We start from the raw sequence: 57,671 nt of genomic DNA, 5'->3' as shown, positions 1-57,671 counted from the left end.
TCAGTGATTGCTTGAATTGAGCTGAGTTCGTTTTCTGGGAAGTGACTTACGCGATTAGCAGTTGAAAAGGCAAGCGTGATTTCGCCGCTGCCATTACCGGTAAATGAACCGCTGCGGGTAATACCAACGCTTGAGCGGCGTGCAATTCGTTTTAGTTGTCGTGAATTGAAGGGAATATCGGTAGCGATAATCGTGATAATACTACCTTTTTCCTTGTCCTTCTTCATTTGGGCAATTTTCTTACCAATATGTTCACCATAAATGTTCAAGTCTTCGCCAAAGCCAAAGTTGGACATAACTAATGCACCCATCGTGAAAGTTTTGCCGTCGATTTCAATTTGTCTTGAAGCCGATCCAATACCACCTTTTAAGTCGTAGCAGCACATACCGGTTCCGCTGCCGACAGGACCTTCTTCAAATGTAGTGGCGGCTGCTGTAAAGGCAGCGTTAACGTCATCTTCAGTGACGCCAAGATCACGAATATGGTTGATGGTACTGTCATTACATTCCATAATAATTGGGTTAACACTACCAGTAGTTGTACCAATTTCAGGATTTTCCTTTAGCATGCGTTTGACTAAGGCAGTGTAGGCAGTACCGACACTTAAGGTATTAGTTAAAACCAGTGGCGTTTCAATAGTACCAAGTTCTTCAACTTGCACTAAGCCTGTACTTTTACCAAAACCGTTAATTACTTGGACAGCCGCTGGCATTTTCTCTCTAAAAATATTATCTTGGCAAGGCTTGATAATCGTTACACCAGTATTTAATCTATCGTTAATTAAAGTTTTATGGCCCACGGTAATTCCAGCTACGTCTGTGATTAAATTCTTCGGTCCTCTTTGAGCATCACTCAATGCATTTAAAAGTGGTTTATTAAGTCCCATTATTGTTACCTCTTTCGTTTAAAAATTAATTACATTATTCGATTTCAATCGCCCATTTTCTAACAGCATAAGCTTGCATAAAAACAGCTTTGTTTAGCCAGTAGTGGCCGTCGATAGGATCAGAAACATGAAACAAGTCTTCGCTAAAACCATCAAGTAGAACGGCATGATTATTCTTGTAAGTTTTACCCCAAGGATAGTTATCTGGATCGGGTGGCGTAAAGTTAGTAGTGACATAAGTTAAGACGGGATTGCCCCGCTTCAAAGCCGCAATAAGTTCAATGGTATCGGCACCATTGAGATCGCGTAAAGCTGTATAATTTCTGCCCCATGCTAACAACGCCGGTGGAAAAATCGCTTCAAAACGTCCCTTGACATTCTCATAAGGTGAGCCACCAAAGCCATGATAAGGATTATAATCTGCTGCAAGGGGCATAGTGTTAATGAATTCTTGATAGTCACAATTTACTAAATGGTGGTGATAATGTAATCCCATTAACAAACTGGCAGCTTCGCAGCCGTTCTGTACCTGCCAAAACATTTGGTTAATATTTTCTGTTGTAAGCTGATAAGGATGCTGCAGAGGCAGATGCTCAGGCAAGGAATGCAAAAGGCAATCAGTAGATGGAATGAATAAGTTAGCAGCAACTTGTAAGTATTCATTACCAAATACGTCTTCCATAATAGCTTTAACTGGTAAACGGCGTCTAGCTTCAATTAATTGTGGCTTTTGTCCATAAGAGTTAACGGCAATTGTTCCTTGTGGGTTGACAATAATCGTTTCTTTTTGCTTTAAATCATGCTTTTGCGTAATAAGCGGTTGCCCATCAAGCCACAAATCAGATTTTTTTAACCAGTTGCCTGTTATAGTTCGCAGCCAAGTATGATGAAAAATATCTTCTCCTTGACCGACAATTTGGCAGGCATGTTCTAGTGGTAATTTATACAAAAATTGGTGTTTAGTAGAATAACTTCCAGTACCATGATGTTTCTTAACTTTGCCCCATTTAATTGGGGTATTGAGCTGTAAATTACTGAAGTAATGCAGTTTAACAAAATAAGCAGCAGAAAAAGCTAATAAGCCTTGAGCAGTAACGAAATATAGTTGCTTTTGCTTGTCTTGGGCTAAGGCACTAGTTGTTAAATGCTGTCCTAAGTCGCAAGTACCAATAACTTGTCTTTGGTCATTAATTAAACCCCCAGAATGACTACTAACAATGATTGGTTGCGCCTCATTAAAATGGTAAATAGTTTTCATGCAAGACCCCCCTTCAAAGCGATAATTTAATCATAGCATATTATGTGCTGCAAAATCAGTCTAAATTAAAATAATATTAAAGATTGTTGTTGACAAAGCAGACTTTTTGCTTTAATCTTTTTTTAAGTTAAAGAAACTAATCAATAGAGGTCGCAATAATTACCAACTTTACCTGAGTATACAAACGCGAAGAGGGTAAATATAAGAATTGTTGCCGAGATAAAGAAGTGATTTGTGGCAGCTTTTTTATTGGGGTGCAGGACAATATTCTGTAAACTGTCCTAGTTTTTTTAGGTAGATTAAATTGCAGCCTTGTTGTTAAGTTTTTACAACAAGGCTGTTTTAATACAGCTTAATTTTTATTTGTATGAGGTGATTATTTTGAAGGAAAAGCAAAAAGAAAATGCACCACAGCTAAGGCAATCAATTGGTGTCTTTGGTGGGAGCAATATTTTAATCGGGATCATGATTGGTTCTGGGATTTTTTATATTGGATCGTATGTTTTACAAAGATCCCATATGTCGATGGGGTATGCCTTGTTGGCTTGGCTTGTTGGTGGTCTGGTTACCTTGATGGGTAGTCTTTGTTTTGCTGAACTTGGTGCAATGAATCCAGAAACTGGTGGGATTTATGTGTATCTATCTGATGCATATTCACCAGTAATTGGTTACATGTTTACGTTTCAAAGTATGGTTATTGGTGGTCCCGGGTCAATTGCAGCGATTGCGATTGCTCTGCCTATGGCATTAACAACTTTTTTCCATTTTAGTAATTTGACAGTTAAGATAATTGCTATTTTGTTAATTGTGATTTTTACAATTATTAATTACTTTGGGGTTAATGTTGGTGAATGGGTTCAAAATTTCTTTACGGTTTTGAAAATTTTGCCACTAGTTTTAATTATTGGCTTGGGCGTTTTCTTCGGTCACTACACACCTAATTTATCATTATCGTTTCCTGCTGGCCAAGGTAATATTATTGATATTATTCAAATGGTAGCATTTGCTGTTATTGCTTCTTTGTGGGCTTTTGAAGGCTGGACTAACCTAAATACAGTTGCTGGTGAAATGAAAGAACCACAAAAGAATTTACCGAAGGCTTTAATTCTATCTGTTGGTTTCACAACAGTTGTTTATGTCCTATTTAACTTTGCAATCTACCGCTCGCTTCCAGCTAAAGCAATTGCTAAATCAATTAAAGCAGGCCAACTTTACTTAGGAACAAATGTTGCTCAAAGCTTTATGGGTTATGCTGGGACAATTTTAGTTGCAGCGACCATGGTTTTAGCAATGATTAGTTCGTTGAACGGAATGATTTTGGCTTTTTCACGTTACTATTATGCTGTTTCTAAAGATGGCTTATTATGGAAGACTTTTGAACATATTCATCCTAAATATCGGACACCTGATCATGGCTTAATTATGCAGATGATTATTTCAATTGCTTTAGTTTTGACTCGGGACTTAAATGAATTAACTTCCTTAGTTGTCTTCAGTGGCGCAATTTTTAATTTACTGTCAATTTTAGCAGTTCCAGTTTTACGTCACCGTAAGCCAGAAGCTGCTAGACCTTACAAAGTTTGGGCTTATCCGTGGACAGTAATTATTGCAGTTATTGCCTTCTTAATTATCTTAATTAATAACTTCTTTGATGATCCAGTAACTTCATTATTAGGTTTGCTTATTCCGGCAATTTCTGTTGGTGTTTACTATTACTTTAGACATAAGTATCCAGTTAATGAATTGAATTAGGAGGCAAGTAATGACTAAAGAAAAAATTATTGCTGCTGCTAAGGCAATTAAGCCAGACCCAGCATTTTTGAATATTCAAACAGTCGATCCGTCAATTATCGTGGATTTGAAATATGCCACTATGGATAATTTTACTAGTCATGTAATTTATGATTTTAAGACAGCGATTGCTCGTGCCGGTACTGCTAGGAAATTAGGTATTGCGGCAAAATTACTTAAAAAGAAAGGTTATCGCATTAAGGTATGGGATGCCTTTCGACCAAGTACAGCCCAAATTAAAATGTATCAGGTCTATCCACATGATGAATGGGTTGCCGCTCCTAATCCTAACTATAGTCATGAAAAAGGGGTAACTTTTGATCTGACAATTACAGATATGGCTGGTAATGAGATTGAAATGCAAAGTGGTTTTGATGATTTTACTGGCAAAGCTTTACGTTCATATCCGCGAACACAAAAGCAAGAAGCAAATTATCAAATATTAAATAGTGCAATGGAACAAGCTGGCTTTCATGGTTATGAAAGTGAGTGGTGGGATTATCAAGATGACGATTCCGATTTATATCAACCTGCACAAGCTGATCCTAATGATTATTAAATATATATAATTAGTAATTTTGCTAAAATTAACATAATATAAGTTACCTGTGTATATTAAAAGCAATGCTGATAAAAAATATGCAAATAACTATTGAAATCGCTTTAATACTGATTTATAATTTTAAGAGTAAATAAGCGTGTTACTGATTCGATCAGGCATTAACCTATAAATAAACAATAACTCATAATTTGCTATTGGTTATTTGTAGGTTTTTTTGTTAAAAAGAGGTTAGCAAAGTGAAATTTGTCAAGAATTTTAATAACAATGCTGCTTTAGTGTCTGATGAATCTGGTGTTGACTGGGTTGTAATCGGTAATGGGATCGGCTTTGGTAAAAAAGCTGAAGATGAGATTGATGAGAGCAAGATTAGTCGCAGGTTTGTTGCGGTTGAGAAGAATATTGAGTTGGCCAATAGTATCGGTGATATTGATACGCGTACATTAGCACTGACAACTGATGTCATTCAACTTGCTTCGCAAAAACTGCAAACTAAGTTTTCTGATTATCAATATTTTGCGTTAGCTGATCATATTGATTTTGTGCTTAAAAGAGCTGATGAGGGTATTGATTTGGGTCAGGAAACGGTTCGTTGGGAAATTCATAAGCTATTTCCAAAAGAATATAATGCAGCTCTTGCGGCAATTAAGTTGATTGAAAAAAAGACGAACTTGACTTTGCCTAAGAGTGAAGCCGTGTATCTCACTTATCACTTTATTAATGCTGGTTCTAGTCAGACTAAGCTGCAGGATACGATTAAGATTACTAAGTTGATTCATGGTGTGATTGCGATTATTGAATATCAATATGGGATGAAACTAGACACAGAGTCATTTAATTTTAACCGGTTTATGACGCATTTGCGTGCATTTATGGTACGACATATTTGCGGCTTAAGTGATGAAGATAGCGGTAGTGAGCTTGATCAGTCTTTACTTGAATTGATGAAGGCAAAGTACAAGAAAGCTTACGAAACGGTTTTAAAAATCGGCACTTATTTACATGAACAAGCTGGCTGGGATTTACAGCCTGATGATCAGGTTTATTTGACACTACATGTTTGGCGGGTAACGCACAGACAAAGTGGTTCAAGAGCCGATAATTAGGATAAGTTTTAACTGGCAATGATTATTGTTTAACAGGTGTGTTACTGATTCGATCAGGCATTAACCCGAGAACATAAGAAACTTCTTCTACTACATTGGTAGGATAGTTTTTTAGGTTCACGGGTTTTTATTTTGTTAATTTTTAGGAGGAAGAAATGGCTTACGAGGATTTAAGTCAAAAGATTATCGCCAATGTTGGTGGTAAAGATAACGTAGCCAGTGTTGTTCACTGTACAACACGGTTACGCTTTAAGTTGAAGGATGAAAAAAAGGCCAACGATGCTGCAATGAAATCAACTGATGGGGTTATTTCATTGGTTAAATCTGGTGGTCAGTATCAAGTAGTTATCGGTAATAACGTCGCCGATGTTTATGATACTTTAATTAAAGTTGGTGGCTTTTCCGATGGTGGCGAAGTTGATGATGATTATGTTGATACCAGTAATATGAGTTTAGCTGATCGTTTTATTGATTTGATTTCTGGTATCTTCAACCCAATCTTAGGGCCAATGTGTGCGGCCGGAATGATTAAAGGTTTCAATGCAATGTTCGTTGCGTTGGGCTGGGAAGCACAAACTTCAGGTACTTATACAGTGTTGAATGCTATTGGCGACAGTTTATTCTACTTCTTGCCAGTAATCTTAGGTATTTCTGCTGCTAAGAAATTTAAGCTTGATGGTTACCTTGGTGCAACAATTGGTGCTGCACTTTGTTACCCAACAATTGTTGCGATGAATAGTAGTAAGACAACTCTGTTTACTTTATTCAAAGGAACAATTTTCCAAGCACCAATCCACATGACTTTCCTTGGAATTCCAGTAATTTCAATGAATTATACTTCATCGGTTATTCCAATTATTTTGGCTATTTGGTTTGCTTCTAAAGTACATAAATTAGCACGGAAGATTATTCCTGACGTTGTTAAGACATTCTTGGTACCGTTTATGGTGCTGCTGATTACTATTCCAGTAACCTTTATCGTAATTGGACCAATTGCTACTTGGCTTGGTAATGCAATCGCTGCTGGTGTTAGTGCCGTTTACAACTTCAGCCCAATCTTAGCTGGTATCCTGATGGGTGCATTCTGGCAAGTATTTGTTATTTTTGGTGTCCACTGGGGCTTTGTTGCCGTTATGATGACCAACATTGCAGCTATGGGTTATGACCCAATTTTAGGTTTGTCACTTGCTGCATCATTTGCTCAAACCGGTGTTGTAGCTGCTATTATTTTCCAAACTAAGGACGAAAAGACTCGTAGTATAGCTATTCCAGCTGTTGTTTCAGGAATCTTTGGTGTTACTGAACCTGCTATTTATGGTGTTACCCTGCCACGCAAGCGACCATTTATTTTGAGTTGTATTGCTTCAGCTATTGGTGGTGGCCTGATTGGTATGTTTGGTACTAAAGTTTACATCATGGCCGGAATGGGAATCTTCTCAATTCCAGATGCAATCAGTAAAAACGGTATCGACATGCGCGTTTATGGCTTAATTATCGCTATGGCAGTTGCTACTGTTTTAGGTTTTGTCTTCCAAATGTTATTCGGCAAAAAGAGTGTTGATGCTCCACTTGATGGTGAAGCTGAAGCTGCTCCAGCCGTTGCAGCTGCTGAAAATAATGCTAATGCAGAAGTAAAAGAAATTAACAATAGTGAAGCTACATGTGATGCTCCTAAGGCAACTGTTACTCCAGAAGAAGTAGTTGCTCCGTTAAGCGGTACAGTTGTTGCTTTAAGTGACGTTAAGGATCAAGTCTTTTCAAGTGGTGCGATGGGTCAAGGTGCTGCAATTGAACCAAGTGAAGGTAAGGTTTATGCACCAGTTGCTGGGACAGTTGCCATGGTCTTTCCTACTGGACACGCTATCGGGCTTAAGTCTGATAAGGGTGCCGAAGTAATGATTCATATTGGTATGGATACAGTTGAACTTGATGGCAAGGGCTTTAAGACATTGGTTAAAAAAGATCAGGCAGTTAAGGCTGGTGATCCATTAATTGAATTTGATATGGATGCAATTAAAAAAGCTGGTTATATTTTAACTACTCCCGTGATTGTAACCAACACAAAGGACTATAATGAGGTTAAAGTTGTTGCAGATGGTCAAGTTAAGGCCACTGATGCATTTTTAGACTTAAAGTAGTAAAGAGAGGTTAGATAAAATGGAAACAAATAATTTTCCTAAAGACTTTCTATGGGGTGGTGCCACTGCTGCCAACCAATTAGAAGGTGCCTATCAAGAAGGTGGCAAAGGCTTGTCATTGCCTGATGTTTTGCCTGGTGGTAAGGAACGGATGACAGTTGTTAATGCTCCTGATTTTGATTTTACGATTGATCCTAAGCGTTTTTATCCTAATCATATTGGAAATGACCACTACCATCATTTTAAAGAAGATATTGCTTTGTTTGCGGAAATGGGCTTCAAGTGTTACCGTTTTTCAATTGCTTGGTCAAGAATTTTTCCTAATGGTGATGAAACTGAACCTAATGAAGAAGGTTTGAAGTTTTACGATGCCCTAATCGATGAATGCTTGAAATACAAGATTGAGCCAGTAATTACTATTTCACACTATGAATTACCATTGAATTTGGTTAAGAAGTATGGTGGCTGGAAGAATAAGCAATTAATCGACTTTTATGAGCGATTTGCTCGGACAGTGTTAACTCGTTACCATGACAAAGTTAAATATTGGATGACCTTCAACGAAATCAACAGTGCTGCGCACTTCCCAGTAATGAGTCAAGGGTTAGTTGCTTCTAACGGGGCTAACGATAAGAAGAATATCTATCAAGCTTGGCATAATCAATTTGTTGGTAGTAGTAAAGCTGTTAAAATTGGTCATGAATTAGATCCTGATTTAAAGATTGGTTGCATGATTTTATATGCTACTACTTACAGTTATGACTGTGATCCTAAGAACCAGTTAGCTGCATTGCAAGATAATCAAGCTAATAATTTCTTCTGTGCAGATGTTCAAGTACGGGGACACTACCCAGCTTATACTAAGAGCTTACTTGCTCGGAATGGTGTTAAGTTGAGCGATCTTGACTATACTCAAGAGGAATTAGATCTATTAGCTAAGAATCCTGTTGATTATATTGGCTTTAGTTACTATATGTCATCAGTTGTTGATGTGACTCATGAAAAGCACGAAACAGTTAATGGTAACTTGATGGGTGGCGTGAAAAACCCATTCTTGAAGAGTAGTGACTGGGGCTGGCAGATTGACCCAACTGGTCTGCGAATTGCATTAAACCAATTATCTGACCGGTATCAAAAGCCAGTTTTCATCGTTGAAAATGGTCTAGGTGCAATTGATCAGCCAGATGATAATCATTATGTTGCCGATGATTACAGAATTAATTATTTACGTGAACATATTAAAGCAATTGCTGGTGCAATTGATGATGGTGTTGATGTGATGGGTTATACTCCGTGGGGTTGTATTGACTTAGTCAGTGCTTCAACTGGTGAAATGTCTAAACGTTACGGCTTTATCTATGTTGATGAAAATGATCGCTGTGAAGGCAGTTTCAAACGCTATAAGAAGAAGTCATTTGACTGGTACAAGCAAGTTATTGCTACTAATGGTCAAGATTTAGGTTAAAAGGTAGGTAAGAACAATGAAAAAATGGATGAAAGCAGTTGTTTCAACTATTAGTGTTTTGGCATTATTTTTGGGTACTGCTAAAACCGCTGCTGCCAAAAAAGTGAGAACCAATAAACCGGTTGTTATTTATTTAACACGACATGGTGAAACTACGGCTAATGTAATGCATTTAGCTCAAGGATGGAGTGATTTTACTCTAACTGACAATGGTGTTAAAGGTGCACAGTACTTAGGTATGGGCCTTAAAGGCACTAAGTTTCAAGCAGCATATTCTGGTGATTTAACTCGTCAGGAAAAAACGGCTCAAGGTGCTTTAAAGTATTCAGGTAACAAAAAGGTGAAATTACAAATCGATCCGCGCTTACGTGAATGCAATTATGGTAGTTATGAAGGTCGTCCTGACATGGCTAAAAATGTTCCAGAAATTGCAGCATATTACGGTTATGATAACGTTACTGATTTTCAAACTAAGACTGGTAAATTATTCCAGAATAAGATGCAGGACGGATACTATGCTTTAGATCAAGCTAACAAGTTAAACACTACATTGCCTGAACAGTATCGTGCAGAAAAATCAACGGTTGTTCAACAACGGATGACAGCTGCCTTAACAGCAATTGCTAAAAAGCAACAGAAGAAGGGCGGCAATGTCCTTGTGGTGAGTTCAGGAATGGCAATTAACATGTTTTTGTCAACACAAGACTATCCACAATATCAAGGTACAGGCTTAGCTAATGATGCAGTTACTAAGTTGACTTATCAGAATGGTAAGTTCAAGTTATCTGGTCCAATTGGTGACCTAAAGTACTTTGATGCTGGTAAAAAATTAGCAGATAAATAAATCAATTTGATAAACCCTTTCAAAAAATAAAATAGCCTAACCGTAATTACATTTGCGGTTAGGCTGTTTTATTTTATTTTGCTTTTTTTAAACTGAAAAAGATAATTAAAATAAAATTGATTAATAATGTCAAGCCAGTTGTCCAAAAAACAGTGGCATAATTGAAAACACCTGAAATAATTGAACCCATCATTGAGCCGAAGACGGAACCAACAGCCTGGAATGATTGGTTATAACTAAAGATGCGGCCAAAACTTTCTGCTGGTGTGTTCAGCGTGAGCACAGTTTGAGCTGCTGGTAGCATTGCAGCACTGGCAATCCCTAGTAAAAACCGTAAACCTGCAAGAACCCATGGCGAATTAGTAAGAGCCATAGGTGCAAAGAGAATGGCGCCGACGATTAACCCAGCGCGTAAGATTTTTAGTGGTCCAATTTCGTCCATTTTATGGCCGATTTTTGAAGCAGCTAGTAGTGTCCCAAGACCTGGAGTTGCTGCCACAACCCCGGCTACAAAGGCGATATTCTTACTATTGGGCATCATCGACTTAACGTATAAAGATACGATAGGGTCAATTGACATATTAGCGGCTTGAACCAGCAGAGTTGTCACAAACATAACGATAATTAATTTTACGTTTGGTAAGCTGTGCATGATTTCGCCCATAGGTTTCATTTCTTCACGTGAAATTGGCGTAAATTCTTCGTGAACTAGGAAAGTAGAGCCAATAAAGACCAGTAACATTAAGAAACCAGTGATAAAGAAGGGAATTCGATACCCCCAAACGCTACCGAGCCAATTACCAAAGAAACTGGATAAAACGCCCCCGAGTAGTGGGCCGACTAAGTTACCGGCAGTTCCGGCAGTCATCATTTGACTCATTACCCAACCACTGCGTTGGTGTGGCGTCTCACCAGCAATTAATGCCGTGGCATTATTGATGTATCCGGAAAATGCACCTTGAATAAACCGCATGACAATAATGTAAATAGCATTGGGTGCAAACCCAGTAGCAGTAATGGTCAAAGCCATCACGCCAGAAGCACGCATACACATTAGTTTGCGTCCCTTACGGTCAGCGAGGTTACCCCAATAAGGCGAAACGATTGCTTGTGCAATGAAGGTCATAGCAAAGGCTAGTCCGGAATATAGGTTGATTTGCAACTTACTGTAGTGACCGAGGTCCGCGATAAATAAAGAAATAAAGGGCATTGTCATTGAATAACCCATACCTGTAATAAAGCAGCCAAGCCAGAGGGTATAAAACGATTTATGCCACCCAGCTGGTAACTTGTAAGATTTTGTCAAAATGATCCATCCTTCTATATTAATTAAAAAATATTAATCCTTTTTATTTTAGCACATAAAAATTGCTAAAAATTTGCTAAAAACAAGAAATTCGGCTATTAAACATGGTAGGATAGTGTTTCTGAAAGGAAGATTGCATTATGGGGAAAGATCCACGCATAACAAGGCGTGAATATCGCAAGCGGTATGTCGAAAGTGAAACAGATAGAAAAAAAGTCGTCCATCAAAGTATCGAAACCAAGCATTATTCACTGCGCGTACCGACACGTACGAATTACCGTCATTTAAAGTTGAACTTTTGGGAAATTTTCTCTGATCGTCCATATATTGCTGTTGCAATTATTGTCTTGGCGATTTTCTTCATTATGGCAAAATTGTGGTGGCTGCTAGTTTTACTAATGGTGCTAGTCGTAATTGGGATTTATCTTATTGGCCGCAGTCATCACCCTGACCGTGTTTTAAGTCTGGAATTTAAATTAAAGGCGTCGCGTAAACTGAGTATGTTAAGAGCAGTGCAGTTTGGTGGTGCAATTATTATCTTCTTGGCGACATATATGAAAAAAGTGGTCATGGTTGACTTTTCATCTGCTGGATCAACTGACGGTTTTCAAATTGTGCAGGGATTATTATCTGATCGCGGCGGCGTATATGGGCAACAAGGTTCATACTTTTTGAATTTGCTTAATACACTAACTGGTGGACAGCTATGGGGAACATATCGTTACGCAACCAATAGCGCGCAAATGATGAACAGCAATGCAGGTCGCTGGATTGTAATTTGGGTGTTGTTATTAATGATTGCACCGGCATTTTGCGTGTTGGCGCAGTTCTTTAGAGAGCCATATTCGCGGAATACAATGTTAATTGCATCGGGCATAACTACGATTAGCTTTATCTTAACGCCGACTTTGATGCGTAAGTGGATTGTGGCGTATGCAATGGAAAATCAGATGTCCCAGGCACAGGCTCAAGCGGCAGTAAGTGTCGGACCAATGGCCTATGTGGCAATGGGTTGTGCCTTGATGGTATTAATAATTTCAGTTTACCGTGTGATTAAAAAAGATCAATTTGAAACTAATTCTAAAAGGTAATGTTGAACAGGTAAATGATGAACCGCTGGGCGTTGTTGCGGTAGTTTATTTGACAAGTGATGTCCAATTGGCTAAAAAGAAATTTACCGAACTAAACGAAAATAAAACGGTTGATGAATTTTATATGATTTATAGTTGTCCACAAGATACGTATTTGCCAACTTTAAGCCATTATCCTTCGCTTGAAATTTCTAGAACAGATTTAGGTATGTAAAAAGACGAGAATTTAAATTCTCGTCTTTTTTGTTTAAGCATAATTACTTATTTTTCTTGTGTCGCGTAATCGGCAATGTCCAATACATGGGGAATATCCTTGAATTTATAATTACCTTGATCAACGGTTTCCATAACGGTCAATGTATGTTTGGTACTATCATATATTACATTGTCTTCTTGATATTTGCCTTCAAAAGCACGTGATGCCAACATTATAATACTGTAAGCTTCACTATTAGTCAATTTGTTGATGTTTTTAACGACGACTTTTTTACCATTTAATGCTTGTTCAGCATTTTTTAATTGTAATGTAGCCAGCTTAACATCACTTAGAGTAGCATCATTTGCAGCAATAATATCCTTAGCATTAGCTAAAGCAGCATCATAATTGCCACGCAAGTCGCCATTAGATAAGCGATAACTGTCTGATTTTTGTGTAGTGGCACTTTTACTAATTAGGTCTTGTAAAGCCTGCTTATCACTAGTAGTAGCAGTTACTTTATCTTTTTCAGCATCTTGGGCACTATTTAGTGGTGATAAGTATTGACCTCTAGCATAAACAGCATCACTAGCCTTGAGATAGCCATTAACTACATGTTTTTTAATTGGCTGAGTGTCCTTAGTTGGTGTGGCGTTATTTGTTAGAGTAATATTTTGGTTATTTAACCGGTAAAAGAGTTCAGCCTTTTGATCGCTGGGTACCCAAAGATAAACTAACTCATTAACTGTGGCTGTTGGTAGGCTATTAATTGAGTCAATATATTGTCCGGGGAACATGTCGGTCCCTTTAGCTGTATAAATTTGGGCATTAGTTGTGTAACCAACAGTTGTTGATGATAAGTCTTCATATGCCATCGTTTCTAATTTTGTAGTAGCACCACTAACGTTGCCTTTGCCATCGATGTATTCATCCTTACCAGCTAAACGATAGTAGTAATCAGGATCTTCATTTGTTACGTAAAGTGCATGATCAACTTTGACTTTTTGCCCCTTTTTAATGGTCAAATTGGTGTCGTTAAATGCATTTGCATCATCACTATTTGAATAATTAAGTGGTCCACGGTAAACTTTTAGATCATGATTAGCTGTAACAGTAATAGTCTTATCAGTGTATAGTTGGGAACCATTGATATATTTAACGTTAGCTGCTTTAATGAATTTACCATGACCTAATGCATAATAATCTTTTCCTTTAATTGGTTGGTAAGGTAGCCAGAAACGCTGGACACCATAAGCTTTATTAGTTTGCGGAACTTTATCATATTTAGCACAATAATAGTCTTTTAATTCCGAAATTGGCTCAATTTTATCAGCATATTTAATAAAAGTACCAGAGTTGAGAACTTGTGGTGTCTTTTTACCATTTCGATTATAAACGCGGGCATTACTACCTAAAACTAGTTTTCCTTGTTGAATATTTTTACCATCAATTGTATTAACATCAGCAAGTTTTACATAGCCGTTATGTCCTAAATTTAGGTAACGTTCACCGTTAATAGTACGGTAACCAAGATATTTAAAGGATGGTTCATCATTTAAGATTAGCAAATCATCATAGTCAACTTGAACTGGTAATTTAGGATTAGATTTACTGGTGTAAAGATGGCCGGATGGATCATAGACATGAACGGTATTATCTTTTTCAATGGTAAAAGTCCCTTTTTGTGTTTTAGCTGCAGCAACCTGTGGCTGGGTGGCTGTTACTAGTGCTACTGGAGCAATCATTGTTGCTGCAGCAAGAATAGAAATTATTTTATTACGTTTTTTCATTATCTTTACCTCAAAAACAAAAACGATATACTATTATTTTAAACCGTGTTTGTATGCTAGGTTAGGTAAATTTAAATTATTATAAAATTTTAATTATTATGCTGTGTCTTCATTGCGTAAACGGCAACAATGAAGACAATCACACTAACAACAATTAAGCCAGTTAATGCGACATTAATGTTAAGAGCACTTGCAATACTGGTAAAAATCGTGGTCATTAATGGTCCAGCAACTTGTAAAATCGTATTTAGTGCCCCAATTGATGAGGACAAAATCGTGCGGTCAACTGCTGATACGAGCCATTGTGACATTTTTTGACTAGCAATACTAGCAAAGAAACCAAGTAGAGCAAGAAAAAATGAAGTGGTAATAATATTGTAGTAAATAAATTTTTGGAGCAGCTTAATCAAGAAACTGCCAGTATGAAGATGAAGTAGACTTTTTGATTACAAGTGCCCAGCAGGTTACAAGTTATACCAGCAAATATCTTTTTTTACTTAAAGTCGGCTTTAAACCCGACAAATTGGTGCCCCTGATAGGTTTGCTTAGCTAATTTGCCCGTGATTTTCCGCTTGTTTAAGACAAATGTAATCGACTTACCAGCAAAAAGATGCTTGAGTTCGCGTTCATTAAAGGTATGTTTGCCCCAAGTCTGATTAATTACGATTTCTTTGCCTTGCCAAGTTCCCGTAACTTTGGGCTTAGGCGTAAATGCAGTCTTCTTAGTTGCTTGCAGTTTAACTAGTTTTGAGTTTTTACTTAAATTGGCCGCATTTTTTTGTTCAATTGCCAGGTCATGTTTAACAATTTGATTAATTAAAAAGGGCACGTTCCGATAGTCAAACTTTCCTTGTTTAACCAATTTCATCGTGTCTTGCAGTTGTTCGGTAACTTTGGGTGAGGCAATGTAGGTCTGGTCACATAAGATTGATTGGATTAAACCAGGAAAGGTCAGTGAATATTTTTCCTTGGTGTTTTTGATTAGGGCGCTTTTGCCAGTGGAGATATTGGCTAACGTCTGCTCTTGAGTTGCTCCCGTTCCGATTTTATCTTTTTTGAGAAAGTCAATAATATAACGATGAGTTGGGGCCTTGGGTTTGGGATTATGCCCCTGGTAAATAAATGGTGTTGCATTAACATCAAAAGGCTGTCTTTGGTTTGGATGCTCATCTTTTAAGTCAGTTTCATCAAAAATAAGTTTGTAATTTAATTCTAGTGGTAGATTAATTGTACAAGTAAAAGTTGGATAATCAGCTAGATGTGCTTTTTCTTGTTCATAAAGATAGTCTTCAGCTAATATTGCTAGGTAACTTTTAGCTGCAGCAAGGTAAATAGCACGGCCGCATTTACCAAATTTTTGCTCAATTTCGGCTAAATTTTGAGGTACATTAAGACCGGGTCGGTTAGCCCCATGAGTGGCATTTTTGACAAGAAATTTTTTTCTAATATTGCGATGCGACAATAACTTAGTATCAACATGAACGACATGAGCAATCTGATCAACTACTGGCAATAATTGGTTAAATTGTTCTTGCGTAATCTTAGTATCTTCCGTTCTTGGATAAGATAAAATATTCGCTTCGTACATCTTTTGGTAAGTTGTAAGAACTTGGCTTGATGAGAAGCCTTTTTTGCCAACTAAAATCGCTAGGTGACTGAGATCAAGTAGGTCTGGTGGTTGTTGGTACTTGTGGCATTTACTATCAACAATGATTGCAGAGTGGTGATACTTTTTTTGTTCTTGTTTAGCTGCAGCTTCTGTCTTGAATTTTACTTTAGTAGGCTGAATGAAAATATTTTTATTTGCATCCTGAAAGCGCACCTCATAATATGATTTTTTAACGTAATTATGGCGGGCTTCTTCTTGTTGATAAACTTGATTAATAATTGTTGACTTTAAGCGTCCTAACCGCAATGATTTTGGTTGAAAGCCGGATTGTCGGGCAATAATTAAGGCAATACGTGAAAGTTGCATTGAGGCAAAGTCAAAACGTTCGCGACCAGTTGCTTCTAGAAATTCGCCTTGCTCGTATTGATTAGTGACATTGATCTTGTCACGCAAGGCTTTTTGGATATTTGCCGGAGTTTCATCAGCAAAGCGCATGCGGTAAACGGTTTTCTGCCACTTGATAGCGTTGATAATTTCCCAACCGAGCAGGTCACCTTCACCTGAAGGATCATCATCAGTGGCAATGACAATGGCATCACAAGAACTAGCAGCTTGTTTAATCCGAGTTAGGGTCTGCTGCATCCCGGGAATGACTTCTTTAGCCCAAGAAAAATCTAGTAAATTCCACGGATAATTACTTAGGTCATGCCAATCACTGTATTTGGCAACTTTGTCAGGATCAACCATTTGATGTGGTGCTTTAAATTGCAAAAGGTGGCCGTGAGCGTGGACGATGTGGTAATAGTCATCGTTAAAAATTCCGCTAGTGCCACCTAGAGCTTTAGCAAAATTTTGAGCAGCACTAGCTTTTTCGGTTAGGAGCAGCAATTTCAACTTAATTAATTCTTCTTTCTAAAAAATAGGCAAACTTTTGTTCGACTTAAGTAGTATAGCTTTTTAGGAAAGAAAGGTAAATTAATTTAGTTATTGTACAATAATTTTTTATAGTTAATGCTAAAGAGCCTCGATTATTAAAAACGTCATGATAATAGGTCTTGAGCCCATTGAAACAATTAAAAATACTGACTATTTTAGTCAGTATTTTTTTAATATTGCAGTATTGATCATTGTCTTACTAAATAGCAATGAAAAATATTTCTCTAAGTGAAACACTTATTTCAAGTCATGAAACGCTTATTCACTTTGCTAGAAAGCGGATACAAAATATAAAAATGATGATATAAATATAAACGTAAGCTAGCTTAGAAAAATTAACTGCTCAAATTGAGTACTGAATTATTAAGGAGAAAAAATATGTCTGAAGATCACAAACGATATTCTGTTGTAATTGCTGGTGGTGGTAGTACTTTTACCCCGGGGTTTGTTTTGAGTTTGATTGCTAACCAAGATCGGTTCCCAATTAGAAAGTTAAAGTTTTACGATAATGATGCAGAACGGCAGAAGAAAATCGGTGATGCTTGTGCCATTATCATGAAGGAACGTGCTCCAGAAATCGAATTTTCATATACAACTGATCCAGAAGAAGCTTTTACAGATGTTGACTTTGTAATGGGATCAATTCGGGTTGGTAAGTATCATATGCGTGATTTTGATGAAAAAATCCCATTAAGATATGGTGTTAACGGTCAAGAGACAACTGGACCCGGAGGAATGGCTTATGGTATGCGTTCGATTCCGGCAATTATTGAAATTATTGATTATATGGAAAAGTATTCACCAAATGCATGGATGATTAATTATTCCAATACCATTGCAATTGTTGCAGAAGCTTGCCGGAGATTTAGACCTAATTCTAAGGTAATTAACATTTGTGATATGCCAATTGAAATTATGACTAGAATGGCACATATTTGTGGCTTAAATGACTACCATGATCTCGATGTTAATTATTACGGCCTTAATCACTTTGGCTGGTGGAAAGAAATTCGTGATAAAAACACTGGTAAAGACTTGATGCCGCAGCTTAAAGAACATGCTGCCAAGGAAGGTTACTGGATTGGTGGTGAATTTGATAAGTACTTGGAAAAGAGCTGGGCTGAAACTTTCAAGAAAGCTAAGGATTGCTATGCATTAGACCCAGAAACTTTACCAAATACTTATATGCAATACTATTACTTCCCACAATATGAAGTTGCTAATGCCGATCCTAAGCATACTAGAACTGATGAAATTCGTGAATATCGGCAAAAAATTGTTTTTGACGAATGTGCAAGAATTGTTAAAGCAGGAACTGCTAAAGGAAACATCTGGGAAGCAAACGCAGAACACTCAAATTATATTGTTGATATTTGCCACGCGATTGCCTTTAATACTCATGAAAAATTCTTTGCTAACACTACTAACAATGGTGCTATTTCTAATATGGATCCAGATTCAATTGTTGAAGTCCCATGTTTGTTCGGTGCTGATGGTATTCAACCAATGGCAACCGGTGAAGCTGGTAGATTCCAACGTGGCTTAATGATGGAACAGCAAACTTGTGAAAAATTAGTTGTTGATGCTTATGAACAACATTCATATACGAAGATGTTGCAGGCCTTCACACTTAATAAGACAGTTCCTGATGCCTCAGTTGCTAAGAAGATTCTTGATGATATGATTCCTGTAAATAAGCCGTACTGGCCAGAGCTGAAATAATTGTTAGGGGATGATTGCTTATGATGCAGAAGTTTCAAAAGTTTGGTGCAGCGATGTTTGTGCCAGTGCTTTTATTCTCTTTTGCCGGAATAGTTGTTGCGATAGGTAGCTTATTTACTAATCAAGCAGTTTTTGGTTCTTTAGCAAGTCCGGGTACTACTTGGAATTCTATTTGGGACACAATTACTGCTGGTGGTTGGACGGTCTTCAAGCAAGAAGCATTATTATTCGTTGTTGGTTTACCAATTGGACTGGCTAACAAGTCTAAAGGTAGAGCGGCAATGGAAGCTTTAATTACTTATATGACTTACAACTATTTTATTGGCACTATTTTGACACACTGGGGTGCAAACTTTGGTATTCCTAATTTTGCTAATATTCAAATAATTGATAATTCAACTAACCACGGATTGACTGAAATAGCCGGAATTAAAACACTGGATACTAGTATGATTGGTGCCTTAATTGTTGCTGGAATTGTAATCTGGCTTCATAACCGGTACTTTGATAAGAAATTGCCAGAATGGTTAGGAACTTTTCAGGGTTCAACCTATGTTTATATCCTTGGCTTTTTTGCCATGATACCGTTAGCATTCTTAACTTGCTGGGGCTGGCCTAAGGTTCAGTTAGGTATTAGTGGAATGCAAAAATTCATTCTTAATAGTGGCGTAATTGGCGTGTGGATTTATAATTTCTTGAATCGGGTTTTGATTCCGACCGGATTACACCATCTAGTTTATATTCCGTTCCAATATGGACCTGCGGTAGTAGCTGGGGGGCTTCAACCATTCTGGTTAAAGCACTTAACGCAATTTGCCTTAAGCACTCATCCGTTAAAACAATTAGCGCCGCAGATGGGCTTCCAGCTATGGGGAAATGAGAAGATTTTTCTTGCTCCGATTATTTGTTTAGCATTTTATGCAACGGCAAAGAAGAGTAAGAAAAAGCAAACTTCAGCTTTGCTGATTCCAGCTGCTTTGACGTCATTCTTTGCTGGTATTACTGAACCGATTGACTTTACTTACTTATTTGCAGCTCCAGTTCTCTGGATTGTTTACTCTGTTCTTGCAGCAACAATGAACACAGTAATGTTCAGTTTAGGTGTTGTAGGTAACTTTACGCTTGGCGGTATTGATATGGCTGCTGAAAATTGGATTCCGTTATGGGCCAATCATTGGCAGACATATCTAGTACAGTTTGCAGTCGGAATTGTGTTTGCTATTATCACTTTCTTTGTCTTTAAATTTATGATTGAAAAATTTAATTACGCAACTCCTGGTCGTGAAGAAGACGATGAAGAAGTTCATTTATTAAATAAGAAAGAATATGAAGCTAAAAAAGCTGATCAAGATCAAGCAGCAAGTACTGACTCTGCTGAAACTGATCCATATATTGTTAGAGCAACGGCTTTTCTTGATTTACTTGGCGGTAGTTCAAATATTAAAGAATTAAGTTCTTGTGCGACACGGTTGCGAGTTTCTGTTAAGGATCCTGATAAGTTAGGCTCGGATGCTCAATTTAAGGCTTCTAAGGCAATTAATGTAGTTCATCATGGAAAAGCCATTCAGGTTATTGTTGGACTAGATGTTGCTCAAGTTCTTGAAGCAATGCAGGAATTAAGAAAAAACGATATTAGTCAGGATTAATTTTAAACTTTATATTTTGAATAAAGCGCTTTTATAAATTGAAATAAAGTTATAATAAATAGGTAACTATTTTTATGGAGCGTAATATTTATTAATGTCAAAGCTAAAATCTCTAATTTATCAAAAAAGTAGCAAATTGAATGATTCTGAAATAAGGATCATTCAATTTGTTCTAAGCAATGCAAAGTTGTGTAAAAATTTAAGTCTATCTGAATTATCTAGTAAATTATATGTTTCTAAATCTGCAATTTTTCGGTTGTGTAAGCATTTGGGATTAAGTGGTTATAGTGAGTTGAAGTTTTACTTAAATGAAGTTTCTTTAGAAAATGATCAGAATAAGAATTATGTCAAGTTTAGGAATAATTTCGGTCCTGATTTAGCTAAAGAAACAGAGAATTTGCGTAAATATTTTAAATCACTTGACTTAGACAAATTCTATACTGAGTTAAGTAATGCTGATAATATTTATATTTATTCAACAGGCTGGATTCAGCAAATTCTATCGAACTATCTTTCTCATGAATTATTACTTTTTGGCGTTTCGTCAATTGTATTACCATCTGCTTTGAGTGAATTAAAGATGGTAGGTAAGATTGCCAAAAAAGGTGACCTACTGTTTATCATTTCTTATACTGGCGATAATCGAGAAATTAATGATGAATTAAGCAAGTTTGAGTTGGTTAATAATAAATTTCGGTATGTATCCTTTACTGATTTGAAACAAAACAAGTTAGCCTCACTGTCAGACTATAACTTTTATTATCCAACGGTTAAGTTCACCAATAATGATAATGGGGTGTCTTTTATCTTGGCTTATTCGTTAGTAGATTTGTTAATTAATAAGTTTGGTATTTGGCGAGATAAGCAAAACGGGAAGAATAATGAGTAAATTAAACAATTTTGTTATTAAATTTTTAGATAAGGCACACCTAAATACTAAAAAGATTTTGCTTACATATTTATATGCATTATTGCTGATACCATTATTTTTTAGTTTCTTCATGATTTTAGAAGCAGCAATTACTAAAAATAGTATTGTTCTAATCATGGCAAAATCACCACTAGTTGCGGTGGATGTGATAATTGCGCTGACTGATTTTATTTTAGGTTATTATTTGTGGTTAAAAAAGAATGAAATCTTGCGTAATTATGTTAATTATCGCTTTTTTATGACTTGTCAGGCCTTAGGTCAGCTGCTAGTTGGTAATCTTTTTTGCGCGGTTTTAGCATTATTGGGTTTAATTAGTTTACAGTTAGCTGGTAAAGATCGGCCCCAAAAGGGTGCGTGGCCAATTATAGTTGTTTCAGTTATCTTTATGTTGATATTTAGTGCATGTTTAGCAATGATTATTCTATTAAAGGTGAAGAATAGTGGGTATTGAAAATGTTTAAATTATTTAAAAAGCAGGGTTTTTCGGTTAGTGCGGTAGTTGATGGCCAACTAATTCCGATTACGGCTGTTAAAGATGATGTTTTTTCTGAAAAAATGTTAGGTGATGGTTATGCAATTAAGCCAAAGAATGGGAAAATTTGTGCTCCAGTTGCTGGAACAATTACGACGGTTTTTCCAACTAAGCATGCAATTGGAATTACAACAAAGGATAATCTGGAAATTTTGCTTCATTTGGGATTAGATACAGTTAATTTAAAAGGGAAACCATTTAAGGTAATGGTCAAAGAAGGTGATGTCGTTAAGCAAGGTGATCAACTTGCTGAGATGGATCTGGAAATGATTACAGCAGCTGGTTATGACAATACAATAATTGTCGTTTATACTAATATGGATTTGATTAAATCTGTTTCTGAAGTTGCTCCAGGTAATGTAACCCATGGTAAAGAAGTCCAAACAATCAAGTTGAATGGTTGATTCTCTTTAATAAAGATTTTAATACAAAAAAGGCGATCCGCTTGCGATCGTCTTTTTTTATATTTATTTCTTTGCTCTGAAGAAAATTACTTCACGGGCTGCAGTGATTGGGCCTGAAGATTGGTAAATTGTCAGGCGAATTGCTTTTGCACGGACATCACGTAAGCCGACTACCTTATTTTTACTGTCAGCTTTCCAATTAAGATGATTGGCGTAAGTCGTGTAGTTAATGCCATCAAGCGAAACACTAATTGTAATATCAACAGGGTCGCCTTGATGATCAATGTTACGCGGAACAAAAGCCATCCGGCTTAATTTCTCAACTTGCTTAAAGCTAAAGATTAATTCCAATGGCTTGTCTGGCGTGATAGGTGTGTCTGTTTGCCATTCACTAGCGAGTTTTAAATCTGTTAAATAAGTTAAGGGATGCTGGGGACTGCTTGAATAATTGCTGGTAACTTGAATGTCATTAATAGCATAATCAATTGCTGCGTGCTTAGTAATAACTCCGAATAAGTCAGACCATTCAGAAACCTTATTGCCTGCGGCGTAACGCATTCGGATAATATAGCGGGTATTAGGAGCTAATTCATGGAAGGTAAAGCAATTGCCGCTAATACCTTCATAGAGAATACCGTTAATTTCAACTTGAATATTACCTTTTTTGGGCCAAGCAAGTGCAAAAGAATGGGCTGAAATTTGATTTGGATCAACTGCTGGCAATTTTGGTGATGGCAAAAGGCCGTCAGTAATCGCATGTACTAAAACATTTTCACCATATGTGTAGTTGTGAATGATGACTTCGATTTTGCTATTGGTAATGTCGCGACTAGCAAGCTTGATTTGTAAAGCTATTTGGTCAGGATCATGATAATAGTTAAATTCAGGGACAGCTGTGTAGCTAGTATTAAAGAAGATCCCTTCACGAGCGTGATCAAAAGCATCGATTGTACCATATTCTTGCATAGAAATTACTTGGTCGTTGATTTTAACTGTTATTTGGTCAGGATAAGTATCACAAAGAATCGCTAATTTTGTTGGTTGTTCAACTTCTAAATCAGCATAGTTGCCTTTAACGGGAGCAAGCGTAATGGTTAATTTGTCAGCACTTTTAATACAATTAATCTGACTTTCGCAATGATGGTGGTTAAAGTCAGTCAAATCGTCATCATCATAAATTATATTGCTACTCTGACCTTGTGGAAACAAGACATAATCCCGTTTCCCTAAATCAAAACTACTGCCGCCGCGAACGAATACGGGTAGGTGCCAGGTAGGGTAAGAAAGGTTGTTGTAAACGCGGCCACCGGCATATTTTTTTCCAGTAAATAAATCAATCCACATTGTGCGGCTGTCAGGCAAGTAGAGGTTATCTTTGCGGGCATTGCCGTTTTCATCTTCGCGTCCATTAGTAATTGGTGCAATCAACAGATTATCACCAAGCATAAATTCATTGCCAAATTGTTCGGTATAATTAGTACGCTCATCAGGAAAGGCGATAAATAGGGGCTGTACAATTGGCACACCAGACTGTGCTTGATAATTTAGGGTATACAGGTAATTCTGAAATTGTGCGCGTAAGATTGTATATGCACGGCTGATTTCTGTAATCTTTTTGTTATAAGCAAACGGTGTTTTGCTGTATTCACCTTGATCATCAAAGCTGAATAAAAGTGGCGTGAAACTTTTCCATTCAAAATCGCGAACACTAATTTGGGCGTTGCCACCACCTTGAGTGCCGTCAACTGCAGCACCGACAAGCGGTTGCCCAGATAAGTTAGAACCGATGAAGCCAGCAACTTGGGTGGCAATATTTTCCCAATTACCGCCAATATCGCCAAATGTTAGAGCAGCATTTTTTTGCATACCGGCATAACCGTTAGTTTGTAAGATTAGCGGTCGTTTACGCTGTAAACTAGTGCTAAGTTGCTCTTCATCTGCAGACAGTGCAGAATTATCAGTTAAGGTAAAAGCAGTTTGTGTAGGGAGGTTAAAGTTTGAGTTGCCTGATTGATGCCAGAATCCGGGATAAACATCTTGACTTAAGGCATAGTCATTAAAGCAGGCAAGAGCCTTATTGTCATTAGCTTTAATTCGATAGTTCGGGACAAACCAACTAAGCGAAAAGTGTAGTGCTTTGTAACGATCAATCATTGCACGTGCCGAAAAGAGATAGTCTTCTTCACCATTAAGTGATGACTTCCCCGAAGCATTAGCAGCATCTGTTGTGCGCACATAATAGCTATTACCAATTTTACTGGCATTACGTACTTTAGCCTCACTAGGCTGCCATAAGGTTGAACAAAAGTTACCAATGTGACCTAACCCTAGAGTATATTTAGGTAACATCATTGGTTTACCTGTCAGAGTATAGTACTTGGCTAGGATAGCTTGAGGCGTATTACCAAGCAGATAAAAACTATCAAAAACTTTTGTTTGGTGTGCAATAATAGTTGTGGCGGGGTCACAACTGCCAAAATCATAATTGCCGACAGTATTGGTATTGCGTAATTCGCCATAACCAGCATTTGACCAGAAAAACGGCACTTGAGTAATAACGCCATCTTTACCCGTAATATGGTCGTACTTAATAGTAAGTTTTCGCCCTTTATGGCTAAAGTGACCGTTTTGTAAGCCGCCGCCAAAGTAAAATTCGTTTTTACCTTGTTTTAAGAATTCTCGTGTAAAATTGTCACCTAATTCAAGTGGCTTAACTTGTGTCATTCGGGTGTGATGCAGAGTTTCGTCAAAAATGCTCATGGTAGCAGGTTTTTGCCCAAAAATTATTTGATAATTGCCTGCCTGAATAATTAATGAATCACTTGTAGCCCGTACTTGTGAATGTTCAAAAGCTGTGCTATGGACATTAAGTTGAAGTGATAATGGCGAGTGATCAGTGAAATTTTGCTCGGGATCAAGGACGAAGCGAAAAATACCGTCAGCCAAAATATAGAACCGAGCAACTTCGCCAGTTGCATAGTGCAGTTCATAATAATTTTTACAGCGGTTGGCGCCGGTTAATGACCCTAATTGATGGTTGTTTATTTGCGTATCTTGTGTCATAATTCTTGCTTCCTAATTTATTTTCCTACTACATATTATAACTAAAAAATGAAAATTTTCTGTAGTATTTGTGATTAAACTGGTTAAGACCAATTTATTGGGTTAAAATGAAATTATTAACAATAGAGTAAGCCTTTATAAAGAGAGGGGAAATTATGACTTATTATATTCATGCAGATAAATTCTTCCTTGAAAATACAACAGAGGATGGCGGTTATCTTGAGGTTCAGGATAATGGTAAATTTGGCTTTTATTATTCAGAAAAAGAAAAGCCAACTGGAAAAATCATTGATTATCCTGGTAAGTGGATTGCACCGGGACTAGTTGATACGCACGTTCATGGTTCGTTAAATGAAGACGTGATGAAGAGTGATTGGAAGGGAATTAACCATCTATCCGAAGGCTTTTTACAATCAGGCGTGACGAGCTGGTTGCCAACCACTTATACGGCCGGTGCTGATACATTAACTAGAATTTGTAAGATGTTTGGTAAGCATAAGGGTGAAGAAACAGGTGCCAAAATTCAAGGGTTACACTTTGAAGGCCCATATTTTACAGCTGAACATGCTGGTGCTGAAAATCCCAAATATTTGTTGGATCCTGATTTGCAACAATTTAATGCATGGCGGGCTGAATCTAAGAATTTGCTTAATAAAATTTCACTGGCACCAGAACGTAAAGGAAGCCGTGAATTTATTCGGCAAGTTGTTCAAGAAGGTGTTGTTGTTTCATTAGGACATTCAAGTGCTGATTTTAGCCAAGCAGCTGCTGGAATCGAAGCAGGTGCGACGATGTTTACCCATACTTTTAACGGGATGCCAGACCCTTCGCACCACGCACCAACAATTTCGAATGCAGCTATGGCTCTGCACAATGTAACTGATGAGTTGATCTGTGATGGTCACCACGTTAAAAAAGAAATGGTTCGGGCATTAATTCAATTAAAGGGGCCAGGACATATTGCACTGATTACTGACTGTATGGAAGCTGGAATGATGCCTGATGGTGACTACATGTTGGGTGAATTACCGGTTTACGTTAAAGAAGGAATGGCTCGTTTAAAAACCAATCATAACTTAGCTGGTAGTATTTTGCAGCTTAAGACAGCAGTTAAGAATTTGGTCGACTGGAATATTGCAACGCCGCAGGAAGCAATTATGATGGCGTCTTATGTGCCGGCTAAAAGTGCAAAAATCCTAGCTAACTGTGGCTCAATTGCACCAGATAAGGCTGCTGATTTTATAGTTCTTAACCCAGATATGACTTTGAGTGAAACCTATTTAAATGGTGTATCACGTTATCAAGCTTAATTAATCCTCGGTAACTAGGGACCTTGCTACTTAAATGTTTTAAAGCAAGATACCAACTTATTTGGATCAGATTATTAATATTAAATAAAAAAGGTTCTCTTGCGAGAACCTTTTTTATTGCTAATTGTTAATAAACAGCACCATTATAGAAGTTAAATTGTGGCTTATTAAAATCAAAATCTTTTAATTCACTAATCTTAATCGCACTATCGCAAACGCCCCAACTCATTAAGTTAATGGCTTTGCCATAGTCCTCATCGGGAATAACTAACAGAATATATTTACCCTGACTTAAAGCGTAACCGAGTTCCATTCCTAAGCCAACGTCTTCTTCTTCGGGTAGGTAAACACCAATCATGATGTCACTGGACTTGATGCCGATTAAATCACCATGGTAGGTAGCAGTTGCCCATTCACGATCATGTAAATATTCAGGGTGTTCTTCAACATTAATTCCTTTATATTGGTGGTCTAATGGAATGTAACTATTTTCTAGGTCAATGGTTGGATTTGCAGTCAAAGCTTTCATAGCAGCTTGATAAGCATTGTTTTGCTTTTCGTTAAACCAGCCGGCACCAAAGTAAACGGTTTTTGTCTTTGTCATAAACGGTCTCCTTAACTAATTATTTTAGGTAAATATTACGCAACTTACTGATTTCGGAATCAGTTAATTTCATAATATCACGTAAATAGTTGTTAACGCTACCGTAATTTTTGTTAATTGTTTCTAAAACGTGTTCAATGTATTCAACATGAACTGTTTGGAAGTCCTTTAAGACGTTGACAGTTGCATCATCAGCCCCTTCGGCCTTGGCCTTAATTAAGAAACCTTTAACAAAATCAGCAGTTGCAACATTAGTTAAAAGGTAGTCTTGCTTAATTGTTTCAAGTGGCACACCTAAAGCTGTCAAGATTAATAAGGCACCGACTCCAGTTCTGTCCTTACCAGCAGTACAATGGAAAATTAAACTCTGACCATCTTGATCATTAGCTAGCAAAAGATCGAAAAAGTGCTGGTAAGCTTTTTGAGCTGGCTTACTTGTAATCATGTCGTCATAGGCAATCAACATATGCTCAAAACCGGCATTTTTGTTTTTAGGTCCTTCTGCGATAATCTGTTCAATACTTTTAGAAGAATTGGTTAAGTCCTCACTGAAAACAGGGTCAAAATCATATTTTGCACCTGCAGGAATATGATCAGGTTGGTGTTCAGCTTCTTCTTTACTCCGAAAGTCTACAATGTATTTAACACCATAGTCTTGTAAGAATTTAAGGTCTGCGTCATCTAAAGTACCCAAGTTAGCAGTCCGTAGTAATTTGTGCATCTTAACGGTCTTACCGTCGCTGGTCTTATAACCACCTAATTCCCGAAAGTTACGGCCGCTGTTAATTCCGATTAATTGATTAATTAATTTTTCCGTCATAATTGCTTATCTTCCACCTTTATCGTTGACATCTAGTATCTATTTTAGCAATAAACTAATGGATAAACAATTATAAAAAAAGTAACTGCTACCAAAATTATGTTAAAATAAAAGGTAATCAAGCAGTATATTTCTAGAGGGTGAGAACATGAGTACGAGTAAAGACAACATTTTAGTTCCAGTTGATGGTTCCGAGTCAGCTGAGAGATCTTTTGATAAAGCAGTCAAAATTGCAATGACGGAAAATGCTCATATTGATATTTTGAACGTGATTGATACTAGACAATTCCTAGGGGAAATGCAGGATACCTTGATTTCAGGTGATACGATTTATCAAATGACGCAAGATACAAGTAAGTATATGAAAGACTTGAAACAATGGGCACACGATAACTTTGACTTTGATGATATTGATTATCACATTCGTTATGGTAGTCCTAAGGCTGTAATTTCCTATGACTTTATCAAAGATCACCATAATAATTTAATTATTATGGGTGCAACTGGGTTAAATGCTGTAGAAAGAATGTTAATGGGATCAGTTACTGAGTATGTTGATCAACATGCATTGGCTGATGTTTTAATTGTTAGAACTGATGTTGACAATAATCCAATTCGGCAGAAATAAAATTAAAGCTTAACTAATTATTGGTTAAGCTTTTATTTTTGTGATAATTTTGATATTATTACCGTGAATTAGTTCTGAAGTGGAAGAAGGGAATACATGATGCAGACCAATTTGAAAAAAATGCGAATTGATTATTGGACTGTTCAAGGGTTGTTTCTTTTTGATAAGAGCTTTATTCATTTAAATAGTATTTTAGTTACTGACTTAACGTAAGTCATATTTATGATTTGCGTTAAGTCTTTTTTGTTTACGGTATTTAGGAGATAATCATGAAAAAAATCCAAAAAATATTACTTGGTGCAGTAACTATCTTAGGTGCAGTTGCATTGACAGCATGTTCTAATCAAAAAACAGCTAAAAATAATTCCACTACGCCTAAGTCACTTAACGTCCAATTTGTTCCTAGCGATGCGTCCGGCCGCTTAGATGGTGGTGGTAAACCATTAGAGAAGATGCTTTCAAAGCGGTTAGGAATTCCGGTGCATGTTACTACTTCAACTGATAATAATGCCGAGATTGAAGCAATGAAGTCGAAGAAAATAGATGTTGGTTTCTTAGCTGCTGATGCCTACGTTCAGGCGCATAAGCAACATGCTGCTGATGTTTTATTGCAATCAGAACGTTACGGTATTAAGCAACCCGGTGGTACTTGGACTAAAAAGCTAGTTCATACTCTGCGTGCTGAAATTGTTGTTAAGAAAAACTCCAAGATTAAGAGTTGGAAGGATTTAAAAGGTAAATCAATTTCCATTCAAAGTCCGACGTCAACTACGGGCTATATTTTCCCCGTTGCTGAACTTAAGGAAAAAGGCTTAGATGTTACTAGAAAATGTAAGTTAGTAACAGTTAATGGTCATGATACGGCAGTTTTAAACGTGCTGAGCGGTGACACTGATGCCGCATTTGTCTTTGAAGATGCGCGTAACAAAGTTTTGCATGATGAGCCAAATATTAAGCAAAAGGTTGTGCCAATTTACTTTACAACGCCGATTCCTAATGACACAATTTCGGTTTCACCAAGTATGCCAAAGGCTTTTCGCAAGAAGTTAGCTAATGCCTTCATTGATATTAGTAAGACCAAGGATGGGCAAAAGCTGATTCAAAAGATGTATGATCAATACGGTTATCGTAAAGCTACAGACAGTGACTACAATATCGTTCGTAAATACGAAAAAATTGCGCAATCGTTGAAAAAATAATTTTTTTGCAAAATTGTAACTAAAAAGATAACGGTAATTGTATCTTTATATAGTAAATGATATAAAGTTAGCGATTTTTAATTGTGTTTTCATAAAATCATTAGTAAGATTTCCTTGTCGTAGCGGCTTTTTCTATGCTATGCTTCTTATATAACGAATATTAATGTATTAGCGGGAAGGTCGAGGGCAGTGAATAGAAGAATCATTCTAATGAATTTTTTCATCTGTTTGCTTAATTCTGCGTGCAGGATGGTAATCGTTTACTTTTATTTAGGAATATTAACAAGGGCATGATGTGTTAGGCCACATTGTGCTCTTTTGTATTCCGTTAGTTTTTAAATATTGGAGGGCAAGATGAAAAAAATAAGACGAGTATTGTTAGGGCTTGCTGTAATGATGTTGGCAGTAGTGACAGCAGCCTGTTCAAATAAAAGCACAGGTGCAAATAGCAAGGATTACACGCCGAAGTCACTAACTGTTGAGTTTGTACCAAGTATTGCAGCGAATAAGTTGGAAGGTCGGGCCAAACCGCTAGAAAAAATGCTGTCAGATAAGTTAGGCATTCCCGTTCATGTTATGGTTTCAACCAGTGATAATGCTTTAATGGAAGCAATGAAATCGCGCAAAGTTGATGTTGGCTTTTTACCGCCAGATGGTTATGTTGTTGCTCATAGACAGGGAGCAGCCGATGTTTTACTGCAATCGGAGCGGTATGACATTAAGCAACCTGGTGGTCGGTGGACTAAGAAGCTGACCAAGTCATTTAGGGCAGAAATTGTGGTCCGTAAAAATTCTAAAATTAAAAGTTGGAAAGATTTGAAAGGTAAATCAATTTCTATTCAGTCACCAACCTCGACATCTGGCTATATTTATCAAATTGCCGAGTTAAAGAAAAAGGGCTTAAATGTGCCAAAAAGTTGTAAGTTGGTAACTGTTACGGGCCATGATCAAGCTGTACTGAATGTCTTAAATGGCGATACTGATGCTGCATTTGTCTTTGAAGATGCACGTAACAAGGTTCTGAAAGATTATCCGAAGATTATGAGTCAAGTAGTGCCAATTTACTTTACTAAGGCACGGATTCCTAATGATACAGTCTCAGTGGTACCAAATATGTCCCCAAAATTTCAGAAGAAGTTGGCTAACGCATTTATTGCTATTTCTAAATCAAAGAAGGGTCATCAGCTAATTGAAAAAGTTTATGCACATGAAGGTTATGTGCCAGCTAAGGACAGCGACTTTGATACAGTGCGGAAGTACGAAAAAATTGTCAAAAATATTCAAAATTAGGCAGTAACAGACAACTATTTTAATTGTACCGGACCAATTGACTTTTTTTGGCCAAAAGAATGCTTTTCAGGATAATTCCCTTTTCTAACTGTCAAATTTCTGTTATTATTTGATAGAATAAGTTCATTACAGCTGAAAGGAGAGTGAAAAGTCATGCAAGAATGTGAAGGGCGCGTAGCGTTCATTGGTATTTTTGCAATTGAGACTTTTTGCTTTCGTAGAAATGGTCGTATTGTTCGTTATTTAATTAGAAATATTGCTAAAAGACTTAATATAATTCACGTTGGTGTTTTTACATTAAGTCTTTTTTGATGTCTAGGAGGGCATAATGAATAAATTTAAAAAAGTTCTGGCAGGTTTTGCTGTCTTTTTAGTAGCTATGATGGCAACAGCTTGCTCAAGTAAGAGTAAGAGCGGACAAGACGCCGCACCTAAATCTTTAAACGTTCAATTTGTTCCTAGCCAAGCTGCAACTAAATTGCAAGCACGGGCTAAACCACTTGAGAAGATGCTTTCCGACAGGTTAGGTATTCCGGTTCATGTATCAATGTCAACTGACTATAACACGGTGGTTGAGGCGATGAAGTCTAAGAAAGTTAATGTTGGCTTTTTGCCACCTGATGGCTATGTTTTAGCTCATAAGCAAGGTGCAGCCGATGTATTATTACAAGCTGAAAGATATGGCGTTAAGCAGCCAGATGGTCGGCAAACTAAGAACTTGGTTAATTTTTACCGGTCTGAAATTTTAGTTAAAAAGAATTCTAAGATTAAGAGTTGGAAAGACTTGAAAGGTAAGTCAATTTCCATTCAAAGTCCAACTTCATCAGCAGGATATGTATTCCCAATTGCTGAATTAAAGGAAAAAGGCTTAGATGTCCCTAAGAGTTGTAAGTTAGTAACTGTAACTGGTCAAGACCAAGCAGTTCTTAACGTCTTAAATGGTGACACTGATGCTGCCTTTGTCTTTGAAGATGCACGAACAATCGTTCAAAAAGACAACCCGAAGATTATGAGTCAAGTAGTGCCAATTTACTTCACAAAGGCTATTCCTAACGACACAATTTCAGTTGTTCCAAGTATGTCAAAGGCATTCCGTAAGAAGCTAGCTCATGCCTTCATTTCTATTGGTAAATCGAAAAAGGGTAAGAAAATTATTGAAAGTATCTACACTCACGAAGGTTATGTTCCTGCCAAAGACAGTGATTTTAACGTTGTCCGTAAATACGATAAAATTATTGAATCAACCAAAAAATAAGTAGGTAAAGGGAGTATATAATGGCAGATTCTTCAGTTAAGCCAGTTATTGAATTAAAAAACGTTAAAAAAGTTTATGGCAAAGACGTTGTGGGTCTAAAAGATGTTAATTTAACAATTAATAAGGGCGAATTTGTCGTTATTGTTGGTCTATCCGGTGCAGGTAAGTCGACTCTTCTGCGGTCAATTAATCGTTTAATTGATATTACAGCGGGTGATATTTTAATTAATGGTGAGTCAATTACCAAAGCTAAAGGTAAAAAATTGCGGATTTTGCGGCGCAATATTGGGATGATTTTCCAGAGTTTTAACCTTGTTAAACGCTCTAGTGTATTGCGTAATGTTTTAACCGGACGTGTGGGCTATTATTCGACGTGGAAGAGTACATTTAATTTATTTACTAAGGAAGATAAGCAACGGGCTTATGAGGCACTGCAACAGGTTGATTTAGCTGATAAAGTTTATTCACGCGCTGATGAATTATCAGGTGGTCAACAACAACGGGTAGCGATTGCTCGGGTATTAACTCAAAACCCAGATATTATTTTGGCAGATGAGCCAACAGCATCGCTTGATCCCCAGACTTCACGGCGGGTAATGCAAGATTTGAAGATGTTAAATGAAAAGCATGGTATGACAGTTGTCATTAACTTGCATAGTGTCGAACTGGCACAAGAATTTGGTAAGCGAGTGATTGGTGTACGCGCTGGTGAAATTATTTATGATGGTAAGATGAGTGATACACCTGAGTCGACCTTTGCCAAGATTTACAATGGTGGTGAGCAAGATGACTAATGCGGATAAAGATGCATTGCTGACGCTACCCAAAAAGAAATTTAAATTTTGGAATTTGATTTGGATAATTGTTTTTATTGCGGGATTATTTATTTCAACCAATGTAACAAATACAAATTTAGGTGCATTATTTGCGAATTTTAATCAGTTTACTGATATTTTTGTGCAGATGCTGCATCCAGATTGGACATACTTAGGAGCGGTTATTCCGCTGCTTCTCGAGACAATTAAGATGGCAGTTTTGGGTACCGTAATTGGTTCAGTTCTCGCTTTTATTTATTCGTTGTTCATTGCCCGTAATATTGTTAAAAATAAGGCAGTTACTGGAATTTTGCGGATAATTATGAATATTATCAGAACAGTACCAGATCTGCTCTTAGGTGCAATTTTTGTTGCCATTGTGGGTATTGGCCCAATTGCCGGTATTTTGGCATTAGCTATTTGCACTTTTGGGATTGTAGTTAAGCTCTTCTATGAAGCGATTGAAACAATTGATCCGGGTCCAATTGAAGCACTGACAGCCGTTGGTGCCAATAAACTGCAGATCATTGTTTTTGCTGTTTTACCACAAGTCATTACTTACTTTATTTCTTATTGTTTGTATGCCTTTGAAATTAACGTCCGGGCTTCGACCGTATTAGGATATATCGGTGCCGGTGGTATCGGTCTTTACCTGCAGCAGACCCTGCAAGTATTTGATTATGCTAAAACGGGAACGATTATCCTCGTTATTATTGTGGTCGTAGTCTTAATCGACTATGTTTCGTCTAAATCACGGGAGGCGTTGATGAAATAATGGATACTAATATGAAAAAATTACCTCCTCGCCAAGTTGATGTCCCGAAACGGATATTGCACTGGGGTTTAGCACTGATTACAATTGTTCTTATCGTTTGGTCATGCACGGGAATGAATTTTGGCGGGATTAAAGCAACTGCCGGACAGATTGCCGGTGCAATTTTTAGCGGTATTTTCCATCCTGATTGGTCATATGTTTATAATGGCACCGGTGAAGATTTAGTATCACAATTATGGCAAACTGTATGTATTGCCTTCTTAGGTACATTCATCTCGGCAATTATTTCACTACCATTTGCCTTTTGGGCAGCTCATACTAAGCACAAGAAGTGGTACGTTTCACGGACTGGTAAGATTGTTTTAGCAATTATTCGGTCTTTCCCTGAAATTGTCTTGGCTTTGATGTTTATTAAGGCAGTTGGTCCGGGTTCAGCAGCCGGTGTTTTGGCATTAGGGTTTCACTCAGTTGGGATGTTAGCAAAATTGTTCTCGGAAGCAATTGAAAATTTGGATGATGGTCCTAATGAAGCAGTAACAGCAGTTGGTGGTTCAAAGATCAATATTACGATGTTTGCGACTCTGCCTAATTTGATGCCAGCTTTAATTTCTAATACCTTGTATCGGTTTGATGTTTCAATTCGGTCGGCTTCAATCTTAGGTTTGGTTGGTGCTGGTGGTATCGGCTATCCGTTAATTATTGCTTTGCAATATCGGCAATGGGACCGTGTTGGGATTATCTTACTAGGAATTATTATCATGGTAATTGTGATTGATTGGATTTCTGGAATGATTCGGAAGAAGCTAGTTTAAGTAAAAAAATAGGGAAGATTGCGTTAGTGCAGTCTTCCTTATTTTTTAGCCGTGATATTTAAAAGGGCAGCTTTCTAAGTGATCATTAATTAGACCAATTGCCTGTAAGTAAGAATAAATAACTACTGGTCCAACAAAGGAAAAGCCGTCTTTTTTCATTTGCTTAGCTAATGTTTTGGCAATGTCGTTGGTGGTTGGAATGTTAGCCATGATTTCTGGATGATGAATAATTGGTGTTTTAATGAAGGCTTGCAAATAACGTTTAAAACTACCATATTTTGCTTCAATTATTAAGATGGCCTTGGCATTCTTTATGGCTGCGGTAATTTTCATTTTATTGCGGATAATGGAACTATCACGCATTAAAGTTTCAAGATCGGTTGCAGTCATTTGAGCAACTTCTTCAGGAATAAAGTTTTTAAAGGCGCGACGAAAATTTTCGCGTTTATGCAGAACGACCGACCAATTAAGACCTGATTGAAATAATTCCAAAGTTAACATTTCATATAAGTATTGTTCATCGATATTTAACTTACCCCATTCATGGTCGTGATATTCTTGCATTAATTGGTCTTGACTAGTGCTCCAAGGGCAGCGCATTAAATCTGTCATTTGTTTAACCTTCCTTGATAATTATTTTACTTGCCTAATATTAAGTACGCAAAAAATAATGATATTTTTATAATATTTAGAAAGAGAGTTAGAAAATGCCATTTCTATCAGACGCTTATTCAGGATGTTTTATTAGTTTAGTACTTCCAAGAATAGTTTTATTTAAAAATCTAAAAATCTTATCAAGATAAAGTGTTTTTGATGATTAGGTTTAACAAGCTAATTATTAGAGGGACTGTTATGTTTTCAAAATTCAATTTAATTTTAACTTGTCATTTTAGGTTAAAAAGTAACAAAATAACTTCCTTAACCGTTACTTTTGGTATAATATGAGTTGAACTTTAGGAGGATACCCATGAATAAGTTAGAGACAATGAACTTGGCCGATAACTTGGCCTCAAACCAAGAAAAAATTTTAAATAAGGAAGAAGACTTCGACGCAGAAGCTGTTTATCAGGCAATTGATAGTCTTCATGTACTAAATAAGCCAGTTAAAGATTACTTTGACATGACGCAAGAGCAGTATTATGAAACCGAAAGTGATCATAAGCTGACTTTGATTAAATTGTCGGAGAACTTAACGGACTTACATGATCGGATTTTAACTAATCATGTTGATGGTTTTGTTGATAAAGACGAAATCAATCTGACTTATAATCATGAAAATCCGTATGAAGATGATTTTTATAATAGCGGTGTTGATTTTCACGTTATTGTGTATAGTCTGAAAGTAATTAGTGCAGTTCAAGCGATTGCATTTAAAGACTTGCAGGAAGTGTTGTCAAAGGATGCTGTATTGTCAATTGGCTTAGCAGCACATGCTTTGACAGAGAACGCATAATTTTTGAGGCTGAACCGCATAGTTGGTTTGGCCTTTTTTTGAGCTTGAGGCAAAAAATGAATGTTTTTAAGCATGCAAAAGGATTAGTTGATCGGGTAATTGGTGTTAAAAAACGGTTTACTTTTAAAAATGAAAGTAACAGTTTTGATCCAATGCAAGAATATATGACGGTTGGTGAATATCGAGTTGATAGTAATCAGGGGACACCTGATGGGCAACCATATAATCTGACAGTATATAAAGATGAAAATGGGGTTCTGCACCAAGCACTTAGCCTAGAAAGTACAGAAAAATTAGCGCCAGAATATGTTCGAGAATTTAATTCTGATTTAGGTCGCTATCGTGCGTTTGTTAACCGCAAAAGTGGGCGGCGTTATGTTGTTGAACAATATTTGGATCACTTTGTTAAGCGGGTACGTGATCATGTCCGTAAAGGTAAAAATTCGGTTAATGTTAGTGTAATTACCGATACGCACTACAAAGATCGCAATAGTGCAGATTTTTATGGTTGGAATGGGTTAACACATGTCAATGAATTTTCTTATCTTGACGGCTCAGGACTACTTGACTTAAAAGTTCATTTGGGTGATTGGATTGATGGCTCTGATGCTGGCTTTTTGAGTGAAAGTGAATTAACTAAATTGCGTAATTCATTTAAGTCAAAGCAGGTGCCAACGATTATGATTAAAGGTAATCATGATGAAAATGACAAATTTGATGAGCATCATGATTTAAAGGCCTCATTTCCTGAAAATGAATTTGAGAGGATTATGTGGCCTAGCATGTATGCTCAGCCAAGGATGCATTATGTTTCACGTCAGCATGGGGTTTGTTATTATGATGTGGAGGATTTGCGTTTTATTGCAGTTAATACTTCAGATGTGCCTTATGTGTTAGACGCTCAAGGTCAAAAAAAGTATGATACTAAAATCACGTTAGCAATTAGAGAAGATCAGATTGAAGAAATTATTGAAATTTTAGAGCAATCAGCGAATAAGAAAATTATTTTAATGAGTCATGCCAATCCGATTAATCGTAAAGGGTCAAATGCTCTCAAGTATAATGGACGCTCATTGCACGAGTTATTGGTAGCTTTTAACCAATGTGAAAAGGGTCAAATGCATTCAAGTCGCGGTATTCCACCAGAATTCAGACTAGCAAATGATTTTGATTTTACTAAGGTTAAGAATGCGCGAATAATTGCTTATTTCTGTGGTCACCGGCACCGAGAAGACCAGTATCGAATTAATGGCATTCAATATATTTTGTTTAATTGCTCGGCTTTGATGGGACCTAATCATGTGCTGACAACTAAATACAATAAAAATTGGAACCGGAAGATTGATCACCATACAGAATTTGCTGGCTACATCGTTAATGTTGACTTACATTATCATATTATTCAGGTTTTTGGCTATGGTGCAGCTGCCAAAAGAAGAATCTTTTATATTTAGTTAAATTAGGCCGAGGGATTTGGTAATTGCCCGGCTTTTAGCATATAATGGAACAGTTAAAATAAAGAATTTAATAGACTAATAAACTAATTAAGGGAAGATAAATTATGTGCGGAATTGTCGCATTTTATGATCCAGAAGTAAATGATAAACAAAAAGCCATCGGGAAAATGATGGCGACGATTAAACACAGAGGTCCGGATTCTGACGGTGTTTATACTAATGATAAAGTTGCTCTAGGTTTTAGAAGATTGTCGATTATTGACTTACGTTGCGGCAGTCAGCCAATTTATAATGAGGACAATACACGAGCAATTATTTTTAACGGTGAAATTTATAATTTTCAACCATTGCGCGAAGAATTGCTAGCAGCTGGTCATACTTTTTCAACTAAAACAGATACGGAAGTATTGCTGCACGGGTTTGAAGAATGGGGCATGGATGGTCTTTTAAAACGAGTTCGTGGTATGTTCGCCTTTATTATTTGGGATGACAATACCCAGACAATGTATGGTGCACGCGATTTCTTTGGTATCAAACCCCTTTATTACAGTAATGAGAATGGTCACTTGTTGATGGGATCAGAATTGAAGAGCTTTTTTGCTTTTCCGGGTTTTAAACGTCGGCTAAATACGGAAGCAGTTAAACCTTATTTGATGAACCAATATAATGATTTAAATGAGACTTTCTTTAAGGGTGTTTATCGTTTTCCAGCTGGTCATTGGTTTGAATATAAAGCTGGCGAAATGAAGACTCATCAATATTGGGATGCTGAATACCAGGCTAACAATTTGAGTTTTGAAGAAACTGTCAATCGAATTGACGAAGATTTGAAGGAAACAGTCGATCTTTATCGGATCGCTGATGTACCTGTTGGTGCCTTCTTATCAGAAGGGGTTGATTCGAGTTACATAACTAGTATTTTAAATCCTGATGATGTCTTTTCAATTTCTTTTGATGATGCTACTTATGATGAAGCTTCTAAGGCTAAAGCTCTAGCTGATATTAAGGGCTGGAAATTCTTTTCCGATAAAGTAAAAGCTGATGAAGCGATGCACGACTTTGCGGAAATGCAGTACCATATGGATGAGCCGGATGCTAACCCGTCAATTATTCCACTGTGGTATTTGTGTAAAATGGCGCGTAAACATGTCACAGTTGTCTTATCAGGTGAGGGTGCTGATGAATTATTTGCTGGTTATGTCAATTACGGGATGCACACGCATAACAGTGTAATTAAAGTGTTCACATCAGGATTGACTAAATTACCGAAGAAGACCAAAGTAAAGCTGGCACATACCATTAAGAAGCTGCCACATTTTCCTGGCAAAGTGCATTTGTATACTAATTTGGCTGAGCCAAGTGAATTTTATGTGGGTCAATCTGTAATTTATGATATGGATTATCCGACGATTTTTACATCTCAAGATGCTAATAGTATTTTAAAGCCGTCTTACCGTAATAAGTTAACAGTGAATAGTATCTATCAATCAGATTTCAAGAAAGTTAAAGATCTTGATAATGTGCGGCAGATGCAGTACATTGATTTGCATCACTTTATGCTTAACGACATTGAACAAAAAGCTGATAAAATTTCGATGGCACACTCACTAGAATTACGTGTACCGTATCTTGACCGTAAAATTGCGGAACGGGCTAACTCCATTCCAACTGAGTATTTGGTTAATAAGCACGATACTAAGTATGCTTTGCGTAAGGCTGCAGAAAAAGTTTTACCAGATGAGTGGGCCAAACGACCAAAATTAGGTTTTCCAACGCCAATTAAGGAATGGCTGCAGGAACCACGCTTTGATAAGCAAGTTCGGGAAATGTTCAGCGAAGACTTTGTCAGTGATATTTTTGAGCAGGACAAAATCTTAAAATTGCTTGATGAAAACTACAAGGGTGATGGTTCACACCGTCGCCAAATTTGGACAATTTACACATTCCTTGTTTGGTATAAATTATTCTTTGTTGATTATGAAGGAACAGTTGCCAAGTACCAGCACGTGCAGCCAGAAGTAGCTAGCTTAATTGAACAAGGAAAGTTAGTTTAATAGGAGCAGTTTAAAATGAAACCAGATTTTACGCCAATTTTACTTGGTAGTGATATTAATGTTTACGGCATGGCACGATCGTTTAATGAGGCGTACGGAATTAAGGTTAAGGCATTAGCTGATAGCCAACTGGCCGCAACGCGTTATTCCAAAATAGTCGAAGTTGAGCTGCACCACGGCTTTAGTGAAGACCCAACTTTTATGACGGTAATGCGTGAGAAAATGCAGGTGTATCGCGATCATCAAGAGCCAGTAATTTTGATTGCTTGTGGTGATGGCTACGCTGAATTATTGTCTAAGCACAAGGATGAATTACAAGAAGTCTTTGTGGTACCGTATATTGACTATGATTTGTTGGAAAAACTGATCTCTAAGGAAGGCTTCTATCAAATTGCAGAAGAATATGGCTTACCATATCCTAAGACTAAGATTATTACCATGGCAGATTTTAAGGCTGCTGATTATCTTAACTTCCCGTTTAATTATCCTGTTGAATTAAAACCAGAAGATCCTGTTTCATGGCTTGATGTTCATTTTGAAGGTCGTAAAAAGGCCTTTACTATTCATGATGAGGCGGAATTAAAGGATATTGTTGGTAAAATTTATAATAATGGTTACAAGGCTGACCTGATTTTACAAGACTTTATCCCCGGGGATGACTCTAATATGCGGGTTTTGAATGCCTATGTTGACAAAGATCACCATATTAAAATGATGTGTATGGGTCACCCGTTATTGGAAGATCCGACGCCGCAATCAATTGGTAATTATATGGCGATTTTGCCGGAATATAATGAAAAATTATATGAGCAAGTTGAAGCTTTCTTAGAGAAATTAAATTATACAGGAATGGCTAACTTTGACATTAAGTACGATGAGCGTGATGGCCAGTATAAGTTCTTTGAAATTAACCTGCGTCAAGGACGGTCAAGTTTTTATGTTACTCTAAATGGCTACAATTTAGCTAAGTGGTACGTTGACGATTACGTATATGATAATCTGAAAGAAAAAGCAACCGTTTATGGTAACAAATTAAAGTCCAAGCATATTCTGTGGTTGGGTGTTCCCGTTAAGATTTTTAAGCAGTATGCTTATAATAATGAAGCCAAGCAAACTGCCGAAGAACTAATTCACGAGGGTCGCTATGGCACCACGGTCTTTTATGATAAGGATCGCAGTTTTAAGCGCTGGTTATTAATGAAGTATATGTTTCATAATTATTATGACCGCTACAAGAAGTTTTACCAAGTAAACAAGGGTCAATTCTTTGGTAAGAAGTCGGAAGAATAATATCATAATAATCTTTAAAAAGAACACCTCTAGCCCAAGGGGTGTTCTTTTTTAATACTTCTTGCTAAACTGGTAGTTAGGATATTAATAGAAAGGGCTGAATAGATGAAACTTACACATGGATCAAAGAATGAAACGGAAGTTAAATTACGCTGGCTGCTTTTAGGTGAATTGGCCACGTGGATTGGGTCAAGCTTTGTGTGGCCGTTAACTTCGGTGTATTTAAATAAACAACTACATATTAGCCTTTCGATGATTGGGGTAGTTCTGTTTTGCAACTGTGCAAGTAATGTGTTGGGCTCCTTAGTGGCAGGGCGTTTTTATGATCGCTATAATCCTTATCCTTTAATTGTGGCAGGATTGGGACTTGATGCCTTGGTTTTGTTCTTGATGGCCTTTTTTCATGGTTGGCCAGCCTATTGGTTGTGGCTAACACTAACTGGATTAATCAGTGGCTGGAATGGTACGATAATTAACTCAATTGCAACGAGTTTAAGGAAATATCCCGGTCGTTATGTCTTTAATCTGATTTATTTTGCCCAAAATGTAGGAACGGTTACGGGAACACTGTTAGTTGGTTACTTGTATGACTTTTCAATTGAGTTTCTCTTTATTCTTGCGGCAAGTTTGTTTGCAATTGCTGCAATCAACGCGGCAATTAATTATCGACCAATTATCAACTTTCACCAAAGAAGGCAGGCAGAAACAGTTGCAACTGGTGAAAGACCTAAAATGCAGCCAATGCCAAAGTATAATCTGTTGTTAACGATTGGTTTTTTAGTGTCATTGGCAGTAACGTGGTTAATGTATATGAATTGGGAATCTAACTTGTCCGTTTATATGGTTTCATTAGGGATACCATTTCATATGTATAGTTTACTCTGGACTTTGAATGGTGCTGTCATCGTAATTATTCAGGTTATTTTAGCGCGCTATCCGCATGTATTTAAAAATTTATTTCACCAGATAATTTTTGGGACATTGATGTTTGCTATTTCGTTTGTGACCCTAATTTTTGCACGGGATTTTGTTCATTTTGCCTTGTCGATGTTAATTTTAACTTTTGGTGAGGCGACTGCTTTTCCAGCTGTCCCCGCATATATTAATGAATTATCGCCATTGTCCAGTAAAGGCAAATATCAAGGTGAAATCAGTGTTGCTCGTGGAATTGGTCAGGCTTTTGGCCCATTATTTGGTGGGATGATGATTGATCGTGCGGGTTACATTCCGTTTTTCATTGTGGCTGCTGCAGGGATTTTCTTAATGATTATTTTACTGATTCCGCTTCATGCAAAGTTGAGTAAAAAGATTACAACTTATAAATAATATGAATGATTTTGTAAAAAATTTTTAACAGTTGAAATCTAATTAAAATGCTATTATTAATTTAGCTTAATTTTAATTAAATATTGGGAGGATTTCCTGAATGAAAAAACAAGTTATGGTTCGTGGTGGCAGTGGCAATGTCATCGAGCCTAAAGTCGGTACACGGCCGCAAGATAATATCTACTTGTCTGTTAATTCTGAATGGCTTGAGAAGACAGAAATACCGTCTGACCGTTCACGAATGGCATCATTTGATGGAATTGATGTTAATGTTGAGAAGCATTTAATGCAGGATTTTGCAGATTTTGCTTCAGGACAAAAGGCAATTCCTGATGTGCCTAACATGGATAAGGCGGTTGCTTTGTACCAATTGGCTAAGAACTTTACTAAACGTAACGAAGATGGTGCAGCTCCAATTCAATCTGATCTGAAGCTACTTGAAGGTATTAGAGACTTTTCTGATTATAATTTGAACGCACCAGATTTGGCTACTTTTGCTTCAATTCCGTTTAGTTTTAGTGTTGAGCCAGATATGAAAAATACTAAGATTAATGTTTTGTCTTTTGCCGGTCCAGGGACGTATTTGCCAGATACGACAACTTATGAAACTGCAGATGCACCAAAATTATTGGGAATTTTGCAACAGCAATCAGCGCAATTACTTAAAATGGCTGGTGTTGAAGCTGCGGCTGCAGATAAGTATGCTGCAGATGCGATTAAGTTCGATGCTAAGTTGGCTAAAGTTGTTAAATCGACTGAAGAATGGGCCGATTATCCAGCTTGCTATAATCCGATGAAGATTACTGACTTTGAAGCTAAATTTACTGACTTTAAGATTAAGTATTACCTAAAGGAAGTTATTGGCGAAGAACCAGATCGAATTATTGTTGAAGAACCACGGTATCTTGATCATATTAATGAGATTATTAATTCAGCTAATTTTGCTGAAATCAAGGGTTGGATGCTGGTTAACTTTATCAATGATGCTGCATCAGATTTGTCACAAGAATTTCGTGAAGCAGCATTTCCATTTAGTAAAGCTTTGTCTGGTCAGCCTAAATTGCCAAGTGGTGAAAAACAGGCTTATCACATTGCTAATAATGCATTTAGTGAAGTTGTTGGTGTTTACTATGGACAGACTTACTTTGGTGAAGATGCCAAAAAAGACGTCGAGGATATGATTAACCGCATGCTCGATGTTTATAAAGAACGATTGCAGATGAATAGCTGGTTATCAGAAGCCACTAAGAAGAAGGCAATTGTTAAGTTAGAGGCTTTGGAACTTAAAATTGGTTATCCAGATAAGATTGAAGAAATTTATAACAGATTTAAAGTCATCCCAGCTAGTCAGGGTGGCAGTCTTTATGCCAATGATCGTGCCTTTGCTATTGAGGAGCAAAAGTATAATATTGAACAATTGCATAAGAAAGTTGACCGGACGATTTGGGCAATGCCAGGTAATCTGGTTAATGCTTGCTACGATCCGCAAAGAAATGATTTAACTTTCCCAGCGGCAATTTTACAGTCACCATTCTATGATTTGAAGCAAGACAGAGCAAGTAATTTTGGCGGTATTGGTTCAGTTATTGCTCATGAAGTATCACATGCCTTCGATAATAATGGTGCTCAATTTGATGAATTTGGTAACATGACTAATTGGTGGACTAAAGAAGATTACGCTGAGTTCAAGAAACGAACACAAGCTGAGATTGACTTGTTTGATGGAATTGAATATGGTCCCGTTAAACTAAATGGTAAGCAAATCGTCTCAGAAAACATTGCCGATCAAGGTGGATTGACGGCCGCAGTTGAAGCTGCAAAGAATGAAAATGATGATTTAAAGAAATTATTTGAAAACTTTGCACGTATTTGGGCTAATAAACAATTGACAGAATCAATTAAAACCCAGACAGCTGTGGATGTGCACGCACCGGGTCCGGAGAGAGCCAATGTTCAAATCCAGTGCCAAGATGATTTTTATAAAGTTTTTGATGTAAAGTCGTCTGATGGTATGTGGCTTGATCCAGCTCAGCGCGTACACATTTGGTAATATTATTATATTTTTAGTTATTTTAGTTTTTAATTATATGAATTACAAAAAAAGCGCTGTTCCAAAAGGAACAGCGCTTTTTGTATAGCGTTAAATATTTTGAAATTCTTCGTTTTTGAGATGGGAATAATCGCGTGTGGCAACTCGCTTGATATGCAGGTTACGTTCAGGTTTACCTAAAATTAACGGTACCCGTTCAACAACTGTATCGGTATATTCCAAACCAAACCAAGTTGCTGGATTAGATGATAGGTTCTGTAACCAAACTCGAGCTTGAACAATCCATTTTTCAAAGCCCTTAAGCTTAGTCAGGGGACTAACGACGTCGTTAACGATAACAAAGGAGAAATCACCAACTTCACGTCCGGGCATTGTTGTATAGTCTTGCGGTTGAGCCTCAATTGTGCCATCTTTAATTAAATCATGAACGATTTGCCGTAAATAGACGTTAACACTAGTCTGCTTCTTAAAGCCTAAAAATAGTTGAACGTTAATAACATTCTTGGTGCCATAGGTGTTGACTGCATATTTGGCTGTAAATGGTTCGTTAGTGATATTGACAGAAACAAACCAGTAGGCATGAGCTCGTTTGGGCCGTTTATCCAAGATTGAATATAAAATTTCCCGTTTAATAAATTTATTGTATTTAACTTTGGCCATGTAAACTAAGTTAGTGGCGTAGACTGGAAAATCATCATCATGACTGAGGTCTGTCAGCATGTCGGTATATTCATCTAAACGGACATAGGTGTTAGCTCCTTCGTGCTTGTCCCGTACCTTGTTACCGAAATACCAGATAAACATGATTACACCGATAAAGCCGGCAATCAAGACTGTTACGTAACCACCATGCATGAACTTGGTCAAACTAGAAATTAAGAACATGCTTTCAATGAAGCCAAATACTAACAAGAACCCTAACCGGAGAAGTAAGGGACTATGTTTAGTTCCCAGATATTCAAACAACAATAATGTTGTCATTAACATCGTAACTGTGATTGATAGACCATAAGCGGCTTCCATATGTTCAGAAGTTTGGAAGAAAATTACAATCGTAATTGTGGCAACACAGATCATTTTATTCACTGATGGAATGTAAATCTGACCATGTTCAGTTGTCGGATAATCGATGTTCATTCGCGGCAAAAACTTTAACCCGCTGGCTTCAGAAACCAAGGTGAATGAACCGGTAATCAACGCTTGTGAGGCGATAATGGCAGCAATTGTTGCCAGAACAATTGCAAAGAGTCGTAAATTAGCTGGGACAGCTTCAAAGAATGGATTTAATTCTGTTCCGTGTGTTTGGTAATTTGGATTTTGTAAAATCCAGACACCTTGTCCTAGATAATTTAATGCCAGACAAATAAAGACATACGGCCAAGAACCGCGAATATTGCCTTGACCAACATGGCCAACATCTGAATAAAGAGCTTCGGCACCAGTAGTTGCCAGAAAGATTGAACCAAGGATAAAAATGCCAACTTTATTAGCTGGACTAAATAAAATTTTAATTGCCCAAAATGGATTCAAAGCTTCTAAAATCGACCAATCGTGTGTCATATTAAGAATGCCGATTGCACCCAAAAAGGTAAACCAGACAAACATAATGGGGCCGAAGGCTTTACCAATACTGCTAGTGCCAAGCATTTGAATCGAAAATAGCAATAGTAGAATAATGATGGTAATAATGATTACTATGTTTTGGTTAGGAACAGGAATACTGGAACCAAACTTCATGTTCTTCAAACCTTCAATTGAGGTTGTAACTGTCACTGCCGGTGTTAAAGTCCCATCGGCTAATAGTGCTGCACCACCAACTAGGGCAGGAATAACGAGCCATTTGGCGCGCTTGCGGACTAGCGCGTATAACGCAAAAATTCCACCTTCACCACGGTTAGTGGCATTAAGTGCAATCATAACGTACTTGACAGTAGTCAATAAAGTTACTGTCCAAAAAATTAATGAAATTGAACCTAAAATTAATTCGCGATTGACGCTGGCTAAACCACCATTTCCAGTTAAGATGGATTTCATTACGTAAAGAGGACTAGTTCCGATGTCACCGTAAACAATCCCAATTGTAATTAGCAATCCAGCAGCGGAAATACGCTTTTTCTTTTGATCCATAGTTATTATGTACTCCCATAGACTAAATAGTATTGTTTTTAAGTAAAAAAGAATGTCAAGTTGGCATTCTCTTTAAGTTTCTATTTTGTTCTTTTTTTAACTATAGTACAAGTAAATTATGATAAAGAATTGTCGATGTGATTACGCCGATCTTCATACCAATTTTCCCAATCCTTGTATGTCGTCATTTTGCTTGCTTCAATCTTATCTTGCTTAGTAATTTCATCAATTAAACTTTGAAAATTCTTAGCGTGATATTGCAAGGCATGTCTAATCAATTCTTTACGTGAAAAACTAATGTTGTCTAGGATGTAATGGTTGATATCAACCATGTTGGCATCATTATCGTACAAGTCCATAATTTCTAGATCACGTTGATTGAATTGAGAAATGTAAAAATCGGTGAATACCTGCAAGTAGTCAGGCTGCTCAGCAAATTCTTCTTGTGGCATTGTTGACCAATTGGCTTCAGGTATGACAACTTTAAGTTCATCATTTTCTTGTTCAGTATCTTTAGTGTTATTTTCTTCTTCAGTCAATGCGGACACTCCTTTAATAAAAATAGGACACGTGAAAGTCAATAGTCATTTTACCGAGTTTAGCTGGTAAAAGCAACTATTGCAGTAATTATTTAAGACCATCTTTACCCAAATACTGGTTGTTGTGTTGACCATATAATTTATTGTGGCTTTAGGTAATTTTGAATGTCTTTTTTTGTGATGTCGGTTGGATTGTTACGGCCAGACTTGCGATATAGATCAATTAAGTCTTGCGGACTCCATGAACTACTATCAAAACCTAAGCTGCTAACCTTTTTGCGTAATTCAGCAATTTGCTCGGCAGTAACAGTTTTACCATGAACTGTGTGGTCGCCCATCACGCCTTCGCCAACCTTGCCTGCATTGTGAGTATTTTCGTCCTTAGCTTTTTGGGCGGCGCTAGCTTTAGTGGCTTGAGCTGCAGTTGCAGCATCAGTTGTTTTTGCTAATTTTTGACAAGTTTTAATGCCTTTTTTGGCTTTAGTCTTGTATTTGGTGTAATACGTGCCGTTAATGTAAGGCAGGTCAAGAATTCTTTGGTATTGTGCAATAGCATCAGGGTATCTGCCGTTGTTTTTGACTTTTTGTGCCTGAGCAAAAAGCGGTTTAAGTTCATGATCATAGTTATCTTTAACATTGGCAATGGTGGTTTTTAGTTTGCGGCCTTGTTTAGCTAAGACAGAATAACCATTTTTTTCAGTAATGACAGATGTTGCTACGTTTAAAGCAGTAGAATATTTGCCGTCTTTAGTAGCACTGATTGCGGCTTGCATATTATCAGCTTGCTTTTTGTCAGCCTCAGCTTGCGCTGTCTTTTTAATTTCTAAAGCCTGATTAAAGTCGTGACTGGCACGAACGTAGTCTTTGTCAATTGCAGCATCTTGACCGTTATTCATTGCTTCAGTGTAGGCAGCATTAGCTTGATTATTACTGGACTTTTGCGTGGTATAGATGACACCGCCACCAAGAGCGACGAGTGCGATAGCCACAATTGTCCAAATTGTTGCTTTTTTCATAATAGGATTTTGTCCTCCTTATTAGTAGTTACTCTAATTATAATGGCTTAACCCTTATTTGACCACTTTTGGATGCGTTAATTAAAAAATGCCTCCCTAAATAATAGCTAGTTGGTAATTATTCAGTGTGTAAATTTTTTTGATAAAAATGTTACATTTTTCAGTTTCAATTCGTTAGTAATAGTGTAAGACATCTAGCGCGCAGGTCGATTACACAATAACGAAATTTGATTCACAACGGAAGGTAACATTATGAACTTAGAATTAGTAGATCAATCAATTGAATATGTCTTTTTGAATGAAAAATATGGCGCCACAGGTAGCAAGTCTCGCATCTTTCGCGGCGTTAAAAAGGACGCAACTACTGCAGGATTAGTTAACTTTGGTAAGGCACTTGCTGCTCTGCAGGGGGATGACTTGGACGATGCCACTTTAGTACAAAAGCAGCTCTTGCCAATGACTGATACGCAAAACTAATAACGACTTGATATTTATGATAATGGAGAAGAAATAATGGCTAAAACAACAAAAACATTACAATTAGTATTTTTAAATAGTGCAAACAAGCGCAGCAGCTTGTCACTGCCTGATGCAAAGGACAACTTAGATGCAGCTAGTGTTAAGTCGGCAATGGCGATGATTGCGGCATCTGATGTCTTCGTCAAGGAGGGAGTTGAGCTATATAAAGTTCCTCAATCTGCTTCATATATTGAACGGACAGTTACTAATTTGCTTGATGATTCTGAGAATACTGCAGCTAAGCCAACGCAACCTGCTAATCCTGCTCAAGTTGGGTAGATTAATTCGGGTAATTAAGCAGCTGTTTAAACGCAAATAATGGTAAGGGTATGCATTAATGGGATGCATACCCTTTTTTAATAACTTAACTGACATAATTCAAATAATCTTGTTATTATTTTGTAAAATAAGCTGGCAAAGATGACAATAAATTAAATTTTTTAATTAAAAAGATCCACTACTTTCTTGATATGTAAGGCTTTATCACATTTTTATAATTTTTACTTTTAAAAAGTTAGTGAAAGCGTTTATTACAAAAGTATGTAAAATAGCTTAACACCTTGCATTTTAGTCAAAAGGTTAGTACAATATGAAGCGTGGTAAGTAATAGCTATGCTTCAGGTTCGCAAACCTGTACGCATGCGCGTTCTTCAGTTGGAGCTGCTACCTCATAAGAGTTATAAACTTATGATTCCGACTCGAAGAGGGTTGTAACAATGTAGGCTCAATGCGACTGAACCTATAGTCTATTACGATTTTGTATGTACACAAGGAGGAAGACCACATGAAGAAAAATTATAGAATTGTTAGTGCTGCTGCAGCTGCTTTATTAGCTGTTGCTCCAGTTGCTGCAAGTGCTGTTGCAACTGTTTCAGCTGCTACAAACCAAGCACCATCTACCCCAACTAATGCACCTGCTAATGCAGGCATTCCAATTACTAACGGATCAGTTACTAATAATGGTAAGGCATCAGAAGTTACTGTTAAGGTTAACGTAACTAATGCAGCAGCTCTTAAAGATGGTGATGCAGCAGCAGCTGTTGTAGCTAGCTTGGAAACACAATTAGGTACAGGCGTTACTGGTGTTACTGCTAGTGTTACTGGTACTGTTAACCCTTCAACTAACCAAGTTGATATGGCTTATATCTACGAAAGTGATGATAAGGGTAACATTGCTGATGGCGCAAAGCCAGTTGCTAAACTTGAAGCTGGTAAGACTTATGTTGCTGTTGCTCAAAATGTCGTACTTAATGGCGTAGGAGCAACTACTAAGTACATCTTTAACGGTGATAAGGGTTCAGATGGTAATGGTGTTTATGGTCATGACTTGAAGGCTAAGAACATTGCCAGTGACCCATTTACTGTTCCAGATGCTTCAAAGCAAGGTAACCCTTACTTCTACGGCAATAATGAAAAGCAAGCTGTAACATCTGGTCAAGTTAGCTTGACTCAATCAGCTAACACAGTTGCTGACTTGGCTGCAAAGATCAATGCTGCATATGTTGCAAAGGTTGATGATTCAAGTACTAATGCTGCATCTGTTTCTATTAAAGGAATTGAAAATTCTATCAAGTCAGCATTGAAAGATGCTAATGTTAAGGTAGACGACAAGGGTAACTTTGTTGCTCCTGCTAATGACTTTGTTGTTAAGGTTAATGCAATTGCAACTAACGGTAAGACTGCTACTTTGCCAGTTACTGTTCACACCATTGCTTCATCAAACAAGGATTACCCACAAATTGGTTTAATCGGTGATAAAGACAAAGATGGTAACCAAATTTACAAGGCTGGCGATGATACTGTTGAAATCAGCTCAACTTATGACTTTAACTCAACTACTGGTGCTGGTTTTAACTACTTACCTGTAAACACACCATTAACTGACACAATTATTAAGAACATTCAAGCTGCTTTCACTACTAAGATTAATGATGGCACTAATGTTGCAATTGCAACTACAGTTGATACAAGTAAGGTTAACACCAAGGTTGCCGGCAAGTACCCAGTTGTTGTTAGTGCAACTAACCCAGCTGGTTTGACTTCAAAGATTACCTTCATGTTAGCTGTTGGTGCTAAGGATGCTAAGTACAGTACTGTTCAATACGAAACTGGTATGAGCATTCCTGTATACACAATCAACGGTAACACTGTAACTGCTGAAAATGGTGTATCTATTGCTGATGGTACTCAAGTTGCTTACTACGGCGCTCCTGTAACTATTGATGGTAAGAGCTACACTCGGATCAACAAGAAGGACGGTAACGAATTCATCGAAACCAAGTACATCGATGGTTCTTACAAGCCTCAAAACAAGGTTACTAAGACTGTTATGCACGCAGCTAAGGTTTACGACAAGACTGGTAAATCAGCTTCAGCTAATGTTGCTGCTTACACTGATGTAACTGTTTACGGTGACAAGATTAAACTTGACAACGGTAAAGAAGCTTACATGATCGGTGACAACAAGTATGTTCTTGTTGGTAACATCGATGGTACTAGCCGTACTTTGACTCACAACGCTTATGTTTACAAGACAAGCAAGAAGCGTGTTGGTCACACGAAGTACTTGAAGGGTCAAACTGTAACTACTTACGGTTCTTCATACACATTCAAGAATGGCCAAGCTTACTACAGAATTGGTAAGAAGCAATACATCAAGGTTGCTAACTTTTAGTTAATTCTGAATATTAAATAGAAAAAGCGAAGGAATTTTCCTCCGCTTTTTTTTGTGTTCTAAATTTTGACTTTGGTAAATGGTAATCTTGATATTTTGCTAGTGAGCATAATAAAAATTATAAAAAATCATTCACGTATAAGCAGCTTAAAAACACTATTTTATTTTGGAAAATAAATGTTTTTTAGTGGATAGACTTGATTAATTTAAATTAACAGGTATGATGTATATTTGTGTAGTAATATCATTGTTAATTCTATATGAATATATAAACTTAAGCTTTTAAAAAATTACAAAAAGTTCTATTCAGATCACTAAAGAACAGTAAGCTTCATAAAACTGCTGTAATCGATTGGTAAGTAAAGTTGCTGTTAGTGTTATCCTTTAATAAATGGGGCTGTAATGTTGATTAAACTTTGATAATTCAGCTTTAAGTGCATCTAATGCCTTGAATAGCTTAATGCTGCATAACTGCACCTGTTAGCAAAAGACTTTAAAGCGTTACTTTTTGTTGCAACAAAAAGTAACGCTTTAAATAACAAAAACTCTCTAATACTACTTGATTAATTTTTAATAAGCGGGTATTATTAAAGTAATATATAAGTTTAATTAGGAGGACTCTAAATTGGATTTTAATTCTAAGAAAAAGTTACAAAAAGATGTGTCTAAAGCATTAAAAAACGGTAAGCTTCATAAAGCTGCTCGTAACTTACTGGTAACTACAATCGCTGCTGGTAGTGCTTTGGGCGGCTTAGCATTTGTCTCAAATGTTAACCCAAGTGCTAATAATGTAGTAGTGGCTGCTAAGAAGGCTAAGAAAGCTGTTAAGAAGGCAGCTGAAGTTAAGAGATCATCATCAGTTTACAACAAGAAGGGTAAGAAGGTAGCTGGCCACTTTAAGACGGGTAAGACCATTAAAGTTTACGGTACTAAGACTATTAAGGGTAAGAAATATTACTCATTAGGTCATGGTAAGTACATCGCTGCCAAGAACGTAAAATTAGCTAAGACGGTTACTTTTAAGAAGACATCATATGTTTTCAATAGTAAAGGTAAGCGTGTAGGCGAGAAGACCTTTAATAAGAACAAGAAGATTAAGGTATATGGTACTAAGACCATTAAAGGTAAGAAGTACTACAGTATCGGTAATGGCAAGTATGTACTTGCTTCTAATACTACGAGTGGAGCAGTTTCAACACCAACCAGCAATGGTTCAGAAGGTTCAAACGGCTCAAACAGTTCGAACACATCAAACGGTTCAAATGGCTCAAACAGTTCAACTGGTACTAATACTCCAAGTGGCAATAACACTACTGGCGGCAATACTACTCCGGGTGGCTCAACTGGTCCAAGTACTCCATCTTCAAACGGTTCAAGCTCAGCTTCTACACCATCTAATGGCTCAACACCAGCTTCGAATGGTTCAAGCTCAGCTTCTACACCATCTAATGGCTCAACACCAGCTTCAAATGGTTCAAGTTCAGCTTCTACACCATCTAATGGCTCAACACCAGCTTCGAATGGTTCAAGCTCAGCTTCTACACCATCTAATGGCTCAACACCAGCTTCAAAAGAAGACGTAACAAAAGCAGCTACAGCTATTGCTAAGAATGAACAAATTTCAAAAGGTATGTCAACTATACGTGATGCAGTCAAAGATTTGTTGACTAATTCTGGCTTTACTGCATCAAGTGCTGCTACTGATGGTACAGTTGTAGATAATATTAATGATGCTGTAAACACAATTAGTTCATTACCTGATAACTGGACTACCGGCACTGAGATGATGACTAAGATTAAACCAGTTTATAAGAATGTGGCTCATATTGCCTCACTTCTTAAGGGAACCGGTGTTAAGACAGACATTCTTAACCTGCTGGAAGGCTTGAACGAATTAAATGAAGGGATAACTGCAGAAAAGGATCAATTTAATATAATTGATCAATACTTTGCAAATTACAAAGGTAATGATCCAACAACATTGGCTGCTCAGAAAGTATGGAATGCAGAAAAACCAGGTTTCACTCAAATTTATGAATCATCAGTAAGTTTAGAAGCAGATTTAGCTAAAGTTGATCCAAATAATTCAAATAATACTATTAAAGGTACACTTGCTACTAAGTTTGGTGACATAATTGACGCTGCTAAACATTTACAAGGTGATCCAGGTTCTGATTCAACTTATCTGAAAAGGATCTTAGGTGACCTTTATGATCTATCTGAATCCCTTAATAATCAAGACATCAAGGATGATATTGCAGGTATTTTAAAAGGTTCAGATAGCTTAGCTCAAAATGCTGATAGTACAAGTGCAGACCTTGAGACTTTATATCAGAAGTTAGGATCTCTTGCAGGTAATAGTGATCCTGCATTAGATGCATTGGGTAATATAGTTTCTGAGTCACATGATGATTTAACGGCTATTAATAATTCATTAGATCTAATGAAACTTAGTCTTAAGCAACACGGATTTACTGTTGATAAAATTAAGGATAACTTTGAAGACTTCTTAACGAATGTTAAAAATGCATCTAATCCAAATTTATATGAAGGAAATATTATTGATTGGGCTAATGAAGATAAAAATAAAGTAGCCATTAAGGCTATGTATAAGGACTTTATTACTGTAGCAAAGCCTCTTGCTAACACAGCTATTAAAGCAAATGTTAATACGTATATTAAAGACATTTTAGGAGATATGAAATCAATTAGCAATAAGGTTTCAGATAATGAACTTGGCAAAGTTGATGATGCTCTTAAGAATGGTACATTTAAATGGGCAAGCATTTTAGATTTTAAATAATTAATTATTGAAACTTGAAAATTAAGACGGTAGCGATATAGTTGTTACTGTCTTTTTTATATAATTAGATAGCAATCGCTATCTTAATGGTAGACTTATTAATGCATTAATATATCATTATGAGGTAGTACAAATGAATTATCGAAGTAAACAAAGATTGGCGCAGGACATCAGCAAATCTTTAAAAAAGGGGAGACTACATAAGACGGCCCGTAATTTGTTAGTAACAACTATTGCTGCTAGTGGTGCAATAACTGGGTTGCTAGCAACACCGTATACTAATTCGTCAACTAATGTGTTGGCCAAGGTTACCAAAAAGGCAATTAAGTTTGAGTATGGCTTAGTTAATAAAAAGGTGTCTGTTCGCAATAAAAAGGGTAAGAAGTTAGCTTCTAAGGCTATTAAAAAAGGCAAAAAAGTTAAATTATATGGTACTAAGATCATTAAGGGTAAGAAATATTATTCTATTGGTCATGGGCGGTATCTTGCTGCCAAGTATGTTACTAAAGCTAAAATAGGTACTATTAAGCAGTCAAGTAATATCTTTAATAGTAAAGCTGAACAAGTTGGTAAGACTGTTTTGCAAACAGGCAAGCAGGTCATAGTTTATGGCACTAAAACAATTAAAGGTAAGAAGTACTATAATCTAGGTAACGGCAAGTATGTTGATGCAGCAGATGTCACTTTACCTGGAGAATCAAATCAAGCGAATACAGATACTAATGGTGGTACAAATACTTCGACCACTTCAGGAACTAGTGGTTCAACAGGTTTCACTTCTAACAGTACTTCCACCACCTCAGGAACGAATAGCTCGACAGGTTCCACAGCTAACAGTACTCCCACCACTTCAGGAACTAGTGGTTCAACAGGTTCCACTTCTAACAGCAATTCGACTTCATCAGGAACGAATGGTTCTGCGGGTTCCACAGCTGACAACACTTCGAGCTCATCAGGAACGAATGGCTCTGCAGGTTCCATAGCTGATAACACTTCGACCTCTTCGGGAACTAATAATTCAAGCACGACAGTACCTAATAGCTCAAGTGGGACTTCGGGTACTGAAGCTTCACATTCAGATGTTACTTCACGTGGTACTTTAGAGGTTAACCAAGGAGAAGATGTTGGATCAGCTGAAAAAGCAGTGACAGCTTTACCTGCTGGTGCAAGTGCAGCTTGGAAAGCACCAGTTGATACCAGTAAACCCGGAAGTCAATTGGCGATAGTAATCGTAACTTATCGTGATAAATCAACAAAAGAAATTCCAATTTTGGTAAACGTTAAGGCGCCAGCAGCTAAACCAACAGAAGCTAGTCAATCAAAAGTTGCGGCAAAAGGTAATATTGAAATAACTCAAGGTAATGATGTGGGTGCTGCAGCCAATGCAGTCACAGCTTTACCTACTGGTGCAAATGCGGCTTGGAAAGCGCCAGTTGATACGAGTAAAGTTGGCCCGCAACTGGCAACAGTAGTTGTGACTTTTAAGGATCATTCGATTAAGGAAATTACTGTTTTAGTAGATGTTAAGGCGCCAGCGGCTAAGCCAACAGAAGCTAGTCAATCAAAAGTTGCGGCAAAAGGCAATATTGAAATAACTCAAGGTAATGATGTGGGGGCTGCAGCCAATGCAATTACAACTTTACCTACTGGTGCAAGTGCAGCTTGGAAGAAGACTGTTGATACAAGTAAAATTGGGATACAAATTGCTTATGTTGTTGTAAGTTTTAAGGATCATTCGATTAAGGAAATCCCAATTGCAATTAATGTTAAGGCTAATGGAAAAACGGAAGCAGATATGAGTTCAGTTGCTGCTGGCAGTCCAATTAAGGTAGCACGTGGAACAGGTGTTAAATATGAACAAGCAAAGGTTGCTTTAGTTGGTTTACCAGCCAATGCAACTGCAATTTGGCAGAGTAAAGTAGACACAAGTCAAGTTGCTCCTGTGCTTGCTGTCGTTAAAGTAACCTTTCATGATGGCTCAACTAAGGAAATAGATGTTATTGTTAATGTTATAGCTTCTAAAGCCGATACATCGGATGTTAGTGCTAAATCTTTGTATGAAATCAAAAAGGGTGATCCTGCAATAGCTGCAGATGCCCTTACTGCTTTGCCAATTGGTGCTACTGCGGCTTGGAAAGATTCGGTTGATACGAAAACTGTTGGGAAAAAGAACGCTGTGGTAACTGTAACTTACGATGATGAATCTAAGAAAGATATTAAAGTTGTTGTTCTTGTTAAGGCTAATGTAACTGTTGAATCTAAAGAATTAGCTACAACTTTTAAACCGGGATTGATGGCAATTGTTAATAGTTTGGACAGTTTGCATAATGATTTAATTGCTGCAGATTGGGAAGCAATTAAGCACGATTTGCAAGATGCATTAACTAATGCGCATAAATTTCCACTTGGTTGGCCTGGTATCTCTGCAGGTATTCATGCAGTAAATCCTGTTTATAACAAGCTAGTTGATATTGCTGAGATATTGGTTACGAAAAAGATTAACAATGATCTAGTAACATTTTTGAATGGGTTGCAAGCAGTAGTTACTAATACTAATTCAGCTACAATTGAACAAGTTAATGATCTTTGTGGTGTCTTTGAAAGTTATCAAGGTACTAATGAGACAATGTTAAAGCTTAAGGATGTAGTGACTGCTTTACATCCTGGTTTAGATACAGTTATGGATTCGTTAAGTCAGTTAAACAATGATCTGACATCTAAACAGTATCAAAATATTGTAAGTAATGTGAATGACTTTTTAGTTAAGACAGCTAGTTTGCCAGCAACATTTACTGATGCAATTACTAGTGGGTCAAGTATATTAACTGCAATGTATAATGATGCATGCGCAATTGTAGCTGACTTAAAGAATTCTAAATTAGACCTGAGTAATCTTTTTAGTGGTCTTAAGACAATTAAAGATAGTTTGACGGGTAATCATTTAATTAACCTTGAAGATCTTAACAATCAAGTTGAAAATTATACAGGTTCCGATGATACTCTAATTAAGATCCGTGACTTAGCAAAATTATTGCATCAAGATTTGTTTGATCTTAAAGATGAATTTGCAGCAATTGATACAGCTGCTGCAGGTATTAATTTAACAGATATTAATGCAGCTTTCCAGGATTTAATGACACAGACTGATAAAATGCCAGCTAGTGTTGGTATGACCCAAGATCAATACTTAAGTTTTGTTGATTGGGCTAGTTCTAATCCTGATACGGTTGAATCAATTTATAAGGATGTTGCAAAAATACTTGTGCCGTATACGACACAAGAAATTAACGATCAAATAATTAAGATTATTAGTAGTCTGCAAGGCATTAACCAGAAGATGGATTTAAGTAAGCAGCAAGAGTTAGATGCCATTTATGAAGCTTTAGAAAATGGTACTTTTGCATGGTTGAATAATCTTGATAAGCCAGCAAAGGCTAATCCGGCTCCTCATCCTGTGACGCCTGATCATAATGCAACTGAAGCAGAACAATCTGATATAGCATCTAAGGGAACAATTAAGATAGTTCAAGGTGGCGAGATTGGCAATGCTGCAGATGCAGTGACGGCTTTACCTGCTGGAG

Annotated in this window: 46 protein-coding genes (2 of these 46 running past the window's edge); 33 read left to right on the top strand and 13 right to left on the bottom strand. The window is 37.1% G+C overall.

Going from position 1 to position 57,671, the window contains the following annotated elements:
- Both OZY43_RS07645 and OZY43_RS07640 read right to left on the bottom strand, forming a co-directional pair.
- Window positions 1-887, bottom strand: the 5' portion of a protein-coding gene (locus OZY43_RS07645; protein ID WP_277164647.1) for a P1 family peptidase. 187 nt of this gene lie to the left of the window's left edge; only the first 887 of its 1,074 coding nucleotides appear in the window; the start codon lies at window positions 885-887; its stop codon lies beyond the left edge, outside the window.
- Window positions 888-921: 34 nt separating this feature from the next.
- A complete protein-coding gene (locus OZY43_RS07640) occupies window positions 922-2,145 on the bottom strand; it encodes a C39 family peptidase (RefSeq protein ID WP_277164645.1) in 1,224 nt (407 codons plus the stop codon).
- Window positions 2,146-2,526: 381 nt separating this feature from the next.
- Here OZY43_RS07640 and OZY43_RS07635 point away from each other — a divergent pair, with 381 nt between their 5' ends.
- The 6 genes from OZY43_RS07635 to OZY43_RS07610 all read left to right on the top strand — a co-directional run bounded on the left by OZY43_RS07635 (window position 2,527) and on the right by OZY43_RS07610 (window position 10,048).
- Window positions 2,527-3,897, top strand: coding sequence for an amino acid permease (locus OZY43_RS07635; protein ID WP_277164643.1), 1,371 nt, complete (start codon window positions 2,527-2,529; stop codon window positions 3,895-3,897).
- A gap of 10 nt (window positions 3,898-3,907) precedes the next feature.
- Window positions 3,908-4,495, top strand: coding sequence for a M15 family metallopeptidase (locus OZY43_RS07630; protein WP_277164641.1), 588 nt, complete (start codon window positions 3,908-3,910; stop codon window positions 4,493-4,495).
- Window positions 4,496-4,734: 239 nt separating this feature from the next.
- Window positions 4,735-5,601, top strand: a complete 867-nt coding sequence (locus OZY43_RS07625; protein ID WP_277164638.1) for a PRD domain-containing protein — start codon at window positions 4,735-4,737, stop codon at window positions 5,599-5,601.
- Between the two features lie 155 nt (window positions 5,602-5,756).
- The gene (locus OZY43_RS07620; protein WP_277164636.1) at window positions 5,757-7,739 is read left to right on the top strand and encodes a beta-glucoside-specific PTS transporter subunit IIABC; all 1,983 of its coding nucleotides are present in this window, start codon (window positions 5,757-5,759) and stop codon (window positions 7,737-7,739) included.
- A 19-nt stretch (window positions 7,740-7,758) separates the two neighbouring features.
- Window positions 7,759-9,204 carry a 6-phospho-beta-glucosidase gene (locus OZY43_RS07615; RefSeq protein ID WP_277164634.1) on the top strand — a complete coding sequence of 482 codons (1,446 nt, stop codon included), beginning with the start codon at window positions 7,759-7,761 and terminating at the stop codon, window positions 9,202-9,204.
- 16 nt (window positions 9,205-9,220) lie between these two features.
- Entirely contained in the window at window positions 9,221-10,048 is an 828-nt protein-coding gene (locus tag OZY43_RS07610; RefSeq protein ID WP_277164632.1) for a histidine phosphatase family protein, read from the top strand.
- A gap of 73 nt (window positions 10,049-10,121) precedes the next feature.
- Here OZY43_RS07610 and OZY43_RS07605 read toward each other — a convergent pair whose 3' ends face one another.
- The gene (locus OZY43_RS07605; protein WP_277166394.1) at window positions 10,122-11,360 is read right to left on the bottom strand and encodes an MFS transporter; all 1,239 of its coding nucleotides are present in this window, start codon (window positions 11,358-11,360) and stop codon (window positions 10,122-10,124) included.
- A gap of 134 nt (window positions 11,361-11,494) precedes the next feature.
- Between OZY43_RS07605 and OZY43_RS07600 the strand changes: the two genes are divergently transcribed.
- Window positions 11,495-12,445: a cytochrome C5 gene (locus OZY43_RS07600; protein WP_277164630.1), complete on the top strand. Its 951-nt coding sequence runs from the start codon at window positions 11,495-11,497 to the stop codon at window positions 12,443-12,445.
- Complete coding sequence (locus OZY43_RS07595; protein ID WP_277164628.1) at window positions 12,423-12,659, top strand: hypothetical protein; 237 nt, start codon at window positions 12,423-12,425, stop codon at window positions 12,657-12,659. Before OZY43_RS07600 ends, OZY43_RS07595 begins: the two co-directional genes overlap by 23 nt.
- A gap of 47 nt (window positions 12,660-12,706) precedes the next feature.
- Here the strand turns inward: OZY43_RS07595 and OZY43_RS07590 are convergent, their stop codons facing one another.
- The 3 genes from OZY43_RS07590 to OZY43_RS07580 form a co-directional block, all read right to left on the bottom strand.
- A complete protein-coding gene (locus tag OZY43_RS07590) occupies window positions 12,707-14,431 on the bottom strand; it encodes an FIVAR domain-containing protein (RefSeq protein WP_277164626.1) in 1,725 nt (574 codons plus the stop codon).
- An 89-nt stretch (window positions 14,432-14,520) separates the two neighbouring features.
- A complete protein-coding gene (locus OZY43_RS07585) occupies window positions 14,521-14,841 on the bottom strand; it encodes a hypothetical protein (RefSeq protein WP_277164624.1) in 321 nt (106 codons plus the stop codon).
- 83 nt (window positions 14,842-14,924) lie between these two features.
- Window positions 14,925-16,934 (bottom strand): DNA topoisomerase, encoded by a 2,010-nt coding sequence (locus OZY43_RS07580; RefSeq protein WP_277164622.1) that lies wholly within the window; start codon window positions 16,932-16,934, stop codon window positions 14,925-14,927.
- 420 nt (window positions 16,935-17,354) lie between these two features.
- Here OZY43_RS07580 and OZY43_RS07575 point away from each other — a divergent pair, with 420 nt between their 5' ends.
- The 5 genes from OZY43_RS07575 to OZY43_RS07555 all read left to right on the top strand — a co-directional run bounded on the left by OZY43_RS07575 (window position 17,355) and on the right by OZY43_RS07555 (window position 22,211).
- Window positions 17,355-18,698 (top strand): 6-phospho-alpha-glucosidase, encoded by a 1,344-nt coding sequence (locus tag OZY43_RS07575; RefSeq protein ID WP_277164620.1) that lies wholly within the window; start codon window positions 17,355-17,357, stop codon window positions 18,696-18,698.
- A gap of 20 nt (window positions 18,699-18,718) precedes the next feature.
- Entirely contained in the window at window positions 18,719-20,344 is a 1,626-nt protein-coding gene (locus OZY43_RS07570; protein ID WP_277164618.1) for an alpha-glucoside-specific PTS transporter subunit IIBC, read from the top strand.
- A gap of 94 nt (window positions 20,345-20,438) precedes the next feature.
- A complete protein-coding gene (locus OZY43_RS07565; protein ID WP_277164616.1) occupies window positions 20,439-21,233 on the top strand; it encodes a MurR/RpiR family transcriptional regulator in 795 nt (264 codons plus the stop codon).
- Window positions 21,226-21,726, top strand: coding sequence for a hypothetical protein (locus tag OZY43_RS07560; protein ID WP_277164614.1), 501 nt, complete (start codon window positions 21,226-21,228; stop codon window positions 21,724-21,726). Before OZY43_RS07565 ends, OZY43_RS07560 begins: the two co-directional genes overlap by 8 nt.
- Window positions 21,727-21,728: 2 nt before the next feature.
- A complete protein-coding gene (locus tag OZY43_RS07555; RefSeq protein ID WP_277164612.1) occupies window positions 21,729-22,211 on the top strand; it encodes a PTS glucose transporter subunit IIA in 483 nt (160 codons plus the stop codon).
- A 63-nt stretch (window positions 22,212-22,274) separates the two neighbouring features.
- Here the strand turns inward: OZY43_RS07555 and OZY43_RS07550 are convergent, their stop codons facing one another.
- A complete protein-coding gene (locus tag OZY43_RS07550; RefSeq protein ID WP_277164610.1) occupies window positions 22,275-25,274 on the bottom strand; it encodes a TIM-barrel domain-containing protein in 3,000 nt (999 codons plus the stop codon).
- A gap of 155 nt (window positions 25,275-25,429) precedes the next feature.
- Here OZY43_RS07550 and nagA point away from each other — a divergent pair, with 155 nt between their 5' ends.
- Window positions 25,430-26,584: an N-acetylglucosamine-6-phosphate deacetylase gene (nagA, locus tag OZY43_RS07545; protein ID WP_277164608.1), complete on the top strand. Its 1,155-nt coding sequence runs from the start codon at window positions 25,430-25,432 to the stop codon at window positions 26,582-26,584.
- A 127-nt stretch (window positions 26,585-26,711) separates the two neighbouring features.
- On the opposite strand, the gene OZY43_RS07540 is transcribed toward nagA, so the two are convergent.
- Together OZY43_RS07540 and OZY43_RS07535 are read right to left on the bottom strand one after the other, a co-directional pair.
- Window positions 26,712-27,188, bottom strand: a complete 477-nt coding sequence (locus OZY43_RS07540; protein WP_277164606.1) for a nucleoside 2-deoxyribosyltransferase — start codon at window positions 27,186-27,188, stop codon at window positions 26,712-26,714.
- A gap of 19 nt (window positions 27,189-27,207) precedes the next feature.
- A complete protein-coding gene (locus OZY43_RS07535) occupies window positions 27,208-28,008 on the bottom strand; it encodes a tyrosine-protein phosphatase (RefSeq protein ID WP_277164604.1) in 801 nt (266 codons plus the stop codon).
- Window positions 28,009-28,156: 148 nt separating this feature from the next.
- On the opposite strand from OZY43_RS07535, the gene OZY43_RS07530 reads away from it, so the two are divergent.
- The 8 genes from OZY43_RS07530 to phnE (OZY43_RS07495) all read left to right on the top strand — a co-directional run bounded on the left by OZY43_RS07530 (window position 28,157) and on the right by phnE (OZY43_RS07495) (window position 34,782).
- Window positions 28,157-28,636, top strand: a complete 480-nt coding sequence (locus tag OZY43_RS07530; RefSeq protein WP_277164602.1) for a universal stress protein — start codon at window positions 28,157-28,159, stop codon at window positions 28,634-28,636.
- A 269-nt stretch (window positions 28,637-28,905) separates the two neighbouring features.
- Entirely contained in the window at window positions 28,906-29,835 is a 930-nt protein-coding gene (locus tag OZY43_RS07525) for a phosphate/phosphite/phosphonate ABC transporter substrate-binding protein (RefSeq protein WP_277164600.1), read from the top strand.
- A gap of 354 nt (window positions 29,836-30,189) precedes the next feature.
- On the top strand, window positions 30,190-31,125 hold the full coding sequence (locus OZY43_RS07520) for a phosphate/phosphite/phosphonate ABC transporter substrate-binding protein (protein WP_277164598.1): 936 nt from the start codon (window positions 30,190-30,192) through the stop codon (window positions 31,123-31,125).
- A 153-nt stretch (window positions 31,126-31,278) separates the two neighbouring features.
- The gene (locus tag OZY43_RS07515; protein WP_277164596.1) at window positions 31,279-31,437 is read left to right on the top strand and encodes a hypothetical protein; all 159 of its coding nucleotides are present in this window, start codon (window positions 31,279-31,281) and stop codon (window positions 31,435-31,437) included.
- Between the two features lie 16 nt (window positions 31,438-31,453).
- The gene (locus OZY43_RS07510; protein WP_277164594.1) at window positions 31,454-32,380 is read left to right on the top strand and encodes a phosphate/phosphite/phosphonate ABC transporter substrate-binding protein; all 927 of its coding nucleotides are present in this window, start codon (window positions 31,454-31,456) and stop codon (window positions 32,378-32,380) included.
- Between the two features lie 20 nt (window positions 32,381-32,400).
- Entirely contained in the window at window positions 32,401-33,174 is a 774-nt protein-coding gene (phnC, locus tag OZY43_RS07505; protein WP_277164592.1) for a phosphonate ABC transporter ATP-binding protein, read from the top strand.
- Window positions 33,167-33,970 carry a phosphonate ABC transporter, permease protein PhnE gene (gene phnE / locus OZY43_RS07500; RefSeq protein WP_277164590.1) on the top strand — a complete coding sequence of 268 codons (804 nt, stop codon included), beginning with the start codon at window positions 33,167-33,169 and terminating at the stop codon, window positions 33,968-33,970. The genes phnC and phnE (OZY43_RS07500) overlap by 8 nt, the downstream gene beginning before the upstream one ends.
- Window positions 33,970-34,782, top strand: a complete 813-nt coding sequence (gene phnE, locus OZY43_RS07495; protein WP_277164588.1) for a phosphonate ABC transporter, permease protein PhnE — start codon at window positions 33,970-33,972, stop codon at window positions 34,780-34,782. Before phnE (OZY43_RS07500) ends, phnE (OZY43_RS07495) begins: the two co-directional genes overlap by 1 nt.
- Window positions 34,783-34,827: 45 nt before the next feature.
- On the opposite strand, the gene OZY43_RS07490 is transcribed toward phnE (OZY43_RS07495), so the two are convergent.
- On the bottom strand, window positions 34,828-35,394 hold the full coding sequence (locus OZY43_RS07490; protein ID WP_277164586.1) for a DNA-3-methyladenine glycosylase I: 567 nt from the start codon (window positions 35,392-35,394) through the stop codon (window positions 34,828-34,830).
- A gap of 355 nt (window positions 35,395-35,749) precedes the next feature.
- On the opposite strand from OZY43_RS07490, the gene OZY43_RS07485 reads away from it, so the two are divergent.
- The 6 genes from OZY43_RS07485 (at window position 35,750) to OZY43_RS07460 (ending at window position 44,412) form a co-directional block, all read left to right on the top strand.
- Window positions 35,750-36,235 carry a hypothetical protein gene (locus OZY43_RS07485; protein ID WP_277164584.1) on the top strand — a complete coding sequence of 162 codons (486 nt, stop codon included), beginning with the start codon at window positions 35,750-35,752 and terminating at the stop codon, window positions 36,233-36,235.
- A gap of 56 nt (window positions 36,236-36,291) precedes the next feature.
- Complete coding sequence (locus tag OZY43_RS07480) at window positions 36,292-37,689, top strand: metallophosphoesterase (protein WP_277164582.1); 1,398 nt, start codon at window positions 36,292-36,294, stop codon at window positions 37,687-37,689.
- A gap of 107 nt (window positions 37,690-37,796) precedes the next feature.
- A complete protein-coding gene (gene asnB, locus OZY43_RS07475) occupies window positions 37,797-39,746 on the top strand; it encodes an asparagine synthase (glutamine-hydrolyzing) (RefSeq protein WP_277164580.1) in 1,950 nt (649 codons plus the stop codon).
- Between the two features lie 15 nt (window positions 39,747-39,761).
- Window positions 39,762-41,036 carry a carboxylate--amine ligase gene (locus OZY43_RS07470; protein WP_277164578.1) on the top strand — a complete coding sequence of 425 codons (1,275 nt, stop codon included), beginning with the start codon at window positions 39,762-39,764 and terminating at the stop codon, window positions 41,034-41,036.
- A gap of 105 nt (window positions 41,037-41,141) precedes the next feature.
- Complete coding sequence (locus OZY43_RS07465) at window positions 41,142-42,362, top strand: MFS transporter (RefSeq protein WP_277164576.1); 1,221 nt, start codon at window positions 41,142-41,144, stop codon at window positions 42,360-42,362.
- Window positions 42,363-42,462: 100 nt separating this feature from the next.
- A complete protein-coding gene (locus OZY43_RS07460) occupies window positions 42,463-44,412 on the top strand; it encodes a M13 family metallopeptidase (protein WP_277164574.1) in 1,950 nt (649 codons plus the stop codon).
- Window positions 44,413-44,502: 90 nt separating this feature from the next.
- Here the strand turns inward: OZY43_RS07460 and OZY43_RS07455 are convergent, their stop codons facing one another.
- The 3 genes from OZY43_RS07455 to OZY43_RS07445 form a co-directional block, all read right to left on the bottom strand.
- Window positions 44,503-46,539, bottom strand: coding sequence for a KUP/HAK/KT family potassium transporter (locus OZY43_RS07455; protein ID WP_277164572.1), 2,037 nt, complete (start codon window positions 46,537-46,539; stop codon window positions 44,503-44,505).
- Window positions 46,540-46,655: 116 nt separating this feature from the next.
- Window positions 46,656-47,078: a hypothetical protein gene (locus OZY43_RS07450; protein ID WP_277164570.1), complete on the bottom strand. Its 423-nt coding sequence runs from the start codon at window positions 47,076-47,078 to the stop codon at window positions 46,656-46,658.
- A 140-nt stretch (window positions 47,079-47,218) separates the two neighbouring features.
- A complete protein-coding gene (locus OZY43_RS07445; RefSeq protein WP_277164568.1) occupies window positions 47,219-48,094 on the bottom strand; it encodes a hypothetical protein in 876 nt (291 codons plus the stop codon).
- A gap of 252 nt (window positions 48,095-48,346) precedes the next feature.
- Here OZY43_RS07445 and OZY43_RS07440 point away from each other — a divergent pair, with 252 nt between their 5' ends.
- From OZY43_RS07440 to OZY43_RS07420, 5 genes are all read left to right on the top strand, one after another.
- Window positions 48,347-48,571: a DUF1659 domain-containing protein gene (locus OZY43_RS07440; protein ID WP_277164566.1), complete on the top strand. Its 225-nt coding sequence runs from the start codon at window positions 48,347-48,349 to the stop codon at window positions 48,569-48,571.
- 36 nt (window positions 48,572-48,607) lie between these two features.
- A complete protein-coding gene (locus OZY43_RS07435) occupies window positions 48,608-48,892 on the top strand; it encodes a DUF2922 domain-containing protein (protein WP_277164564.1) in 285 nt (94 codons plus the stop codon).
- A 505-nt stretch (window positions 48,893-49,397) separates the two neighbouring features.
- A complete protein-coding gene (locus OZY43_RS07430) occupies window positions 49,398-51,287 on the top strand; it encodes an SLAP domain-containing protein (RefSeq protein WP_277164562.1) in 1,890 nt (629 codons plus the stop codon).
- 625 nt (window positions 51,288-51,912) lie between these two features.
- Window positions 51,913-54,090 (top strand): SLAP domain-containing protein, encoded by a 2,178-nt coding sequence (locus OZY43_RS07425; protein ID WP_277164560.1) that lies wholly within the window; start codon window positions 51,913-51,915, stop codon window positions 54,088-54,090.
- 133 nt (window positions 54,091-54,223) lie between these two features.
- Window positions 54,224-57,671, top strand: the 5' portion of a protein-coding gene (locus OZY43_RS07420; protein ID WP_277164558.1) for a Rib/alpha-like domain-containing protein. Its footprint extends 2,516 nt past the window's final position; the window shows 3,448 of its 5,964 coding nt (coding positions 1-3,448); its start codon is at window positions 54,224-54,226; its stop codon lies off the right edge, out of view.

Source organism: Lactobacillus sp. ESL0785, from assembly GCF_029395455.1.
Classification (GTDB): Bacteria; Bacillota; Bacilli; order Lactobacillales; family Lactobacillaceae; genus Lactobacillus.
The sequence above is the reverse complement of the archived record's forward strand: the minus strand, read 5'-3'. Positions and strand labels throughout refer to the sequence as shown.

Excerpts from the sequence above, each read along its gene's own strand:
- OZY43_RS07640 (WP_277164645.1), bottom strand. The coding sequence starts at position 2,145 with ATGAAAACTATTTACCATTTTAATGAGGCGCAACCAATCATTGTTAGT.
- OZY43_RS07630 (WP_277164641.1), top strand. The coding sequence starts at position 3,908 with ATGACTAAAGAAAAAATTATTGCTGCTGCTAAGGCAATTAAGCCAGAC.
- OZY43_RS07620 (WP_277164636.1), top strand. The coding sequence starts at position 5,757 with ATGGCTTACGAGGATTTAAGTCAAAAGATTATCGCCAATGTTGGTGGT.
- OZY43_RS07615 (WP_277164634.1), top strand. The coding sequence starts at position 7,759 with ATGGAAACAAATAATTTTCCTAAAGACTTTCTATGGGGTGGTGCCACT.
- OZY43_RS07610 (WP_277164632.1), top strand. The coding sequence starts at position 9,221 with ATGAAAAAATGGATGAAAGCAGTTGTTTCAACTATTAGTGTTTTGGCA.
- OZY43_RS07600 (WP_277164630.1), top strand. The coding sequence starts at position 11,495 with ATGGGGAAAGATCCACGCATAACAAGGCGTGAATATCGCAAGCGGTAT.
- OZY43_RS07590 (WP_277164626.1), bottom strand. The coding sequence starts at position 14,431 with ATGAAAAAACGTAATAAAATAATTTCTATTCTTGCTGCAGCAACAATG.
- OZY43_RS07575 (WP_277164620.1), top strand. The coding sequence starts at position 17,355 with ATGTCTGAAGATCACAAACGATATTCTGTTGTAATTGCTGGTGGTGGT.
- OZY43_RS07570 (WP_277164618.1), top strand. The coding sequence starts at position 18,719 with ATGATGCAGAAGTTTCAAAAGTTTGGTGCAGCGATGTTTGTGCCAGTG.
- OZY43_RS07565 (WP_277164616.1), top strand. The coding sequence starts at position 20,439 with ATGTCAAAGCTAAAATCTCTAATTTATCAAAAAAGTAGCAAATTGAAT.
- OZY43_RS07560 (WP_277164614.1), top strand. The coding sequence starts at position 21,226 with ATGAGTAAATTAAACAATTTTGTTATTAAATTTTTAGATAAGGCACAC.
- OZY43_RS07555 (WP_277164612.1), top strand. The coding sequence starts at position 21,729 with ATGTTTAAATTATTTAAAAAGCAGGGTTTTTCGGTTAGTGCGGTAGTT.
- OZY43_RS07550 (WP_277164610.1), bottom strand. The coding sequence starts at position 25,274 with ATGACACAAGATACGCAAATAAACAACCATCAATTAGGGTCATTAACC.
- nagA (WP_277164608.1), top strand. The coding sequence starts at position 25,430 with ATGACTTATTATATTCATGCAGATAAATTCTTCCTTGAAAATACAACA.
- OZY43_RS07540 (WP_277164606.1), bottom strand. The coding sequence starts at position 27,188 with ATGACAAAGACAAAAACCGTTTACTTTGGTGCCGGCTGGTTTAACGAA.
- OZY43_RS07535 (WP_277164604.1), bottom strand. The coding sequence starts at position 28,008 with ATGACGGAAAAATTAATTAATCAATTAATCGGAATTAACAGCGGCCGT.
- OZY43_RS07530 (WP_277164602.1), top strand. The coding sequence starts at position 28,157 with ATGAGTACGAGTAAAGACAACATTTTAGTTCCAGTTGATGGTTCCGAG.
- OZY43_RS07525 (WP_277164600.1), top strand. The coding sequence starts at position 28,906 with ATGAAAAAAATCCAAAAAATATTACTTGGTGCAGTAACTATCTTAGGT.
- OZY43_RS07520 (WP_277164598.1), top strand. The coding sequence starts at position 30,190 with ATGAAAAAAATAAGACGAGTATTGTTAGGGCTTGCTGTAATGATGTTG.
- OZY43_RS07515 (WP_277164596.1), top strand. The coding sequence starts at position 31,279 with ATGCAAGAATGTGAAGGGCGCGTAGCGTTCATTGGTATTTTTGCAATT.
- OZY43_RS07510 (WP_277164594.1), top strand. The coding sequence starts at position 31,454 with ATGAATAAATTTAAAAAAGTTCTGGCAGGTTTTGCTGTCTTTTTAGTA.
- phnC (WP_277164592.1), top strand. The coding sequence starts at position 32,401 with ATGGCAGATTCTTCAGTTAAGCCAGTTATTGAATTAAAAAACGTTAAA.
- phnE (WP_277164590.1), top strand. The coding sequence starts at position 33,167 with ATGACTAATGCGGATAAAGATGCATTGCTGACGCTACCCAAAAAGAAA.
- phnE (WP_277164588.1), top strand. The coding sequence starts at position 33,970 with ATGGATACTAATATGAAAAAATTACCTCCTCGCCAAGTTGATGTCCCG.
- OZY43_RS07490 (WP_277164586.1), bottom strand. The coding sequence starts at position 35,394 with ATGACAGATTTAATGCGCTGCCCTTGGAGCACTAGTCAAGACCAATTA.
- OZY43_RS07485 (WP_277164584.1), top strand. The coding sequence starts at position 35,750 with ATGAATAAGTTAGAGACAATGAACTTGGCCGATAACTTGGCCTCAAAC.
- OZY43_RS07480 (WP_277164582.1), top strand. The coding sequence starts at position 36,292 with ATGAATGTTTTTAAGCATGCAAAAGGATTAGTTGATCGGGTAATTGGT.
- asnB (WP_277164580.1), top strand. The coding sequence starts at position 37,797 with ATGTGCGGAATTGTCGCATTTTATGATCCAGAAGTAAATGATAAACAA.
- OZY43_RS07470 (WP_277164578.1), top strand. The coding sequence starts at position 39,762 with ATGAAACCAGATTTTACGCCAATTTTACTTGGTAGTGATATTAATGTT.
- OZY43_RS07465 (WP_277164576.1), top strand. The coding sequence starts at position 41,142 with ATGAAACTTACACATGGATCAAAGAATGAAACGGAAGTTAAATTACGC.
- OZY43_RS07460 (WP_277164574.1), top strand. The coding sequence starts at position 42,463 with ATGAAAAAACAAGTTATGGTTCGTGGTGGCAGTGGCAATGTCATCGAG.
- OZY43_RS07455 (WP_277164572.1), bottom strand. The coding sequence starts at position 46,539 with ATGGATCAAAAGAAAAAGCGTATTTCCGCTGCTGGATTGCTAATTACA.
- OZY43_RS07445 (WP_277164568.1), bottom strand. The coding sequence starts at position 48,094 with ATGAAAAAAGCAACAATTTGGACAATTGTGGCTATCGCACTCGTCGCT.
- OZY43_RS07440 (WP_277164566.1), top strand. The coding sequence starts at position 48,347 with ATGAACTTAGAATTAGTAGATCAATCAATTGAATATGTCTTTTTGAAT.
- OZY43_RS07435 (WP_277164564.1), top strand. The coding sequence starts at position 48,608 with ATGGCTAAAACAACAAAAACATTACAATTAGTATTTTTAAATAGTGCA.
- OZY43_RS07430 (WP_277164562.1), top strand. The coding sequence starts at position 49,398 with ATGAAGAAAAATTATAGAATTGTTAGTGCTGCTGCAGCTGCTTTATTA.